47 protein-coding genes, 21 tRNA genes and 1 pseudogene (1 of these 69 running past the window's edge) are annotated in these 57,671 nt (G+C 37.3%); 53 read left to right on the top strand and 16 right to left on the bottom strand.

Annotation, left to right across the window (positions count from 1 at the left end):
- The 24 genes from AC3WTI_RS14305 to AC3WTI_RS14420 all read left to right on the top strand — a co-directional run bounded on the left by AC3WTI_RS14305 (position 1) and on the right by AC3WTI_RS14420 (position 4,895).
- Positions 1 to 76, top strand: a tRNA-Val gene (locus AC3WTI_RS14305).
- Positions 77 to 80: 4 nt separating this feature from the next.
- A tRNA-Thr gene (locus AC3WTI_RS14310) sits at positions 81 to 156 on the top strand.
- Positions 157 to 165: 9 nt separating this feature from the next.
- Positions 166 to 241, top strand: a tRNA-His gene (locus AC3WTI_RS14315).
- 23 nt (positions 242 to 264) lie between these two features.
- Positions 265 to 345 (top strand) — tRNA-Leu (locus AC3WTI_RS14320).
- 29 nt (positions 346 to 374) lie between these two features.
- Positions 375 to 449, top strand: a tRNA-Gly gene (locus AC3WTI_RS14325).
- A gap of 16 nt (positions 450 to 465) precedes the next feature.
- Positions 466 to 554: transfer RNA gene (locus AC3WTI_RS14330), tRNA-Leu, on the top strand.
- A gap of 3 nt (positions 555 to 557) precedes the next feature.
- Positions 558 to 631, top strand: a tRNA-Arg gene (locus tag AC3WTI_RS14335).
- Positions 632 to 641: 10 nt separating this feature from the next.
- A tRNA-Pro gene (locus AC3WTI_RS14340) sits at positions 642 to 715 on the top strand.
- A gap of 16 nt (positions 716 to 731) precedes the next feature.
- Positions 732 to 804, top strand: a tRNA-Ala gene (locus tag AC3WTI_RS14345).
- A gap of 20 nt (positions 805 to 824) precedes the next feature.
- Positions 825 to 917: transfer RNA gene (locus AC3WTI_RS14350), tRNA-Ser, on the top strand.
- Positions 918 to 970: 53 nt separating this feature from the next.
- A tRNA-Ser gene (locus tag AC3WTI_RS14355) sits at positions 971 to 1,063 on the top strand.
- Positions 1,064 to 1,090: 27 nt separating this feature from the next.
- Positions 1,091 to 1,167, top strand: a tRNA-Met gene (locus AC3WTI_RS14360).
- 3 nt (positions 1,168 to 1,170) lie between these two features.
- Positions 1,171 to 1,246 (top strand) — tRNA-Asp (locus tag AC3WTI_RS14365).
- Positions 1,247 to 1,254: 8 nt separating this feature from the next.
- Positions 1,255 to 1,330 (top strand) — tRNA-Phe (locus tag AC3WTI_RS14370).
- A gap of 14 nt (positions 1,331 to 1,344) precedes the next feature.
- Positions 1,345 to 1,420, top strand: a tRNA-Thr gene (locus tag AC3WTI_RS14375).
- Between the two features lie 10 nt (positions 1,421 to 1,430).
- Positions 1,431 to 1,506, top strand: a tRNA-Lys gene (locus tag AC3WTI_RS14380).
- A 13-nt stretch (positions 1,507 to 1,519) separates the two neighbouring features.
- Positions 1,520 to 1,590, top strand: a tRNA-Gly gene (locus AC3WTI_RS14385).
- A 9-nt stretch (positions 1,591 to 1,599) separates the two neighbouring features.
- A tRNA-Ile gene (locus tag AC3WTI_RS14390) sits at positions 1,600 to 1,676 on the top strand.
- A 7-nt stretch (positions 1,677 to 1,683) separates the two neighbouring features.
- Positions 1,684 to 1,758: transfer RNA gene (locus AC3WTI_RS14395), tRNA-Asn, on the top strand.
- A 6-nt stretch (positions 1,759 to 1,764) separates the two neighbouring features.
- Positions 1,765 to 1,855, top strand: a tRNA-Ser gene (locus tag AC3WTI_RS14400).
- A gap of 6 nt (positions 1,856 to 1,861) precedes the next feature.
- Positions 1,862 to 1,933, top strand: a tRNA-Glu gene (locus tag AC3WTI_RS14405).
- Between the two features lie 133 nt (positions 1,934 to 2,066).
- Positions 2,067 to 2,561 (top strand): RNA polymerase sigma factor, encoded by a 495-nt coding sequence (locus tag AC3WTI_RS14410; protein WP_087958373.1) that lies wholly within the window; start codon positions 2,067 to 2,069, stop codon positions 2,559 to 2,561.
- Entirely contained in the window at positions 2,548 to 3,528 is a 981-nt protein-coding gene (locus AC3WTI_RS14415; protein WP_097841538.1) for an anti sigma factor C-terminal domain-containing protein, read from the top strand. The genes AC3WTI_RS14410 and AC3WTI_RS14415 overlap by 14 nt, the downstream gene beginning before the upstream one ends.
- A gap of 422 nt (positions 3,529 to 3,950) precedes the next feature.
- Positions 3,951 to 4,895 (top strand): L-lactate dehydrogenase, encoded by a 945-nt coding sequence (locus AC3WTI_RS14420; RefSeq protein WP_000715331.1) that lies wholly within the window; start codon positions 3,951 to 3,953, stop codon positions 4,893 to 4,895.
- A gap of 172 nt (positions 4,896 to 5,067) precedes the next feature.
- On the opposite strand, the gene AC3WTI_RS14425 is transcribed toward AC3WTI_RS14420, so the two are convergent.
- Both AC3WTI_RS14425 and AC3WTI_RS14430 read right to left on the bottom strand, forming a co-directional pair.
- The gene (locus tag AC3WTI_RS14425) at positions 5,068 to 9,291 is read right to left on the bottom strand and encodes a S8 family serine peptidase (protein WP_087958375.1); all 4,224 of its coding nucleotides are present in this window, start codon (positions 9,289 to 9,291) and stop codon (positions 5,068 to 5,070) included.
- A gap of 33 nt (positions 9,292 to 9,324) precedes the next feature.
- Positions 9,325 to 9,930, bottom strand: a complete 606-nt coding sequence (locus AC3WTI_RS14430; protein WP_087958376.1) for a CalY family protein — start codon at positions 9,928 to 9,930, stop codon at positions 9,325 to 9,327.
- A gap of 470 nt (positions 9,931 to 10,400) precedes the next feature.
- Here AC3WTI_RS14430 and glgB point away from each other — a divergent pair, with 470 nt between their 5' ends.
- From glgB to AC3WTI_RS14460, 6 genes are all read left to right on the top strand, one after another.
- The gene (gene glgB, locus AC3WTI_RS14435) at positions 10,401 to 12,338 is read left to right on the top strand and encodes a 1,4-alpha-glucan branching protein GlgB (protein ID WP_097841540.1); all 1,938 of its coding nucleotides are present in this window, start codon (positions 10,401 to 10,403) and stop codon (positions 12,336 to 12,338) included.
- Positions 12,286 to 13,416 carry a glucose-1-phosphate adenylyltransferase gene (gene glgC / locus AC3WTI_RS14440; protein ID WP_087958378.1) on the top strand — a complete coding sequence of 377 codons (1,131 nt, stop codon included), beginning with the start codon at positions 12,286 to 12,288 and terminating at the stop codon, positions 13,414 to 13,416. Before glgB ends, glgC begins: the two co-directional genes overlap by 53 nt.
- 18 nt (positions 13,417 to 13,434) lie before the next feature.
- A complete protein-coding gene (gene glgD / locus AC3WTI_RS14445) occupies positions 13,435 to 14,469 on the top strand; it encodes a glucose-1-phosphate adenylyltransferase subunit GlgD (protein ID WP_087958379.1) in 1,035 nt (344 codons plus the stop codon).
- A 111-nt stretch (positions 14,470 to 14,580) separates the two neighbouring features.
- Positions 14,581 to 16,011 (top strand): glycogen synthase GlgA, encoded by a 1,431-nt coding sequence (glgA, locus tag AC3WTI_RS14450; RefSeq protein WP_097841578.1) that lies wholly within the window; start codon positions 14,581 to 14,583, stop codon positions 16,009 to 16,011.
- An 18-nt stretch (positions 16,012 to 16,029) separates the two neighbouring features.
- On the top strand, positions 16,030 to 18,438 hold the full coding sequence (glgP, locus tag AC3WTI_RS14455) for a glycogen phosphorylase (protein ID WP_097841541.1): 2,409 nt from the start codon (positions 16,030 to 16,032) through the stop codon (positions 18,436 to 18,438).
- A gap of 58 nt (positions 18,439 to 18,496) precedes the next feature.
- Entirely contained in the window at positions 18,497 to 19,060 is a 564-nt protein-coding gene (locus AC3WTI_RS14460; RefSeq protein WP_087958381.1) for a GNAT family N-acetyltransferase, read from the top strand.
- 29 nt (positions 19,061 to 19,089) lie between these two features.
- Here the strand turns inward: AC3WTI_RS14460 and AC3WTI_RS14465 are convergent, their stop codons facing one another.
- The 3 genes from AC3WTI_RS14465 to AC3WTI_RS14475 form a co-directional block, all read right to left on the bottom strand.
- Complete coding sequence (locus AC3WTI_RS14465; protein ID WP_000911073.1) at positions 19,090 to 19,224, bottom strand: hypothetical protein; 135 nt, start codon at positions 19,222 to 19,224, stop codon at positions 19,090 to 19,092.
- A gap of 76 nt (positions 19,225 to 19,300) precedes the next feature.
- Positions 19,301 to 20,023 (bottom strand): lipase family protein, encoded by a 723-nt coding sequence (locus AC3WTI_RS14470; RefSeq protein ID WP_048529676.1) that lies wholly within the window; start codon positions 20,021 to 20,023, stop codon positions 19,301 to 19,303.
- A 172-nt stretch (positions 20,024 to 20,195) separates the two neighbouring features.
- Entirely contained in the window at positions 20,196 to 20,978 is a 783-nt protein-coding gene (locus tag AC3WTI_RS14475) for a TIGR00266 family protein (RefSeq protein WP_087958383.1), read from the bottom strand.
- Positions 20,979 to 21,368: 390 nt separating this feature from the next.
- Between AC3WTI_RS14475 and cspD the strand changes: the two genes are divergently transcribed.
- The gene (gene cspD / locus AC3WTI_RS14480) at positions 21,369 to 21,569 is read left to right on the top strand and encodes a cold-shock protein CspD (RefSeq protein WP_001193054.1); all 201 of its coding nucleotides are present in this window, start codon (positions 21,369 to 21,371) and stop codon (positions 21,567 to 21,569) included.
- A gap of 44 nt (positions 21,570 to 21,613) precedes the next feature.
- On the opposite strand, the gene AC3WTI_RS14485 is transcribed toward cspD, so the two are convergent.
- Complete coding sequence (locus AC3WTI_RS14485) at positions 21,614 to 22,345, bottom strand: yteA family sporulation protein (protein WP_097841542.1); 732 nt, start codon at positions 22,343 to 22,345, stop codon at positions 21,614 to 21,616.
- Positions 22,346 to 22,454: 109 nt separating this feature from the next.
- On the bottom strand, positions 22,455 to 23,408 hold the full coding sequence (locus AC3WTI_RS14490; RefSeq protein ID WP_000425740.1) for a 1,4-dihydroxy-2-naphthoate polyprenyltransferase: 954 nt from the start codon (positions 23,406 to 23,408) through the stop codon (positions 22,455 to 22,457).
- A gap of 194 nt (positions 23,409 to 23,602) precedes the next feature.
- On the opposite strand from AC3WTI_RS14490, the gene AC3WTI_RS14495 reads away from it, so the two are divergent.
- From AC3WTI_RS14495 to AC3WTI_RS14580, 18 genes and pseudogenes are all read left to right on the top strand, one after another.
- A complete protein-coding gene (locus AC3WTI_RS14495) occupies positions 23,603 to 24,997 on the top strand; it encodes an isochorismate synthase (protein ID WP_087958385.1) in 1,395 nt (464 codons plus the stop codon).
- Positions 24,994 to 26,748, top strand: a complete 1,755-nt coding sequence (gene menD, locus AC3WTI_RS14500) for a 2-succinyl-5-enolpyruvyl-6-hydroxy-3-cyclohexene-1-carboxylic-acid synthase (protein ID WP_097841543.1) — start codon at positions 24,994 to 24,996, stop codon at positions 26,746 to 26,748. The genes AC3WTI_RS14495 and menD overlap by 4 nt, the downstream gene beginning before the upstream one ends.
- Entirely contained in the window at positions 26,745 to 27,557 is an 813-nt protein-coding gene (gene menH / locus AC3WTI_RS14505; RefSeq protein ID WP_087958387.1) for a 2-succinyl-6-hydroxy-2,4-cyclohexadiene-1-carboxylate synthase, read from the top strand. The genes menD and menH overlap by 4 nt, the downstream gene beginning before the upstream one ends.
- A gap of 68 nt (positions 27,558 to 27,625) precedes the next feature.
- Positions 27,626 to 28,444 (top strand): 1,4-dihydroxy-2-naphthoyl-CoA synthase, encoded by an 819-nt coding sequence (menB, locus tag AC3WTI_RS14510; RefSeq protein WP_000963885.1) that lies wholly within the window; start codon positions 27,626 to 27,628, stop codon positions 28,442 to 28,444.
- A 324-nt stretch (positions 28,445 to 28,768) separates the two neighbouring features.
- Positions 28,769 to 30,214 carry an o-succinylbenzoate--CoA ligase gene (locus tag AC3WTI_RS14515; RefSeq protein WP_179861176.1) on the top strand — a complete coding sequence of 482 codons (1,446 nt, stop codon included), beginning with the start codon at positions 28,769 to 28,771 and terminating at the stop codon, positions 30,212 to 30,214.
- Positions 30,215 to 31,321, top strand: coding sequence for an o-succinylbenzoate synthase (gene menC / locus AC3WTI_RS14520; RefSeq protein WP_097841545.1), 1,107 nt, complete (start codon positions 30,215 to 30,217; stop codon positions 31,319 to 31,321). It begins immediately after the preceding gene.
- 234 nt (positions 31,322 to 31,555) lie between these two features.
- Entirely contained in the window at positions 31,556 to 32,254 is a 699-nt protein-coding gene (locus AC3WTI_RS14525) for a response regulator transcription factor (RefSeq protein WP_087958390.1), read from the top strand.
- Entirely contained in the window at positions 32,247 to 33,353 is a 1,107-nt protein-coding gene (locus AC3WTI_RS14530; protein WP_097841546.1) for a HAMP domain-containing sensor histidine kinase, read from the top strand. The genes AC3WTI_RS14525 and AC3WTI_RS14530 overlap by 8 nt, the downstream gene beginning before the upstream one ends.
- A gap of 82 nt (positions 33,354 to 33,435) precedes the next feature.
- The gene (locus tag AC3WTI_RS14535) at positions 33,436 to 34,296 is read left to right on the top strand and encodes a M15 family metallopeptidase (RefSeq protein ID WP_087958392.1); all 861 of its coding nucleotides are present in this window, start codon (positions 33,436 to 33,438) and stop codon (positions 34,294 to 34,296) included.
- A gap of 224 nt (positions 34,297 to 34,520) precedes the next feature.
- Positions 34,521 to 35,621, top strand: a complete 1,101-nt coding sequence (locus AC3WTI_RS14540) for an amidohydrolase/deacetylase family metallohydrolase (protein ID WP_097841547.1) — start codon at positions 34,521 to 34,523, stop codon at positions 35,619 to 35,621.
- A complete protein-coding gene (locus tag AC3WTI_RS14545; RefSeq protein ID WP_097841548.1) occupies positions 35,599 to 36,702 on the top strand; it encodes a DgaE family pyridoxal phosphate-dependent ammonia lyase in 1,104 nt (367 codons plus the stop codon). Before AC3WTI_RS14540 ends, AC3WTI_RS14545 begins: the two co-directional genes overlap by 23 nt.
- Before the next feature lies 1 nt (position 36,703).
- Positions 36,704 to 37,459, top strand: a complete 756-nt coding sequence (gene dagF, locus AC3WTI_RS14550) for a 2-dehydro-3-deoxy-phosphogluconate aldolase (protein ID WP_087958395.1) — start codon at positions 36,704 to 36,706, stop codon at positions 37,457 to 37,459.
- Positions 37,452 to 38,468 carry a sugar kinase gene (locus tag AC3WTI_RS14555; protein WP_097841549.1) on the top strand — a complete coding sequence of 339 codons (1,017 nt, stop codon included), beginning with the start codon at positions 37,452 to 37,454 and terminating at the stop codon, positions 38,466 to 38,468. The genes dagF and AC3WTI_RS14555 overlap by 8 nt, the downstream gene beginning before the upstream one ends.
- Positions 38,468 to 39,193 (top strand): GntR family transcriptional regulator, encoded by a 726-nt coding sequence (locus AC3WTI_RS14560; RefSeq protein WP_087958396.1) that lies wholly within the window; start codon positions 38,468 to 38,470, stop codon positions 39,191 to 39,193. The genes AC3WTI_RS14555 and AC3WTI_RS14560 overlap by 1 nt, the downstream gene beginning before the upstream one ends.
- 552 nt (positions 39,194 to 39,745) lie before the next feature.
- A complete protein-coding gene (locus AC3WTI_RS14565) occupies positions 39,746 to 39,874 on the top strand; it encodes a hypothetical protein (protein WP_000672785.1) in 129 nt (42 codons plus the stop codon).
- Positions 39,874 to 41,003, top strand: a pseudogene (locus AC3WTI_RS14570) (RNA-guided endonuclease InsQ/TnpB family protein). The gene AC3WTI_RS14565 and the pseudogene AC3WTI_RS14570 overlap by 1 nt, the downstream one beginning before the upstream one ends.
- Positions 41,004 to 41,154: 151 nt before the next feature.
- Positions 41,155 to 42,480 carry a gluconate permease GntP gene (gene gntP, locus AC3WTI_RS14575; RefSeq protein WP_097841550.1) on the top strand — a complete coding sequence of 442 codons (1,326 nt, stop codon included), beginning with the start codon at positions 41,155 to 41,157 and terminating at the stop codon, positions 42,478 to 42,480.
- Positions 42,481 to 42,649: 169 nt separating this feature from the next.
- Positions 42,650 to 42,841, top strand: coding sequence for a YjcZ family sporulation protein (locus tag AC3WTI_RS14580; RefSeq protein WP_001290406.1), 192 nt, complete (start codon positions 42,650 to 42,652; stop codon positions 42,839 to 42,841).
- Between the two features lie 54 nt (positions 42,842 to 42,895).
- Here AC3WTI_RS14580 and AC3WTI_RS14585 read toward each other — a convergent pair whose 3' ends face one another.
- The 6 genes from AC3WTI_RS14585 to AC3WTI_RS14610 form a co-directional block, all read right to left on the bottom strand.
- Positions 42,896 to 44,872, bottom strand: a complete 1,977-nt coding sequence (locus AC3WTI_RS14585; RefSeq protein WP_097841551.1) for an FtsX-like permease family protein — start codon at positions 44,870 to 44,872, stop codon at positions 42,896 to 42,898.
- A complete protein-coding gene (locus tag AC3WTI_RS14590) occupies positions 44,869 to 45,621 on the bottom strand; it encodes an ABC transporter ATP-binding protein (protein WP_000393250.1) in 753 nt (250 codons plus the stop codon). The genes AC3WTI_RS14585 and AC3WTI_RS14590 overlap by 4 nt, the downstream gene beginning before the upstream one ends.
- Positions 45,622 to 45,641: 20 nt before the next feature.
- Complete coding sequence (locus tag AC3WTI_RS14595; RefSeq protein WP_087958400.1) at positions 45,642 to 47,597, bottom strand: ABC transporter permease; 1,956 nt, start codon at positions 47,595 to 47,597, stop codon at positions 45,642 to 45,644.
- 68 nt (positions 47,598 to 47,665) lie between these two features.
- The gene (locus AC3WTI_RS14600) at positions 47,666 to 49,645 is read right to left on the bottom strand and encodes an ABC transporter permease (protein WP_087958401.1); all 1,980 of its coding nucleotides are present in this window, start codon (positions 49,643 to 49,645) and stop codon (positions 47,666 to 47,668) included.
- 94 nt (positions 49,646 to 49,739) lie between these two features.
- Positions 49,740 to 50,762 (bottom strand): sensor histidine kinase, encoded by a 1,023-nt coding sequence (locus tag AC3WTI_RS14605; protein ID WP_000765338.1) that lies wholly within the window; start codon positions 50,760 to 50,762, stop codon positions 49,740 to 49,742.
- Positions 50,763 to 50,764: 2 nt separating this feature from the next.
- Complete coding sequence (locus AC3WTI_RS14610) at positions 50,765 to 51,460, bottom strand: response regulator transcription factor (protein ID WP_000276736.1); 696 nt, start codon at positions 51,458 to 51,460, stop codon at positions 50,765 to 50,767.
- 207 nt (positions 51,461 to 51,667) lie between these two features.
- Between AC3WTI_RS14610 and AC3WTI_RS14615 the strand changes: the two genes are divergently transcribed.
- Complete coding sequence (locus AC3WTI_RS14615; RefSeq protein WP_087958403.1) at positions 51,668 to 51,940, top strand: autorepressor SdpR family transcription factor; 273 nt, start codon at positions 51,668 to 51,670, stop codon at positions 51,938 to 51,940.
- The gene (locus AC3WTI_RS14620; RefSeq protein WP_097841552.1) at positions 51,937 to 52,575 is read left to right on the top strand and encodes an SdpI family protein; all 639 of its coding nucleotides are present in this window, start codon (positions 51,937 to 51,939) and stop codon (positions 52,573 to 52,575) included. Before AC3WTI_RS14615 ends, AC3WTI_RS14620 begins: the two co-directional genes overlap by 4 nt.
- A gap of 45 nt (positions 52,576 to 52,620) precedes the next feature.
- Here AC3WTI_RS14620 and AC3WTI_RS14625 read toward each other — a convergent pair whose 3' ends face one another.
- Positions 52,621 to 53,493 (bottom strand): AraC family transcriptional regulator, encoded by an 873-nt coding sequence (locus AC3WTI_RS14625; protein WP_097841553.1) that lies wholly within the window; start codon positions 53,491 to 53,493, stop codon positions 52,621 to 52,623.
- Positions 53,494 to 53,799: 306 nt separating this feature from the next.
- On the opposite strand from AC3WTI_RS14625, the gene AC3WTI_RS14630 reads away from it, so the two are divergent.
- Both AC3WTI_RS14630 and AC3WTI_RS14635 read left to right on the top strand, forming a co-directional pair.
- Positions 53,800 to 54,570 carry an ABC transporter ATP-binding protein gene (locus AC3WTI_RS14630; protein WP_000859656.1) on the top strand — a complete coding sequence of 257 codons (771 nt, stop codon included), beginning with the start codon at positions 53,800 to 53,802 and terminating at the stop codon, positions 54,568 to 54,570.
- Positions 54,557 to 56,506 (top strand): ABC transporter permease, encoded by a 1,950-nt coding sequence (locus tag AC3WTI_RS14635; RefSeq protein WP_097841554.1) that lies wholly within the window; start codon positions 54,557 to 54,559, stop codon positions 56,504 to 56,506. Before AC3WTI_RS14630 ends, AC3WTI_RS14635 begins: the two co-directional genes overlap by 14 nt.
- A gap of 68 nt (positions 56,507 to 56,574) precedes the next feature.
- On the opposite strand, the gene AC3WTI_RS14640 is transcribed toward AC3WTI_RS14635, so the two are convergent.
- Both AC3WTI_RS14640 and AC3WTI_RS14645 read right to left on the bottom strand, forming a co-directional pair.
- Positions 56,575 to 56,844, bottom strand: coding sequence for a YolD-like family protein (locus tag AC3WTI_RS14640; RefSeq protein ID WP_087958408.1), 270 nt, complete (start codon positions 56,842 to 56,844; stop codon positions 56,575 to 56,577).
- A 263-nt stretch (positions 56,845 to 57,107) separates the two neighbouring features.
- A protein-coding gene (locus AC3WTI_RS14645) for a helix-turn-helix domain-containing protein (protein WP_087958409.1) crosses the window boundary here: on the bottom strand, positions 57,108 to 57,671 show its final stretch. The gene runs 666 nt beyond the window's last position; the window shows 564 of its 1,230 coding nt (coding positions 667-1,230); its start codon lies off the right edge, out of view — the gene reads right to left on this strand; its stop codon occupies positions 57,108 to 57,110.

The following is a 57,671-nucleotide window of genomic DNA, read 5'->3' on the forward strand; positions in this document are numbered from 1 at the left end:
GGAGGATTAGCTCAGCTGGGAGAGCACCTGCCTTACAAGCAGGGGGTCGGCGGTTCGATCCCGTCATCCTCCACCATTTAGCCGACTTAGCTCAATTGGTAGAGCAACTGACTTGTAATCAGTAGGTTGGGGGTTCAAGTCCTCTAGTCGGCACCAGAAATCATGGCGGTTGTGGCGAAGTGGTTAACGCACCGGATTGTGGCTCCGGCATTCGTGGGTTCGATTCCCATCAGTCGCCCCATTTTTTCTTTAAATCATTAATATGCGGGTGTGGCGGAATTGGCAGACGCACTAGACTTAGGATCTAGCGCCTTTGGCGTGGGGGTTCGACTCCCTTCACCCGCACTTTTAATAAAATAACTCATACATGTCTTGCGGAAGTAGTTCAGTGGTAGAATACAACCTTGCCAAGGTTGGGGTCGCGGGTTCGAATCCCGTCTTCCGCTCCAATTTTCAATATGACATGCCGGGGTGGCGGAACAGGCAGACGCACAGGACTTAAAATCCTGCGGTGGGTGACCACCGTGCGGGTTCGACCCCCGCCCTCGGCACCATATGCGCCCGTAGCTCAATTGGATAGAGCGTTTGACTACGGATCAAGAGGTTAGGGGTTCGACTCCTCTCGGGCGCGCTTTTATTAACGGGAAGTGGCTCAGCTTGGTAGAGCACCTGGTTTGGGACCAGGGGGTCGCAGGTTCAAATCCTGTCTTCCCGATATTCCCAAAAAACATGGGGCCTTAGCTCAGCTGGGAGAGCGCCTGCCTTGCACGCAGGAGGTCAGCGGTTCGATCCCGCTAGGCTCCACTTTATTTATTATATGTCTCGGAGGTATACCCAAGTTCGGCTGAAGGGATCGGTCTTGAAAACCGACAGGCGGTGAGAATCGCGCGGGGGTTCGAATCCCTCTACCTCCTCCATTTTATTTTTAAATGGTTTAGACATAAATAATATAATATTTCTTTTCCTTCATGGAGGTATACCCAAGTTCGGCTGAAGGGATCGGTCTTGAAAACCGACAGGCGGCGAGAGTCGCGCGGGGGTTCGAATCCCTCTACCTCCTCCATTTTTTCTAAAGTAAATATTTTATCATCGCGGGGTGGAGCAGCACGGTAGCTCGTCGGGCTCATAACCCGAAGGTCGCAGGTTCAAATCCTGTCCCCGCAACCAAATGGTCCCGTGGTGTAGTGGTTAACATGCCTGCCTGTCACGCAGGAGATCGCCGGTTCGACCCCGGTCGGGACCGCCATTTATGTTGGCTCGGTAGCTCAGTCGGTAGAGCAGAGGACTGAAAATCCTCGTGTCGGCGGTTCGATTCCGTCCCGAGCCACCATTTTGAAATCACGAGCCGACTTAGCTCAATTGGTAGAGCAACTGACTTGTAATCAGTAGGTTGGGGGTTCAAGTCCTCTAGTCGGCACCACTTTCAAAATGAGCCATTAGCTCAGTTGGTAGAGCATCTGACTTTTAATCAGAGGGTCGAAGGTTCGAGTCCTTCATGGCTCACCATTTACAATTTAATGCGGGTGTAGTTTAGTGGTAAAACAAGAGCCTTCCAAGCTCTGGTCGAGAGTTCGATTCTCTTCACCCGCTTTCAATTATGGGCCTATAGCTCAGCTGGTTAGAGCGCACGCCTGATAAGCGTGAGGTCGATGGTTCGAGTCCATTTAGGCCCACCATAATTGTTCCGCAGTAGCTCAGTGGTAGAGCTATCGGCTGTTAACCGATCGGTCGTAGGTTCGAGTCCTACCTGCGGAGCCATATTATAGAGAAGTACCCAAGTGGCTCAAGGGGCTCCCCTGCTAAGGGAGTAGATCGCTAACGCGGTGCGAGGGTTCGAATCCCTTCTTCTCTGCCAGTAACTGGCCCGTTGGTCAAGTGGTTAAGACACCGCCCTTTCACGGCGGTAACACGGGTTCGAATCCCGTACGGGTCATACTAAAAGAGATAGCATAATCTGCTATCTCTTTTTTTGTTGTGTAAAAGTGGACTTTGGATAGTCTGCTTTTTTAGATTTTTTGTATACTTTTTTCTATTTGAATCGTCTAACTAATAGAAAGGAGAGAGCGATGGAGTATGAAAAGGTTATTATAGAAACATCAAAAAGTATTTATAGATATTTGCTCAAAATTGGAGTAACACCAGCAGAAGCAGAGGATATCGTTCAAGATACGATACATAAAGCGTTAGTATCTATACCGAATATGAAAATTACGTATATCAAAACATGGCTATTTCAAGTAGCGATTAATAGGCATCGTGATCTAGCAAGAAGGCAACAGCGCATTGAACAAATACCGATTGAATCTGTTCAATTAATTGGAGCAAAAGGATTAGATGAACCGCTTTTAAGGAAAGAGCTTCAAGTAGAAATACAAAGCATACTTGGAAAGATGAATCCAATATATAAACATATTCTTTTATTAAAGTATGACTATGAACTCTCATATAAGGAAATAGCAACCGTATTAGAGATGAAAGAAGATACCGTGCGTGTTTCTTTATATAGAGCTCGAAACGAGTTTAAAAAGCTGTATAGGAGGTTGGAAGATGAGCAGAGATGATTTCGATTTTGATATAGATTCAAGTAAAGTATCAAAAATGTTGAAGAAGGCGAAGCGAAGACAGTTATTAAAAATTACAGTAATTTCGATTTCACTTTTTATTGTTCTATTCTTCGGTTTTATAATAGTAATTTCGCAATTAAACAATAGAGCTTACTCAGAGATGGATCGTGACTTAAATATGATAAGACAAATTACAAGACCCAATACAGAAAGAGGCGTGGCAATTACTTCTAATGGTATATTTAAAAGCACAGTAGAGTATAAAACGTATAAAGTTATTGAAGGGAAACCCGTTAAGTGGGAGGATGAAGTGTATGAGTATAAAGTTTGGAATACATTTCGCCTAGTATCGAATGTAAATCCATTAACAATATCAGATAATGTTGTAATAGGAAATGAACGTATTAATAAAACAAGTGAATTGTATAATAATCAAACGATGGAAAGAGAGATGCAATTTTATCTCCCATTTGCTTCATATAATAGTTATATAAATGATTTAGAGAAAATAAAAGATGAAAAGAAAGTAGCTGAATTGGCTATATCTTTTGATAAACCGTATAAGGTCTCCGAACTAAAAGACATGTTACCAGAAGGAGTTCATCCTGTTTGGTATTGGGTGGACACATACTATGATAAAAATTCGTATTATATTGATGATATGACTGAAAGTGCTTATAATGTGTACGGTTTTAAAGCAAAACCAGGTGATATTGAATTTGGAAATGGAACGGAAAAAGATTTCCTTTTAGCAATTCAAAATGGGCTGGAGCAAAAGGGCAAGTATTATGAGGAATATAAGCGCATATATGACTACCTAAAAGGAAAGAAAACAAAACCAAGTGAGCAGGATGTAAAAGTCATTGGAGTAGTTGTGACAGGAACGGCTGCGGATTTACAGAAGTTAAATGGTCAAAATTTCGTAAAAGCTGCTGTATTAGGAGCTACTGCGGAAAATAAATAAAAAAGCTGTCTCTAATAGATGATCTATTGGAGACAGCTTCTTTATGTTGTCATTATTGTCGGTAAGTCGATATTCCTTGTCGAATCGTTGATATATTTTGAGTTACGGTCGATATATTCTAAAAATCGTTGATATATTTAAAGAATCGTCGATATAATTTCACTTACCGGTAAAAACGGAATAATTTCACGTTCACAATCTAAAGAAAACGCCTCCATTGAAATGGATTCCACACCTAATCCAATAACTTTACACTCTATGTGAAAAAGTTCACAATTAGGTCATAATTTGTGAAGTAATTCACAATAATACGTGCTACAATATGAATGTAAAGAAGTTAAACAACATTAAATTAGTATTTTAATTAATTACTTAAACAATCATAAAAAAATATATGTGAACAATAGAGAGGGGAAATTAACATGAAAAAAGGTATCAATCGTGTAGTATTAGTAGGAACAGGAGCTGTAGGTTGTAGTTACGCTTACTCAATGATCAACCAAGGTGTAGCTGAAGAATTCGTATTAGTAGATGTTAATGAAGCAAAAGCAGAAGGGGAAGCAATGGATTTAAGCCATGCGGTACCATTCTCTCCAGCAGCTACAAAAGTTTGGAGCGGTAGCTATGCAGATTGTAAAGATGCAGATTTAGTTGTTATCACTGCTGGATTACCACAAAAACCAGGTGAAACTCGTTTAGACTTAGTTGAGAAAAATACAAAAATCTTTAAACAAATCGTTCGCGGTATTATGGATAGCGGATTCGATGGAATCTTCTTAATCGCAACAAACCCAGTTGACATTCTAACTTATGTAACTTGGAAAGAATCTGGTTTACCAAAAGAGCGCGTAATCGGTTCTGGTACTACTTTAGACTCTGCTCGTTTCCGTTACATGTTAGGTGACTACTTAGATGTAGATCCACGTAACGTTCATGCTTACATCGTTGGTGAACACGGTGACACTGAACTTCCTGTATGGAGCCATGCTACTGTAGGTGTACAAAAACTTGAAACAATTTTAGCTAACAACGAACAGTACAAACAAGAAGACTTAGATAAAATCTTCGAAAATGTACGCGATGCAGCTTACCATATCATCGAACGTAAAGGTGCAACTTACTACGGAATCGGTATGTCACTACTTCGTGTAACTAAAGCAATCTTAAGCAACGAAAACAGCGTATTAACTGTATCTGCATACCTTGAAGGTCAATATGGTGAGAAAGATGCTTACGTAGGTGTTCCAGCTGTTATTAACCGCCAAGGTGTACGTGAAATCGTAGAACTTGAGTTAAATGAAGAAGAAAAAGCGAAATTCGCTCATTCTGTAAAAGTATTAAAAGAAACAATGGCACCAGTACTATAATAATTACTAAATAATTCAGAGGCGGGAAACTGCTTCCTACCTCTGAGTTTTATATAATTTAATATAAATTCCTTTTCCGGTTTCCCTTGTATATCCCCAATATACCCCTTTTGCTGGATTAGGGTCGTTTATAGAAAAGAGCACTCTATTTTATATAGAGTGCTCTTTATGATTATTTTTTAGGCGTTAATCCTAATTTCTTTAAAATATCTGCAAGTGTACCGCTTTTTGATTTTTCAACAGGTGTTTGTGATTTAGATGCATCAGGACCTTTTTTCAAGAAGTTCTTTTCAACGAAGCGAATATCTTTTTCGTCGACAATGCCATCTTTGTTAAGGTCGCCGTCTTTTACAGATAGCCCTTTTTTCCCGTAGTTGCTAGCGATAATTTCTGCATCTTTTATATCAATTACTTTATCTCCATTTACATCACCTGCAAGGTTTTCATCAAAGCGTGCATAATAATATTGGCCAAGTAGCTTACCATCTTTTTCAGTACCTAATTTTGTTGTTAGTTTGCTTGTTAAATGCCCTGGAACCTCTACGTATAAGTTATAATCTCGTTTATTAACGGGAAGTCCATTTAGTGTAAGGTTACCGTATTTACCAAGTGTACCTTCATACTTATGACGGTAAGAATCCGTTGCATATACTTTTACGCCAAGCTTTGTATAATCGAATTTCTCATCTAAATAGCCACGTTCATTTAAGAATGCACCAGGTTTAATATAACCCTCTACTAGTGAGTTTAAAGACATTACTGAGAATGTTTGATCTTGAAGTACACGCATTCTGTTTGGCTCTGATTCACCTTGTTTCCAGTAAGCAAACACTGCTAAATCTAATTGAGCATTTGCTTCATAAAATTCATCATTTTCTACTTTGAAAGTTACATCAATGAACGGGAAATCACCATCTAACCCAGCAAAGTTTTTGTCATCGATAGCTCCGCCTACTGTGACAGAACCTTCTTCTAATTTAGGTTCATTCACTTTTGCCGTTACCCCTTTTTCAGAAAGGAGCTTTTCAAAAGCAGGATTAAATTTCGCATTTGCAAATTTGAAGTTCTTCTCTAGGAATTTTACGTTAAATTCTCCAGATATAAATTGTTTCACATGTTTGGCGTTTAGCGTCACAGTGAATTCATCATCTTTATATAATTCCTTTTTATCGTAACTAGCTTTTGCATATTGAGCGCCTTGCGGGATAAACCAATAGTTATTTACACCGCTCGGGTAGTCAGGACCTGCAGTTGCATAATCGAAAATATATACGCCTGTATTCATTGGGCCTTCCACCTTAAAGGATTCAGGAGTAATGCCAACTTTAAAGTCACCATTTGCATTAATAGGCAAAAACTTATGCAAGTATGGAGAATAATCATAGTACATAACACCGTTCGCTTCTTGCGTAATGTTAAATCCTTTTCCTTTTAAGTAGTCAACGTTAGAATCATATACATTTCCTTTAATCCATAGTGCTTTTTTACCATCTTCTACTGTATAGTTTTCTTCATTTAATTCATAAATACCAGGCTGTAATCCAGTTAATTTCACTTCTGGCGGTGTATTATCAATTACGACATAATCACCTTTCACACGTGCTTTTCCGGCTTTATCATAGCCAACAAACTCAATTGTGTAATCACCTTCTGGTAAGTCGATTTTCTCATCACCAATTGGTTTTGCAGGATCATTTGTAAAAGGGTACACTCTGCCGTTAAAGAATGAATCTAAATAGTAATACACATCCGTTTTTAATCCACTCGTGTTTAACGTTCCGATGAAGCCGAGAGCCTTATTTGTTTTCGAATCTTTCACGATAAGATCTAACGTTTCAAGATCGCTATTTAATTGGAATGCACCGTGTAAATACGACTCACGGTAAGGATTGAATTTAGATGTATCAGTTGAAATCGTTTTTCTAGATAATAAGACATTTTCAATACCAGGCTCTGATACACGAATAGAGAACGGAATTTGATACGTTTCTTCTTTATTTTTCGTGTTTGTAATATGGATGTATCCTTCATATCGGCCTTGTTTTACACCGGCTGGAACATTAATTTTTGCTTCAATTTCATCTGTTTTGCCAGCATCAATCGTAATTGTTTCAGCAGTAGAAACTTTTACACCGTTTGCGGTAGCATCGTTAATGGCAGAAGATGCTGGTGTATAAGAAATTTCTGTTTTAAATTCTTTCTTCTCTTGTTTATTGCGATTTTCAATTTTAATTTTTCGTTTTTGCTCAATTGATTCCCCGTCTTTTTGATAGAACTTGCCGAATGCAATGGATCCAGTTTCTTCTGGTACTTCAATCACTTCATCATTTACAATTGTTTTTGTCGTATCTAACACTTTAAAACTTGTTTCTGTGTGAACAGAGTTATAAGCATCTACTCGTCCTGCACCAACTTCATATACGGAATACTTTTCTTTTAAATCATCAGCAGTGTTCATAAGAGACGCTTTTACATCGAATGGAGAGTATTCTGGGTGTTCTTGTAAAATAAGAGCAGCAACGCCAGCAATATGAGGAGAAGCCATGGATGTACCTTGCATACGTTCATAGGAAACATCGTAGTTTTCACCTTCTTGCGGATCGTTAATATATTCAGGTACTGTTGAAAGTACCGCAACACCAGGTGCTGTAATATCAGGTTTAATATCATCATTTGATGTAACAGGGCCACGTGAACTAAAGTCTGCAAGATGATCGCCTTCTGTTTGAATGTAATTGATTTCATTGAAAGTTAAGGATGTTTTGCCTTGTTCAATTTGAGCTTTTAGTTTTTCTCCATCTTCTTTCGTTAGGCGGAATGCTGGAATATACTTTGTGCTTTCGCCAATGTAGTAAGGAATTTCTCCATCCACATTGTTATAAATAATAACTGCCTTTGCACCAGCTTGTTTCGCATTTGCAATCTTTTCATCAAATGAGATTGTACCGCGTGCAACGAGAGCGATTTTTCCTTTTACATCCTTTTTACTAAACTCGTCAGGAGTACCGATTCCGACAGATTCAATAGGTAGAGATTGTCCTTTGAAATCTTCTATTTTATCAGTGAAGTTTTTACCGAATAAAATGAGGTTAGGGAATTGTAATTGTCCAGCATGACCTGATAGTTTTGGTAAGGAAATAGAGCTATCACTTGCTCCAACTGTAATAGCAAATGGGGAAGCACCAGGTGATCCAAGTGTCGCTGGATTTGGACCAGAGTTACCAGCAGCAACGACTGTAACAACGCCAGAAAGCATCGCGTTATTAACAGCTATAGATGTCGGATCAAGCGGATTGTTGCTATCGTCACCTAACGATAAGTTAATGACGTTCATACCGTCAGAAATAGATTTATCGATTGCAGCGATAATACCAGAACTATCGCCGCTTCCATAAGGACCGAGTACACGATAGTTATATAGTTCAATGTCAGGTGCAACACCTTTTACTGCGGAATCTGATGTGTTTTTCTTTTGAGCAGAAACGATACCTGCTACGTGAGTACCATGCGCAGTGTAGAAGGAAGAACCACGATCATCAAATTCAGGAGCACCAGATTGTTGCCATTCTGTATAAGTTGTTTCCATCGGATCTGCATCGTTATTAATAAAGTCCCAACCTTTTACGGAGTTTGGATCTACCTTACTAGAATCTTCACCCTGCTTTGCACGATAGCCTTTATACACGTCTTTTAAGTCAGGATGGTTGTAATCAATACCCGTATCTAATACACCCACTTTAATTCCTTTTCCGGTAATGCCCTCGCTATGTAACTTATCTACTCCAATTTGCGGAATGCTATCTGTTAGTTTTTGAGGTGCTTTCTGCTCTGCTTGTTTTGGTAAATTTAGTTTTACTTCGTAATCTTTCCAAATACGTTTTACAACGCCGATGCGTAACAATTCTTCCACTGTATTTGCAGGTAATGTCAGAGCAACACCATTTATCGCATGTTTATAAGAACGTTTAATTTGTACAGACTGGAAATTCCCTGATTTTACTGATGGGCTAAATTGATACAGACGTTTGAGTCCTTTTTGAAATTCCTCATGTTCTTGATCAATACGTGCCTTTATATTTTCAGGAGCAGCTTGTAGTCCTTTTTCTTTTTGTTTTAATTCATTAATCTTTACTGGTGCAGTTTGAAATTCTACAATGATATTTACTGGTTCGGGACTACTCGTATTAATATCTGGTGAAATCGTAAAACCAGGATTAGCATCTAACGTTTGTAATGCCTGACGTTGTTCTTTAGAAAGTTTTGATAGTAAAGACTGGGCGCTTGAAGGGTCAATTTGATTAATAGGATTTTCAGCAAGTACATTGAACGGAAGGGCAGTTGAAAATAGAACGCCAGCCGTTACAATTCCGGTAACAAAACGATTTTTCTTTTTCATATATAGGCCTCCGGTAATTTATATTTTTAAAAATTATTTGTCCACGCCTGGTGTTTGCTCAGCATGGAATGTCCAGTTTAGCTGTAAGGAATCACCCTGGAATTTATTTTGATCTTGGTCGTTGTCTTCAAAGGAGAAGAGCACGTGTAAGAAATCTGTCTCACCAGATTTAATACCGTCTATCAAATTATGACGTTCTAGAGATGTAGCTACATCTTCAGGTTTCATAGTTTTTAATTCTGATAGTTTTGTTTCCCACAAAATTTCATGATCATCGTTTGGGTTAGATGGCTTCCCATCATTCACTAAAAATTTGACGATGATGTGATCGCCTAAATCTTCCCCATCATTATTTTTCTTTGCATCTGTAACTTCATAGGATGTTTCAAGGGCTACTTTCGCAATATCCAATGTTCCTTTGTTTTCAAGCTTGAAATTTTTTTCAATTAAATCACCTGGTTTTAAATCTTTCACATTAACAATTACACTCGGGTTAATAGAAAGATCTAGTGTACCAGCTTGAAATGAGTTACTAGATGTTTCTGAATCACTGAAATAGGCGAATACACCGCCGAGTGTAAGGGATAAGCCAAGTGAAGCTGTGACAACTCCCATTCCAACCTTTTGTTTTAATGACATAAGTAAACCCCCTAATTTAATTTTTTATCAAACTTTCGCCTGGAGTATGGATAGAGTAAACATAGTGTTTCAGTATGAATTATATTTGCGAAAGTTCAACGTTCTTTATTGAGAACAAGTATATGCTTATGAATTTTCCATTTCAATAAAATTGTGACGAAAAATGTTGAGAAACATTTTTTTATGACAGATTATTTTGTTACGATTTTAAGTGATACATAACGTTTAAAATGGGATAAACCTAATAAAATTTAGGTTGAGAAACAAATAATAGGATGAAAGACTAATACTAAATGAAGCGTTTGCAATGAATATTCGTCAAAATTCGATATTTTACACAGTAAATTTGAATATTTTAAGAGAAATTAAAGAAAAAAACGAATATTTTTTTAAAAATAACAAGGATATTTCAGTTTTTCGCAGAATTGGTTAAAGTATAAAAATTCTGTCATCTTAGTGAGGTGAGCATATTGAGTGTAATAAATTGTGAAGAAGTGAAACGAGATGAGTTTCATACAGAAAAGTACTATGACAGTTATAACATCTTTGGTGCACATGTTGTGACGGAAGATGAGATGCGAGGTGTACGATTTACAGTATGGGCTCCTCATGCGAAAGCAATGAGTGTTGTTGGAGATTTTAATGAATGGGATTATGAGCAACATAAGATGCTACAAGTGACAGAAGAAGGGATCTGGTCCTTATTTATACCGCATATTGAAGAAAGAGAAATATATAAATATGCGATTGAAACGATGGCTGGTGACGTCATTTTTAAGGCAGATCCGTATGCTGTGTATGCAGAAGTAAGACCGAATACGGCATCTGTAGTTTTTGATATAAAGGGATACGAATGGAATGATAAAAACTGGAGTCGTAAGAAAAAGAAAAAATCGGTTTATAAAGAAGCGATGACAGTTTATGAATTACATTTCGGTTCTTGGAAAAAGAAAGAAGACGGAACACTGTATTCTTACAGGGAAATGGCAGAAGAACTCATTCCTTATGTGGTAGAACATCAATTTACACATATTGAAATTATGCCGCTTGTTGAGCATCCATATGATCGTTCTTGGGGATACCAAGGGACGGGATATTATGCAGCAACGAGTAGATTCGGCACGCCACATGATTTGATGCATTTTGTCGATGAATGTCATAAATATGGAATCGGTGTCATTTTAGATTGGGTGCCGGGGCATTTTTGTAAAGATGCTCACGGTTTATATTTGTTTGATGGGACACCGACTTATGAATATAAAGATAAAGATGTGCAAGAAAATCCAGTATGGGGAACTGTCAATTTTGATTTAGGAAAGAGAGAAGTACGTAATTTCTTAATTTCAAATGCGTTATTTTGGATGAGATATTTCCACATTGATGGTTTCAGGGTGGATGCAGTTGCAAACATGCTGTACTGGAATAAAGAAGGACAGGAGCAAAGTAACGAGCACGCTGTTTCATTTTTACGAGAGTTAAATGAAGCGGTGTTCGCAGAAGATGAAGAGTTTCTTATGACAGCAGAAGATTCAACAGCTTGGCCACTTGTAACAGCCCCAACGTATGAAGGTGGGCTTGGATTCAATTACAAATGGAATATGGGCTGGATGAATGATGTGCTGGAGTATATGGAGTGTGCGCCTGAGTACAGGAAGTATATTCATGAAAAAATGACGTTTTCTTTAATATACGCTTACTCTGAAAACTTCATATTACCGCTTTCTCATGATGAAGTCGTTCATGGGAAAAAATCGTTATTAAATAAAATGCCAGGAGAGTACTGGGATAAGTTTGCTCAACTTCGTTTATTATATGGATATTTCTTTACTCACCCAGGAAAGAAATTACTTTTCATGGGAGGAGAATTTGGGCAGTTCGATGAGTGGAAAGATCTTGAAGATTTAGATTGGAATTTACATGATTTTGAAATGCATCGTTATATGCATGATTACTTTAAAGAGCTCATAGCATTGTATAAACGCTCCAAACCACTTTGGCAGCTTGATCATTCACCGGAAGGATTTCAGTGGATAGATGCTAATAATCATGAGCAAAGTATTTTCTCGTTTATTCGCCAAGGGGATAAACAAGAAGATGCGTTAGTTGTCGTATGTAATTTTACGAAAGCTACATATGAAAACTATAAAGTAGGTGTACCAGATTTCGAGTATTATAACGAGATTTTAAATAGTGATGCTGAGCAATATGGCGGATCAGGGCAAATAAATAAGAAACGTCTTAAGGCGATTCAAGAACCGTATCATAATCAAGCGGCACATGTAGAAATTACAATTCCACCATTTGGCGTATCCATATTACGACCAGTGAAGACGAGAAAGGGGAGCAAAAAACAAGATGGCTCAAAAACAAAAGTGCGTAGCAATGTTACTAGCAGGGGGAAAAGGTAGTCGATTAAGTGCATTAACAAAAAATTTAGCCAAGCCAGCTGTTCCATTTGGTGGTAAATATCGCATTATTGATTTTACGCTAAGTAACTGTGCGAATTCTGGTATTGAAACGGTGGGGATTTTGACGCAATATCAACCACTTGAACTTCATAATTATATCGGAATCGGCAATGCATGGGATTTAGACCGAGTAAGCGGTGGAGTCACAGTATTACCTCCTTATGCGGAGTCTTCGGGTGTGAAGTGGTACACAGGTACGGCAAGTGCCATTTATCAAAACTTAAACTATTTAAGTCAGTATGAACCAGAGTACGTTCTGATTTTATCAGGCGACCATATTTATAAAATGGATTACAGTAAAATGCTAGATTACCATATTGAGAAAGAATCGGACGTTTCCATTTCAGTTATTGAAGTACCGTGGGATGAGGCGAGTCGTTTCGGTATTATGAATACGAACGAAGAGATGGAGATTGTTGAATTTGAAGAGAAACCGCAATTTCCAAGAAGTAATCTTGCATCGATGGGAATTTACATTTTTAACTGGGCAATTTTGAAAGAGTATTTAGAGATGGATGCAAGAAATCCTGAATCTAGTAATGATTTTGGAAAAGATGTACTTCCGCTTTTATTAGATGAAGGGAAGAAGTTGATGGCGTATCCGTTTGAAGGATATTGGAAAGATGTTGGAACGGTTAAGAGCTTATGGGAAGCGAATATGGATTTACTGCGTGATGAAACATCACTGAATTTAAACGATCGTAATTGGCGTATTTATTCTGTAAATCCAAACGAACCACCTCAATATATTGCAGAACAGGCAAAAGTAGAAGAATCACTTATTAACGAAGGGTGCGTCATTGAAGGGGACGTGAAGCATTCCGTATTATTCCAAGGGGTGACGGTGGAAGAAGGCAGTATGGTTATTGATTCTGTCGTTATGCCAGGAGCGAAGATTGGTAAAAATGTTGTGATTGAAAGAGCAATTGTTGGATCGGAAATGGTTATTGAAGATGGAACAATTATTCGTCCGGAAAAAAATGTTGACGATGTAGTACTCATTGCTGAAGGGAAATAGAAAAGGGGGATGAAATGAATGGGAGAAAAAATGTTAGGAATTATTAATGCAACGGGAAGTTTTCCTTCCTTAAAGAAAGTAACAGGGCATCGTTCACTAGCGGCGTTACCGTTTGGGGGCCGTTATCGACTCATTGATTTCATGCTTTCAAATATGGTGAATTCTAATATTCATAGTGTAGCGGTTTTTACAAGTCATAAAAACCGTTCGTTAATGGACCATGTTGGTTCAGGAAAACAGTGGGATTTAGATAGAAAAAGAGACGGACTGTTTTTATTCCCGCCAAATTGCCAATGTGACCAAGATGAATTTGGGTCTTTTGCGCATTTTAGAAGACATATTGATTATTTTCTAAGAGCTAGAGAAGAATACGTTGTTATTACGAATAGCCATCTTGTAACAGCATTAAACTTCCAGGCGGTGTTAGAGCGACATATACATACGGCAGCTGATATTACTGAAGTTTGCCATGAAGGGGTTTCGCTTCAAACATACGTGTTAAAGAAGCAATTACTGTTAGATTTATTCGAGTCATATAAAGATGTGGAGCAATATAGCTTATTCGATGTAGTGAGAGAAAAGCGCGGAAAATCTCTGCATATTGCTACGTATGAGCATACAGGATATGTAGCTATTATTGATTCGATTGAAAGTTACTATAAACATAGCTTAGAAATTTTGCAGCCTGCTATTTGGAAGCAATTATTTAAGAAAGAAGCACCGATCTTTACGAAAGTAAAAGATGAACCACCAACTCGTTACTTAAAGGGTGCAGCCGTGAAAAATACAATGATTGCAAACGGTAGTATTATTGAAGGGGAAGTAGAAAATAGTGTTATCTCCCGTTCTGTTAAAGTTGGGAAAGGTTCAATTGTTCGTAATAGCATTATTATGCAAAAGAGCCAAATTGGAGATAACTGTATGATAGACGGTGTTATTATTGATAAAGACGTGAAAATTGGAGACGGTGTTGTACTAAAAGGAAACGCTGATGAGCCATACGTTGTAGAAAAAGGAAGCGTTCAAAACAGTACGATTAATAGTTATTCTTAAGAAATCAGTGGGGGGCTTCCTCCACTGATTAAAGTTTTAATTCAAATGAAAACTCGAAGGGAGGAAGCTGCAAGGGAAGTAGTATAAGCTTTTCGTGCAGTGGGACAACAAGTGAATATTTTATTTGCAGTATCAGAATGTGTACCATTTGTTAAATCGGGAGGATTAGCTGATGTAGCAGGTGCGCTCCCAAAAGAGCTAAAAAAATTAGGTGTGGACGTTCGCATTATACTCCCGAATTACAGTCTTATTCCGCAAAAATTAAGGGATGGCTGTACGCTACATAAAGTCATTAACGTCCCGCTTGGGTGGAGAAATCAATATTGCGGAATTTTAAAAGGTGAGCAAGACGGGATTACGTATTACTTAATAGATAATGAATATTATTTTAAGAGGGATTCTCTGTATGGTCATTATGATGATGGAGAGCGTTTTTCTTATTTTTCGAAAGCAGTTTTAGAATGTATTCCTCATCTTGATTTCGAAGTGGATGTTCTTCATAGTCATGATTGGCATACAGCTATGGTTAATTTCTTACTACGTGAAAAGTATCAAGATAACCCATTATATGAGCATATTAAAACGGTATATACGATTCATAACTTGCAGTTCCAAGGTGTATTTCCTCCTGAAGTGATGTACGACTTGTTAGAACTTGGTGATGAATATTTCCATAGTGAACAGTTAGAGTTTTATGGAAATGTGAACTTTATGAAGGGCGGAATTATCGCTTCTGATCAAATTACAGCGGTTAGCCCGACATACAAAGAAGAAATTCAATATGATTTTTTCGGTGAGAAGTTAGATGGATTACTGCGAAAATATAATGGTAAGCTTAGCGGCATCGTAAATGGAATTGATACGAGCGTATATAATCCAGAAACGGATTCGTATATTACTGCTCAGTATGATGCAGAGTCATTAGAGGAAAAGAATGAAAATAAACGTGCCTTGCAGCGTTATTTTGGTTTGCCAGAAAAAGAAGATACACCAATTATTTCAATGGTAACGAGATTAACGAAGCAAAAAGGTCTTGATTTAGTACGTACTGTATTCCGCGAAATAATGGAGGAGGATGTACAATGTATTATTTTAGGATCAGGTGATTCGGAATATGAGCAATTCTTTGAGTGGATGGCATATGAGTATCCTGAAAAGGTAAAAGTGTATATCGGATTTAATGAAGAATTAGCTCACCAAGTATATGCGGGAAGTGATTTATTCTTAATGCCATCACTATTTGAACCGTGTGGACTTGGACAACTTATCGCGTTAGCCTACGGTACGATTCCAATTGTAAGAGAAACAGGCGGATTAAATGATACGGTACAATCTTATGATGAAGAAACTGGAGAGGGAAATGGGTTCAGTTTCACGAACTTTAATGCACATGACATGTTGCACACGGTTCGTCGTGCAATTGAATTTTATCATGATAAACCGGTATGGGAGCAGCTTGTAAAGCAAGCGATGACGGAAGATTATAGTTGGGAGAAATCAGCTCTTGCTTATAAGAAATTGTATAAAAGTCTCATGGAATAACATGTAGGTGGTGAAGAAATGTTTACTCATGTTGAAAGTTTCAAATCAGCTTTTCTAGAAAAGTTAGAGACGATGTATGGTAAAAGTTTCAAAGACTCTACAACTCGTGATCAATACAATACGCTTGGATACATGGTACGTGAGTATATGAATAGTCAATGGATTGCAACGAACGAAAGCTATCGGTCTGGAGAGCGGAAGCAAATGTATTACTTATCCATTGAGTTTTTACTTGGACGTTTGCTTGGAAGTAACATATTAAATTTAGGCATCAGGGATGTATGTGAGCAAGGACTTTCTGAGCTTGGTATTTCGTTGCAAGAATTAGAAGAGGTGGAAGCAGATGCAGGTCTTGGAAATGGTGGACTTGGACGATTAGCAGCCTGTTTCCTTGATTCACTTGCATCGTTAAATTTACCAGGTCATGGCTGTGGCATTCGTTACAAACACGGCTTATTCGATCAAAAAATTGTGGATGGTTATCAAGTTGAATTTCCAGAACAGTGGCTTCTTCATGAAAATGTATGGGAAGTAAGAAGACATGATCAAGCTGTGGAAGTAAGTTATTTCGGAAATGTTGAACCGCTATACATTGATGGACGTTTAGAGTTCAGGCATACGAATGCAGAAGTGATTATGGCAGTACCATATGACGTTCCAGTAGTAGGTTATGAGACGAGTACAGTAAACACACTGAGACTTTGGAATGCGGAACCAGTTCCTTTCCCGCAAAATTGCAAAGATATTTTGAAATATAAGCGTGAAACAGAGGCGGTATCAGAGTTTTTATATCCAGATGATACGCATGATGAAGGGAAAATACTTCGTTTGAAACAACAGTATTTCCTCGTATCCGCAAGTTTGCAAAATATCGTTCGTATGCATAGAGAAAGATATGGTGACCTTCGTCAATTACATGAGAAAATTGCAATTCATATTAATGATACACATCCAGTTTTGGCGATTCCAGAACTGATGCGTATTTTATTAGATGAAGAAAAATTAGCATGGGAAGAAGCTTGGCACATAACGACGCAAACGATTTCTTATACGAATCATACGACGTTATCAGAAGCACTTGAGAAGTGGCCAATTCACATTTTTAAACCGTTATTACCGAGAATTTATATGATTATTGAAGAGATTAATGAACGTTTCTGTCAGGAACTTTGGGAACGTTATCCGTATGAATGGCATCGTATTGAAGAGATGGCGATTATTGCACATGATCTTGTGAAGATGGCGCATTTAGCAATTGTCGGTAGCCATAGTGTAAACGGTGTAGCAAAAATTCATACAGAAATTTTAAAGCAACGTGAAATGCGATTGTTTTATGAGTTTTATCCAGATAAGTTTAATAATAAAACGAATGGAATCGCTCATAGACGCTGGTTAATGAAGGCGAATCCACAGCTGACAAACCTTATTTCAGAGGCGATTGGAACAGAGTGGAAGAAAGAACCGATTAAGCTTCAAGAGCTACAATTAGTTCAATACGATGCGAGTTTCCAAGAGAAATTTGCAGGGGTAAAACAAGAGCGTAAAGAGATTTTAGCGGAGCGTATTCATAATAAAATGGGGATTACAATCGATCCTAATTCTATTTTCGATGTACAAGTAAAAAGACTGCATGCATACAAACGACAATTGTTAAACGTTCTTCATATTTTATATTTGTATAATCGTTTGAAAGAGGATGCTAGTTTTACATTTTATCCGCGTACTTTTATCTTTGGAGCGAAAGCATCACCTGGCTATTACTATGCGAAAAAAATTATTAAATTAATTAATGAACTTGCAAGAAAAGTAAATAATGATCCGTACGTAAGTCAATATATGAAAGTTATCTTTCTAGAAAACTATCGAGTGTCTGTAGCGGAAGATATATTCCCTGCGGCCGATGTAAGTGAACAAATTTCAACTGCGAGTAAAGAAGCATCAGGAACAGGGAATATGAAATTTATGATGAATGGTGCGATTACACTCGGCACGTTAGACGGAGCTAATGTTGAAATAAAAGACAGAGTCGGTGATGATAACTGTTTCATCTTCGGTTTAACAGCCGATGAGGTGCTTCATTACTATCAAAATGGTGGATATCGTGCAAGTGATTATTATCACCACAATATGCATATTAAAAAGGTAGTAGATCAGTTAACGAATGGTTTCTTCTCACATTCGGGAGCTGAATTTGAAGCGATTTATGATTCTCTCGTAATCCAAAATGATGAATACTTCGTTCTGAGAGATTTTGGTCCATATGCGGAAAGGCAAGAAGCTGTTGGTAGAGCTTATGAAAATCGAACGAAGTGGCTAGAAATGTCGATTTTAAATATTGCACAATCTGGTCATTTTGCGAGCGATCGAACGATTTTACAGTATAGTAATGAGATTTGGGGTATTGGTAATGCGGTTACACAGTATTAAGTGAAAGTCCCTTTTGAAGGGGCTTTTCTTTATGAAGTTGAAGTGGGGTGAATGATGTATGGGAGATATGTGTGAGGAACTTGATTTAAAAACAGATAGATTACTATTAACGAAGATACAGTATTCACATGTAGATGATTTGTTTGAAGTGTATTCGAATCCAGAAGCAGCCATATATGTACCTAGGGATGTACATAAAACGAAAGAGGAAACGCATAGTTTACTAGAAAATATGCTTGCAACGATACAGGAAGGTAAAGCTATTATCTGGTCTATTGTGCTGAAGGATACTCAAAAAGTGATTGGGACGTGTGGAATATGGCTCATGCCGCATAATAGTGCATCAATCGGAGCTGTAATTAGCCCAGCGTATTGGGGGAAAGGACTTATTGTTGAAGCTTTCGAAGAACTCATTGAAATAGGCTTTCAGGAACTGAATATAAACCGTATGGAAGGAAGATGTGATGCGCAGAATATAGCTTCTGAACGTGTGATGCAAAAGTTAAAAATGGTATATGAAGGTACATTGAGACAAAGTGTAAAAGTGAATAAAACGTATAGGGATGCTAAAGTGTATTCACTTTTAAAAGAAGAATATAATTACTTAAAAAACCGAGCTTAATCTCATTAAGCTCGGTTTCTCTTTTTTGCTTAAGAAAGAAATGGGATAGCGGTATATATGATACCCGTTCCACCATATTCTCCTGTCGCAAAGTATGAAAATGTAAAGAAACCTGTAAACGTAAAAATTACAATGAGAAAAAGTGCAAAGATAAATTTTAGCATGTAAGGTCCCCTCATCCAAAAATAACTTCATATATTATTATAGTATAAGGATATAAGGTTTCCAATCATTACCTGGTTAAAAATGAGAAGTCAGACATGTTTTGTATGTTGTCATGGCATGATTATTTGTAATAGATTTTGTATTTTTTGTAAATGTCATGTTGTGATGAACGTGTGCATATTCCCAGTCTTGTTCATTAAAATGGACATTGCGAGGAGGGAGAAGAGGGACGACATCAAATAAATTAACGAAGCGAAAGCTACTAGCTACTTGTAGTTTATAATAATTCCGAAAGGCGATATCTCCTACTTTTGGAGAGGCAAATGTGTAAAGACCGTACTGCGCAAATGCGGTGTTGATACGCGCATCGAGTATATGTAGTGTAGCGAGTGCACCGCCTAAGCTATGACCGGTTGCAAGAAGTTTTTTATGGGCTGGTAGTGATACGAGCATATCCATAATAGAATCCCGGCAAGATTCATAAATGGAAAGAAAGCCGTTATGGACATTTCCGCTATTCAAAGCATATGGATATGGTTTTTGATTGACGAGTGAATCGATAATCCAGTCTGTATCAGTTTGTGTCCCGCGAAAAGCTACAATAATGGTATCCTCAGATTCTAGTATGAACCCGAACCATTCTGTCGTTTGAATGGTTTTTCCTTGAAAGCCTTGTACATATTGAAAACCATCTGGTATTTCAAAAATCCCATTTTGTTTATATTGTTCATACGTTAATTCACAACAGGAAGCTAACAGTATGGCAGTATCTTTATCAAAGGATAAAGGAGTACGCATGAAGGAAGCCCTCCTTACGAAAAGGTATAGTTCAATATATGCAGTGAGGGACTTGATTCATTCTTTTGGAGTAGGGGAATAGTTTGTATGCTTATTTAAATCAGTGGATGAAAGTATATCGGCTTATGGGCGAATTATGCAAAAATAAAACAGCGCCCCATAAGGGCACTGTTTATTCTTTTCCATCTAATAAACGACCAAGTCCACCTAATACACTACCTTCACCGCTGCTTTGCGCTGCTGGGCTTGTCAGGCGTGCTGCTAAGCGGCTTAGTGTTAAGGACTGAATCCAAACTGTTCCAGGCCCTTCTAACGTTGCGAAGAATAAACCTTCGCCGCCAAATAGAGCTGTTTTTACTTTTCCAACGAACTCAACATCGTAGTTAACATCTTTTGTCATGGCAACGAGACAACCTGTATCGATGCGAAGTTTTTCGCCAGGTTTTAGTTCACGCTTATATACAGTTCCGCCTGCATGCATGAAAGCAAGTCCATCACCTTCGAGTTTCTGCATGATGAAACCTTCACCGCCGAAGAAACCAGTTCCGATTTTTTTCGTAAACTCGATTCCGATAGAAACGCCTTTTGCTGCACAAAGAAATGCATCTTTTTGACAAACTACTTTCCCTTGATATTCTGTCAAATCTACAGGAACAATTTTACCTGGATAAGGGGCAGCAAATGATACGTGGCGCTTGCCGTGACCTGTATTTGTAAATACAGTCATAAACATGCTTTCACCTGTAACGAGACGCTTACCAGCGCCCATTAATTTTCCGAATAAACCTCCAGATGGGCCAGAACCATCACCGAAGATTGTTTCCATTTCTATGTAATCTTCCATCATCATCATTGCGCCAGCTTCTGCGATAACGCTTTCTTCTGGATCTAACTCAATTTCAACAAACTGCATATCATCGCCGTATAACTTATACTCGATTTCGTGTGCTCTCATTTTTTTCACCTCGTATGTAATAGATACTTATATTGTACAGAATTTAACAGGATTAGAATACTTTAGTTTTGTTAATTTTTAAATAAAGTGGGAGCATCGAAACTGATTATCAGCTCCCACCAATTGAGCTGTCCACAAATGGCGGGATAAAATATGAATATGGAAATTCAACATTATATTAAAATTATAAAAAAATGGTGGAATGAAAGTGTTCTCATTTGACGTTTTGGATATAGCGTGATATAGTGAAATCACTATTGAGCTACATAATGTGGTACGGAAATAAAGCACGTTGAATTAAAGGCTGTAAGCTTGTTATACATTCATGTCCTTTATATCCACCTTTTCATGTGGATTCATAGTTTCATTTTTATTTAGGAGGTACATGACATGCAAACAGGTAAAGTTAAATGGTTTAACAGCGAAAAAGGTTTCGGTTTCATCGAAGTTGAAGGTGGAGACGATGTATTCGTTCACTTCTCAGCTATCCAAGGTGACGGATTCAAAACTTTAGAAGAAGGTCAAGAAGTTTCTTTCGAAATCGTTGAAGGTAACCGTGGACCACAAGCTGCTAACGTTACAAAAAACTAATTAGCTAGCGATAAAAAGCATTCCGATTTTCGGAATGCTTTTTTTTATTCTTTGGAACTCGATTCATTTGAAGATAATTCGCCCTTAAACGTACGTTCTTCAAAGTCATCAAGCATTTGTTCATATTCTTCATGCTCTTCCGTAGCGAAAACTTGCGGATTTTTTCCATACATATCGGTACCGATAAAGTTTTCGAAATCCTCTACGTAGCCTACATTTTCCTCGCTATTTACGTACATGCCATTATAGTTTTTAGAATCTCGTCTTTCTAAATCGGACGGCGTTTCAGACGTTCCATAATTTGCGACATCTTGCCATGCGTCTTCCGCATCGTATTCGACAGAATAATCTTCATCATGTTTGTGGAAAGAAGGAGACAACACTTCTTCTTCAACTGGTCGTGTATTCATATTTAACTTACTTGTCGCATGCTGGATGCATGTTGTAGCAGTCGGTATTGCTTCTAATCTTTCAAATGGAATTTCTTCGCCAGACACTTCGCAAATGCCGTACGTACCTGCTTCTATTTTTTGCAGGGCATGTTTCGTATCCTCTAGCTGTTTATGCCAAAGTTCAATAAGTCCGAAGTCTTTTTCGCGTTCATATAGCTCTGTTGCCATATCAGCTGGATGGTTATCATAGCTAGATAATTCTCCAACAGAATCACGTTCAGATGCACGATCTTCATTTTCATGTGTTTGTATCGTTTGCTCTAGTTCTTGCTTTTGCTTTTCTAAAACGGATTTAAATTGATTTATTTGTTGTGGAGTTAACATAGTCGTCCACCTTCCTACAATTCAGTTTCTTTACATAGTATGAGCGTTGCGAGTAGGAATTATGAGCTGAAATTGGTATATGAAAAAGGAGCCGCGTTAGCAGCTCCTTTTAAAGGAAATATCCAAGTAATAATCCGATTCCCATTAAGAGACCGAAGATTGTATTTGTTTTTGCTGTTGCAATCATTGCAGGTACCATTTCCATTGGAATACTTTTGCCGATAAATCCTTTCGTCGCTTTAAATGCTTTCGGTGCACTTAAAAATACGATAAGCATCCATGGTGATACGATGCCCACGATAATTAAAGCAATGGTCCAAATGTAGGAAACGATGAACATAGAAGCAAGTACACCAACCGCTCGCTCGCGTCCAACGAGAATTGCTAACGTTTTACGACCGTTTTCTTTATCGCCATCCAAGTCACGAATGTTATTTGCTAGTAAAATGGCACCAATTAAAATGGAGCTTGGAATAGATAGTAAAATGACTTCTGATGTTACAGTTCCAGTTTGAATAAAGAATGAAATTCCAATAATAATGACACCCATAAATAATCCGGCTGTTAACTCTCCAAATGGTGTATATGCAATTGGAAGTGGGCCACCTGTATATAGGTAAGCAACGGCCATACAAACAAGACCGATTGCAGCAAGCCACCAGCTAGAATTCATACAAATATAAACACCTAATAGTATTGCGATGCCGAAAAATCCAAATGCTAAGTTAAGCACTGTTTTTGGCTGAATGCCATCGCGAACGATAGCGCCGCCGATACCAACTGAACCTTCGTGATCAAGTCCTCTTTTATAATCAAAGTATTCATTAAACATGTTTGTTGCTGCCTGAATGAGAAGACAAGCAAGAAGCATTATAAGGAAAAGAGGGAGATGTATTTGATTTATACCTCCCACCTGCATTGCATAGGCTGTTCCAATGAAAACAGGAACGAAAGCTGCTGTTAATGTATGGGGACGTAGTAAACTCCACCAAATGCGCCAGCCTGTTTGCTTACTTGGCTTTGGCGCCGTAGGAGAGGAATTCGTTTCGACGTTCATTTCCATGTTGAATCCTCCTTTGGTCACATATTGTACACAACTAAGTGTAGAAAAAGCATCATTTAGTGTCAACGTTTATTTTCTAGGAAGAGAAGGTGAATTTCTCAGAAATGCTAAACGTTGACAGGCCTTTCGTTTGAGGTGTATCTTAAAATCAAGCGTAATTATGACTATTTTTCGCCCATAGGGGGGAGACAATTGTGATTCAAACGAAACAAATAGGCTTGCAAGAAGTTCTTAGTGCGGCCATTAAGCGTGCAACTGATGAAAAAATATTGGTTAGTTTTGTAAAACAAATAGACTGGATGGATCCGCTTCTGTTTTATGCAGCAGGTAAAAGGATTGCATTCGAAAATAGATGTTATTTTGCAGACCCAGCTCAGCGTGTAATATTTGCTGGAATTGGTTCTGTTTTCACTATAGCAACTGCTTCTCACAAACGCTTTCAAACTACTCGTGACGAGTGGGATAAAGTAAAAGAGAAAGCATTTGTACAAAGAGAAAAATACGAGTTTGGAACAGGTCCTCTTTTATTTGGTGGATTTTCATTTGACCAAGAAAAAGAGAAAACAGACTTATGGAAAGAATTTGATGATACGACATTTTCACTACCAGCATTTTTATTAACTGTAAAAAATGAAAAAGCATGGTTAACAATGAATACATTCGTTTCAGCAACAGATTGTGCAGAAACTCTTTATAACGAAATTGTTTCTTTAGAAGAGAAAATTTTTGGGGAGAGTAAATGTGCATTAGAAGGATCGAAATTAACAGTTACTTCAAAAGTAGAAGTGGATCCGAAAGGCTGGATGAAGGCCATTGAGAAAGTGCAAGATGAAATGAGGCAGGGGAACGTGCAGAAGGTTGTATTAGCGAGGGAGCTAAAAGTAGAGATGAATCATCATATTGATTCTGCTCTCGTTTTAGAAGCACTTCGCATTGGGCAACCGGATTGTTACGTATTTTCTTTTGATTATAAAGGAGCATGCTTCTTAGGAGCGACGCCAGAGAGATTAATTCGCAAAGAAGATGAGAAGTTTACTTCGATGTGTCTTGCGGGTTCAACTGGTCATGGTCAATCTATAGAAGAAAGTAAGCGGAATAGTAATGCGCTTCTTCATGATGAAAAGAATTTAGCTGAACACGGTTATGTTGTGAACATGATCAGGTCTGTATTAAATGAGCACTGCGAATCTGTTAATATTCCGGAAAGTCCGGGATTGTTAACAACGAAAAACTTAATTCATTTATATACGCCTGTAGAGGCAAAAGGCAATGCGAGTCTTTTAACAATGGTAGAAGAATTACATCCAACACCAGCGCTTGGCGGGACACCTCGTTTGGAAGCGATGAAACTGATTCGTGATGTTGAATTGTTAGACAGAGGATTATATGGTGCACCGATTGGCTGGATAGATGATGAAGGAAATGGTGAATTTGCGGTTGCACTTCGCTGCGGATTATTAAATGGCGAGAAAGCATCCTTATTTGCCGGTTGCGGGATTGTAATTGATTCAGTACCGCAACTTGAATATGAAGAAACAAGTTTGAAGTTTAGACCGATGCTTGGTGCTTTGGAGGAATTAATGAAATGAACAATCATATAGAAGCATTATCATATTATTTAGGCGCGTTCGTGGATGAACTGACGCGTCTAAATGTATGTGATGTTGTCATTAGTCCAGGCTCACGGTCAACGCCGATTGCTCTACTAATGGAACAACATGAAGGAATGAACACATATTTACATGTAGATGAAAGATCTGCAGGATTTTTTGCACTCGGTATTGCAAAGGCGAAAAAACGTCCGGTTGCATTATTATGTACGTCAGGAACGGCAGCAGCAAACTATTATCCAGCTGTATGTGAAGCTTTTCATTCACGCGTGCCGCTTATCGTCTTAACGGCAGATAGACCGCATGAATTAAGAGACGTCGGTGCACCACAAGCGATGAATCAAATTAATTTATACGGTACATTTGTGAAGCAATTTACAGAGATGGCACTTCCGGAAGCGAGTGAAGCGATGTATCATTACGCTCGCATGACGACGCAGCGCACGATAGCAAGCGCACTTTTAGCGCCGCAAGGACCTGTGCATCTTAATTTTCCAGTTCGCGAACCGCTTATCCCGGATTTCTCATTAGAAAGTTTATGGGATAAAGGACGCGGAGAATATACAGGAGTAGTTCAGCAAGGGAACGTGACAATGCCGAGTGAATATGTAGATTCTCTTGTAGGGCGCCTTTCGCATATGGAAAAGGGGCTTATTATTTGTGGAGATGATAGTCATTCAGAAATCGCAACGTTTGCAACGCAACTAGCTGAAAAAACAGGATATCCAATATTAGCGGATCCACTTTCTAACATTCGTAGCGGACACCACGATAAAACGATGGTGATTGATTGTTACGATACATTTTTACGAAATGAGTTGTTAAAGGAAACGTGGAAGCCAGAAGTTATGATTCGCTTTGGTGGTATGCCTGTTTCGAAAGCATTAACGCAGTTCATCAAAAAACAGACGAAAGCCGTTCATATCGTTGTTGACGAATCTGGACAATGGAGAGATCCAGCTCTCGTTGCGACAGAAGTTGTACAGGCAAGTGATATTGCATTTTGCAGTGCATTGATAGAAAAAATGCCAGTTATGAAAAAGAATGATTGGTCCCGAATGTGGCAACATATAAACGAAAAAACGAAGGAAACGCTTCGTGAAATGGAAACATATGATACTGCATTTGAAGGGAAAGTTATTACCGATATTGTCCGCGTATTACCAGAAGGGGCAACATTATTTACGAGTAATAGTATGCCAATTCGTGATACAGATTCATTCTTCTTCACATCGGATAAAAATATTCAAGTGATGGCAAACCGTGGTGTAAATGGAATTGATGGAATCATTTCGACAGCTTTAGGAGCGAGCATGATTTGCGATTCGCTCGTATTAGTGATAGGTGATTTATCATTCTATCACGATTTAAACGGATTATTAGCAGCAAAATTACACGAATTAAATATAACGATTGTTGTCGTAAATAATGATGGTGGCGGTATTTTCTCATTCTTACCACAGTATGAGAAAAAGGAACACTTCGAATCGTTATTTGGAACGCCAATTGGGCTTGATTATGAGCATGTTGTCAAAATGTATGGTGGTTCATTTAGCCGTGTAAATGGTTGGGAGCAATTCCGAGAAGAGGTACAAAAAGGAACAAGGACGGAAGGTTTACACGTTGTAGAAATTTGTACGAACCGTGATGAAAACTTAACATTGCACCGTAAATTATGGGCAAAAACGCAGGAAGTAATTACTACATCGTTGCAAGGTGAATCAAAATGAACGTAACACTGCAAGGCGTATCGTATGAATATGAAGTAGTCGGAAGCGGGGAACCACTTCTACTTCTTCATGGTTTTACGGGAAGCATGGAAACGTGGCGTTCCTTCATTCCTTCTTGGAGCGAGCAATTTCAAGTCATTTTAGTAGACATTGTTGGGCACGGAAAAACGGAAAGTCCTGAAGATGTGAATCATTATGATATTCGAAATGTAGCATTGCAAATGAAAGAACTACTAGATTACCTTCATATTGAAAAAGCGCACATACTTGGCTATTCAATGGGCGGTAGACTGGGGATTACGATGGCTTGTTTATATCCAGAGTATGTACACTCTCTTTTATTAGAAAATTGTACAGCAGGGCTCAAAAGCGAAGATGAGAGAGAAGAGCGTCGTGAAAAAGATGAGCGACTTGCTCATAAAATTGAGCGTGAAGGCATCAATAGTTTTGTATCGATGTGGGAAAATATTCCGCTGTTTGAAACGCAAAAAAGTTTAGCACAAAACGTACAAGAAGCAGTGCGACGAGAACGACTTGCTAACAATACAAAAGGACTTGCAAATAGCTTACGCGGCATGGGAACAGGGGCTCAGCCTTCATGGTGGGACGAGCTGCAAAACTTAAAAATGCCTGTTCTTTTAATGAACGGGGAGCATGATGAAAAGTTCTTTCGCATATTAAAAAACATCGAAAAATGCGTCTCTGACGCGAATTTTGTCAAAATTGATGGTGCTGGCCATGCAATTCATGTGGAACAACCGGAAAAGTTTGATACAATAGTAAAGGGATTTCTAAAAACTATGCAGTGATGCTTTTTCATCTAAGAAGGAAGCTACACTTATAGAGGAGATCAGAAATATACAAGGAGGTAGTTGTAATGGCTATTGAATGGGTAAAAGAAGGCAATTACGAAGATATTATTTATTCAACATACAATGGTATCGCAAAGATTTCGATTAACCGCCCTGAAGTACATAACGCATTCCGTCCTAAAACGGTAATGGAGTTAATCGATGCATTTGCACAAGCTCGTGATGATGCAAATGTTGGCGTTATCATTTTAACAGGTGAAGGTGGACGTGCATTCTGTTCTGGCGGCGACCAAAAAGTTCGCGGTCATGGTGGATATGTAGGTGACGACCAAATCCCTCGTTTAAATGTACTAGACTTACAACGTCTAATTCGCGCAATTCCTAAACCAGTTATCGCGATGGTAGCAGGTTATGCAATCGGTGGTGGACACGTACTTCATATCGTATGTGACTTAACAATCGCTGCAGACAACGCTGTATTCGGACAAACAGGTCCTAAAGTAGGAAGCTTTGACGGTGGATACGGAGCTGGTTACCTAGCTCGTATGGTAGGTCATAAGAAAGCTCGCGAAATTTGGTACCTATGCCGTCAATATAGTGCACAAGAAGCGCTTGATATGGGCTTAGTAAACACAGTAGTACCATTAGAAGAACTTGAAGCAGAAACAGTACAATGGGCACAAGAAATCTTAGCAAACAGCCCAATGGCACTTCGTTTCCTAAAAGCTGCATTCAACGCAGACACAGACGGTCTAGCTGGTATTCAACAACTAGCTGGAGATGCAACGTTATTGTACTACACAACTGACGAAGCAAAAGAAGGTCGCGACGCGTTCAAAGAAAAACGCAGTCCGGACTTCGGTCAATTCCCTCGTTTCCCGTGATCAAACCAAAAGCGGAGCCGACTGCTTAGTCCCGCTGGCTAAGGTTCTTTCGCACAGAAAGTGTTTTTTACTTTCTCGTGCGGAAGGTTCTTAGACGGAAGGGGCTAGGAGGCGCAGCTAGATGAAACCAAAAGCGGAAGCGGCTTGCTTAGAACAAGAGGGCGTTGGAACTCCTGACATAGAGGCGCTTTTTGCCTCGTAGGAAGGCGTGAAACGACCGACTGTTCTAGCCGCTATAGCTAGATGAGATCAAACCGGAAACAAAACAACTAAGAGACTTGATGTCATATCAAGTCTCTTTCTTTCATGAAAGGAGAATGTATGATGGAGACGATGCCAAATTGGTTAAAGCAACGTGCATTTTTAACACCAGATCGCACTGCAATTGAAATAGAGGAAGATAAAGTTACTTTTATGCAGCTGCATGAAAAAGTAGTATCTGTTTGTGAACACCTCACGCATGCAGGAGTGAAGCATGGGCAAAAGGTGGCTGTTCTGATGAAAAATGGTATGGAGATGATTACAGTTATTCACGCCCTATCTTACGTAGGGGCAGTAGCTGTACTTTTAAATACGCGTCTTTCAAGAGAAGAGCTACTTTGGCAAATGGATGATGCTGAAGTTATTTGTTTAGTGACGGATCAAGAATTTGAGGCTAAAGATGTTCCTGTATATTCATTCGCCGAAATGATGAATGGACCGAAGACGGAAGCATCTATACAAGAAGAGTTCTCTTTAGAAGAAGCGATGACCATTATTTATACGTCTGGGACGACAGGAAAACCGAAAGGCGTTATTTTAACGTACGGCAATCACTGGGCAAGTGCGGTTGGCTCTTCGCTTAATTTAGGGCTTCGTGATGATGATTGTTGGTTAGCTTGTATGCCGATGTTCCACGTTGGTGGGTTATCTCTTCTAATGAAAAATATTATGTATGGCATGCGCATTTTACTCGTTCCGAAATATGATGCTGACTTTATTCATAAAGCGCTTCAAACGAGAGGCGTAACGATTATTTCTGTTGTTTCTAAAATGTTAACAGATCTATTAGAAAGACTTGGAAAAGAGACATATCCATCTTCTTTACGATGCATGTTACTTGGCGGAGGACCAGCACCGAAACCGTTACTTGAAACATGTGTAGAAAAAGGAATTCCTGTGTATCAAACGTACGGTATGACAGAAACGTCGTCGCAAATTTGCACGTTATCAGCAGATTACATGTTAACGAAAGTAGGATCAGCCGGGAAACCACTATTTCAGTGCCAACTTCGTATCGAAAAAGATGGCGTCGTAGTACCGCCATTTGCGGAAGGCGAAATCGTAGTAAAAGGACCAAATGTAACAGGCGGTTACTTTAACCGTGAAGATGCGACGCGCGAAACTATTCAAAACGGATGGCTTCATACTGGCGACCTCGGTTATTTAGATGAAGAAGGATTTTTATACGTATTAGATCGCCGCAGTGATTTAATTATTTCTGGCGGGGAAAATATATATCCGGCTCAAATTGAAGAAGTGTTGCTTTCTCATCCGATGGTAGCGGAAGCAGGTGTCGTCGGGATGACTGACGATAAATGGGGACAAGTACCGGCTGCTTTTGTTGTAAAAAATGGAGAGGTAACAGAAGAGGAAATTCTTCATTTTTGCGAGGGGAAATTAGCGAAATACAAAGTGCCGAAAAAAGCATGTTTCTTAGAGGAATTACCACGAAATGCTTCGAAAAAATTGTTAAGACGAGAGTTAAGACAATTAGTGGAGGAGATGTAGGTGGAAATAAAAAAAGCGGCACTTCATATAACAGAAATGCCACTCGTAATCCCGTTTGCTGCAAGCTACGGAACTTACGAGATGCGTGAGAGCATCGTTATTGAATTAGAAGATACGGATGGACATATTGGATTTGGTGAAGTCGTTGCCTTCTCTGAACCGTGGTATACGGAAGAAACAGTGAAGACAGCGCTGCATGTACTTCAGGATTTTTTATTACCTGATTTATTGAAAGCTGAAATTTCCCACCCGAATGAAGTACCTGGTTTGTTCCAGCATATAAAGAGAAACCGGATGGCAAAGGCCGGAATTGAAGGAGCTGTTTGGGATTTATATGCGAAGCGACAAAAGAAGTCGTTAGCGACGTTACTTGGCGGAACCAGGGATGAAATTGAAGTTGGTGTTGTGATTGGTATCAATACAATACCGGTTATGTTAAAACAAATCGAGAAGTATGCAGAAGAAGGATACGAGCGTTTTAAAGTGAAAATAAAGCCAGAGCATGATTATGAATTATTGAAAGAGATTCGTAAAGAGTTCCCGCACATCCCGTTAATGGCTGATGCAAATTCAGCCTATACATTAGCGGATACGGAGAAGTTGAAACGATTAGATGAATTTCAATTGATGATGATTGAACAACCACTAGCGGACTACGACTTTCTTGATCATGCACAGTTGCAAAAGAAAATAGAAACGCCAATTTGTTTAGACGAAAGCATCCATAGTTTAGAAGACGCGCGCGTTGCGATTACACTTGGCAGCTGCCGCATCGTTAATATTAAACCAGGGCGAGTGGGCGGATTAACAGAATCGATTCAAATTCATAATTATTGTATGGAGCACAACACACCCGTTTGGTGCGGCGGTATGGTAGAGATGGGGATTTCACGAGCGCAAAATGTTGCGCTTGCTTCATTGCCGAACTTTACAATTCCAGGTGATATATCTGCCTCTAGTAGGCACTGGGAGAGGGATATTATTTCGCCGGAAGTGACGCTTGAGGGCGGGAAAGTGATAGTGCCGCAAAGTGTTGATACTGAGTATAAAGTTGACCGCGGAAGGCTGGCGGAGATCACGAAGCAGCGGATTGTTTTGGAGCGGTAGGTTGAGTCTTTCAAATAGCGGGCGAATTTCGTCGTTAATTGTCGGTAAGTCGATATTCCTTGTCGAAACGTCGATATATTAAAAAAATCGTTGATATATTTCAAGTTGTGTTCGATATATTTGAAAAATCGTCGATATAATTTCATTTACTAAGGTTACTCCCACGAGTAACCTTTTCTTATTGTACAAATTGGATAGACTAGTTTACAATCGAGCGTATAAAGGGGGAGTAATATGAAGCGCATTTCCATTTTAATAGCGGATGATGAGGCAGAAATTGCTGATTTAATTGAGATACATTTAGAAAAAGAAGGGTACCACGTCGTGAAGGCAGCTGATGGAGAAGAGGCAATTCATATTATTGAAACGCAGCCAATCGACTTAGTGGTTTTAGATATTATGATGCCGAAAATGGATGGTTATGAAGTGACGCGCCAAATTCGCGCGAAGCACCATATGCCAATTATTTTTCTAAGTGCGAAAACGTCTGATTTTGATAAGGTGACAGGTCTTGTATTAGGTGCAGATGATTATATGACAAAACCTTTTACACCGATTGAATTAGTCGCACGTGTGAATGCACAATTACGCCGATTTCTTACGTTAAATCAGCCGAAAGTAGCGGAGAATAAATCTGCTTTAGCGGTAGGCGGAGTCGTTATTGATCCTGAGCGAAGAACAGTAAATGTGTACGGTGAACAAGTTGAATTAACACCGAAAGAGTTTGATATTTTATATTTATTAGCGAGTCACCCGAAGAAAGTGTACAATGTGGAAAATATTTTTCAGCAAGTATGGGCAGATGATTATTTTGAAGGCGGAAATACAGTTATGGTACATATTCGTACGTTGCGGAAAAAGCTTGGGGAAGATAAAAGAAAGAATAAGTTAATCAAAACAGTGTGGGGAGTAGGTTATACTTTCAATGGCTAAAAAGATGAGAAGCTTTCGCTCGAAGATGGTTATGCTATTTGCGTTAAGTATGATATTTGCTGGTGGCGTAACGTATATCATTTATGAAGGGTTACGAATTTATTATAAATTAGTCGTTCGTTTTGAGGATCCATTAGCCCAAGTCAGATCAATGGTAAGACAAATTGGGGATGTTAATTTCTTTTTAATTATTTTCATTCCTCTATCTATTATGTTTTTCTTCTTTCTTACTAGGCCTTATGTAAAATATTTTGATGAGATTTCAAGCGGGATTCACCATTTGGCAAACGGAGAATTTACAAATGAAGTTCGCGTTTCATCAAATGATGAGTTTGGGTATATTGCACGCGAAATTAATGTAGCCAGTGAAAAATTAAAGGAAGCAGTGGAACGAGGAGACTTTGCAGAAAGTAGTAAAGACCAGCTCATTGTTAACTTAGCTCACGATTTGAGAACGCCATTAACGTCTGTTTTAGGTTACTTAGACTTAATTCTTAAAGATGAGAATTTGACGAAAGAACAAATTAAACACTTTTCCACAATTGCTTTTACGAAATCTGAAAGGCTAGAAAGTTTAATTGATGAATTATTTGAAATCACAAGAATGAATTATGGGATGCTGAAGCTGGAAAAAAGATCAATTGATATAGGTGAATTACTTATTCAGTTAGATGAAGAATTATATCCATTATTAGAAAAGAAGGGTTTAGAAGCGAGATTACATATCGCACCGCATTTACCTATTAACGGTGACGGGAAATTGTTAGCGAGGGTATTTGAAAATCTTTTAACGAATGCGATTCGCTACGGGTATGATGGAAAGTTTGTTGATGTGAACGGATATATTGAAGGTGAAGAGGTAGTCGTACAAATTATTAATTACGGAGATAGCATTCCGGAAGAAGATTTACCGTATCTTTTTGATATGTTTTATACAGGTGATAAGGCAAGATCAGAGCAACAAGGTGGTACAGGCCTTGGGCTATTTATTGCGAAAAATATCGTTGAGCAGCATGACGGGACGATTTCTGCTGAAAGTAATGTGATTAGAACGATATTTGAAGTAAGGTTGCCAAAAGAAGAGAGCAAAGCAATTTAATAAAAATTTAAACTTTACCCCACTTTTTATTTTAATAGTTTTTTCTATTCTATACGTAAGTTACGTGAAGGAGGAACTAGAGATGAAAAAGTGGGTATTTATTTCTCTTTTTATAGCATGCACAATCTGCGTAGGCTTTTATATATCACCATTATTTCAAAAGGAGATCGATGTTAAAGTTGCAGACAAAGATAATGCGGTAAGAGCTGCGAATACGGAACAGATAGAAATGACAAAAGAAGAAATTTATAAAGGGGATTTGTTATTAGTTAATAAAGATTACCCAGTTAAAAAAGACAGTATTAGGTCTGATATTATAAATGTAAATCAAAATAGTGAATTAGTAAGAGGTTACGTCATATTTGATAGAAATCTTCGTTTATCAAAGGATGTTGTAAAAAAGTTTTTGAACGTTGTCGATGCGGCTGGAAAAGACGGAGTGCAGCATTTTTTAATGAATAGCGGGTATCGAGATTTTCAAGAGCAAAGTAAATTATATAAAGAAATGGGATCTGATTATGCACTTCCGGCAGGATACAGTGAACATAATTTAGGGTTATCACTGGACGTTGGATCTACGCAAAAGAAAATGGAGAAAGCGCCTGAAGGAAAGTGGATTGAAGAAAACGCATGGAAGCATGGATTTGTTTTACGTTATCCGAAAAATAAAAGTGATATTACAGGTATTCAATATGAGCCGTGGCATATACGTTATGTCGGCTTACCTCATAGTGCGATTATGCAAAAAAAGAAAATTACTCTAGAGGAATACTTAGACTTCTTAAAAGAGAAAAAAGAAATCACAACGGATGTGGAAGGTAAGAAATATACGGTTTCTTATTATAAAGTGTCCGGGAACAGGAAAGTGAATGTTCCAGCGAATAAGCAGTATGAAATTTCGGGGAATAATATGGACGGGGTTATTGTGACTGTTCAGGAATAGATAAAGAGGTTGTTCCCTTTTGGAGCAGCCTTTTCGAATCGTTAATATAATTTCCTGAACTATCATTATTTTGAGGAGTATTTTTTATTTTACTTTTAAACATTATAACGTTATATTTACTTCTCCCTTTTTTTGTGTTACGCTAAACGTGTGAAAGAGATATAAAATGAAACTTTAATGTAAGCGTATTCTTATGGCTTCTTATAGAAAAGGGTGGAAGTACAATGACAGAACGATTCGTACTACGTAATGTGAAACGTGTGAACGGGGAAGAGATTGACATTGTAATTGAAAATAATAAAATCGCACAGGTGACGAAAGCTGGTGCTGGTGAGGGTGGAAAGGTTCTTGATTACTCTGGTACTTACGTATCGAGTGGCTGGATTGATTTACACGTTCACGCTTTTCCAGAGTTTGATCCGTATGGTGATGAGGTAGATGAAATTGGCGTTAAGCAAGGGGTAACGACAATTGTTGATGCGGGTAGCTGCGGAGCTGATCGTATTGCAGATTTAGTAAAAAGTAGAGAGCAGGCGAAAACGAATTTATTTGCCTTTTTAAATATTTCACGCATCGGTTTGAAACGAATTGATGAATTATCCAACATGGAATGGATAGATAAAGAGAAAGTAATAGAAGCAGTAGAAAAGTATAAAGATGTAATCGTTGGGTTAAAGGCGAGAATGAGTAAAAGCGTCGTTTGTGATAGTGGAATTGAACCGCTTCATGTTGCACGCTCTTTATCTCGTGAAACATCATTACCGATTATGGTACATATCGGTTCAGCGCCTCCTCGCATAGAGGAAGTTGTACCTCTTTTAGAAAAAGATGATGTGATTACACATTACTTAAACGGGAAAGAAAATAATTTATTTGATGAAGAAGGCAAACCGCTACCTGTATTACTAGATGCAGTAAATCGCGGCGTTCATTTAGATGTTGGTCACGGTAATGCTAGTTTTTCTTTTAAAGTAGCAGAAGCGGCGAAGCGTCACGGTATTGCTTTTAATACAATTAGTACAGATATTTACCGAAAGAATCGTATACACGGTCCCGTGTATAGTATGGCTCACGTTCTTTCGAAATTCCTTTACTTAGGTTATCCGCTAGAAGAAGTAATTAATGCGGTGACAACAAATGCGGCAGAGTGGCTGAAAAAACCAGAGCTTGGCCGTATTCAAGAAGGCGATATTGCAAACTTAACTTTATTTACGGTGAAAGATGAGAAGGTTACGTTAATTGATTCAGAAGGGGATCAGCGCATTGCTGAAAGAAGAATTGATACGAAAGGGGTTGTAATCAATGGGTCATTCATTGAATGCTAAGTACGGATTAAAAAGAGTAATTAATGCGAGCGGTAGAATGAGTATTTTAGGTGTATCCGCTCCGACAGATACAGTGATGGATGCGATGAAACATGGTGGACAAAATTATGTAGAAATTGCTGATTTAGTAGATAAAGCAGGAGACCATATTGCGAGAATTCTAGATTCAGAGGCAGCGGTCGTTGTGAATTCAGCATCGAGCGGAATTGCACTTTCTATCGCTGGTATCGTTACAGAAGGAAATCGCCGTAAAAGTGAAAGACTTCATCAAGAAGTAATCGCGAAAAACGAAGTGATTATGTTAAAAGGTCATAACGTTCAATACGGTGCTCCTGTTGAAACGATGATTTATTTAGGTGGCGGTAAACTTGTAGAAGTTGGTTATGCAAATGAAGGGAAAGCGGAGCATATTGAAGATGCGATTGGTGAAAATACATCAGCGATTCTGTATGTGAAATCCCATCATGCCGTGCAAAAAAATATGATTTCTGTTGAAGAAGCATGGGAAGTTGCGCAGCGAAATAACATCCCACTTATTGTCGATGCGGCAGCTGAAGAAGATATTCAAAAGTACGTAAAGTATGCAGACCTTGCCATTTATAGCGGTTCAAAGGCAATTGAAGGACCAACTTCTGGTATCGTCGGCGGGAAACGAAAATATATTGAGTGGCTGAAAGTGCAATTACATTGCATCGGAAGAAGTATGAAAGTTGGGAAAGAAACAACTTTTGGCTTACTTCAAGCGCTTGATGAGTACGGCGTAAAAGAAGATAAAAGTGAGCAAGAAAAGGAGTTGTTACAAGTACTTATGCCGCTGAAAGAATTAAATGGTGTAAATGTAACAATCGTGCAAGACGAAGCAGGAAGAGCAATCTTTAGAGCACGTATTCACATTAACGAGAATGAGTTAAATAAATCAGCAAAAGACGTCGTAACAGCATTACGCGAAGGGGAAATTGCAATTTACACACGTGATTACGGCGTAAGACAAGGATTCTTTGATATTGATCCACGTCCACTTCAAGGTGATGACATACATGTAATTGAAGAAAAAATGAGAGAAATTGTAGGGGGAAACTAAAATGACAAACATTCAAAAACGTTTTTATAAAGGCCGCGTAGCATTAAATGTATTAGCGAACAATATCGAAAATGCGAAAGATATTTTTGAAGCAGCAGAAGGGTATGTAGTAGTAGGTGTGTTATCAAAAGACTACCCAACAGTAGAAGAAGCAGTTACAGCGATGAAAGCATACGGAAAAGAAATTGATGACGCTGTATCAATCGGACTAGGCGCAGGAGATAATCGCCAAGCGGCAGTTGTAGCTGAAATTGCGAAGCATTATCCTGGTAGCCATATTAACCAAGTGTTCCCTTCAGTTGGAGCGACACGCGCAAATCTTGGCGGAAGAGATAGCTGGATTAATAGTTTAGTATCACCAACAGGAAAAGTAGGGTACGTAAATATTTCTACTGGTCCAATTAGTGCAGCTGGAGAAGAAAAAGCAATCGTTCCAATTAAAACGGCGATTGCACTTGTACGTGATATGGGCGGAAATTCATTGAAATACTTCCCAATGAAAGGTTTAGCTCATGAAGAAGAATATCGCGCAGTTGCGAAAGCATGTGCAGAAGAAGGATTTGCATTAGAGCCAACAGGCGGCATTGATAAAGAAAACTTCGAAACAATTGTACGTATTGCGCTTGAAGCAAACGTCGAGCAAGTTATCCCGCACGTATACTCTTCTATTATTGATAAAGAAACTGGCAATACGAAAGTAGAAGATGTTCGCGAATTATTAGCGGTAGTGAAGAAACTAGTTGATCAATATGCGTAAGAAAATTGCAGCATTTGGTGAAGTGATGATGCGCCTGCAAGTACCAGGATATGAATTGTTGTCGCAAGCTAACACATTAAATTACTCATTTTCTGGTACAGGTGTGAACGTTGCAGCAGCACTTTCTCATCTCGGGCATGAAGGCTTTCTTATTTCAACTTTACCAGAGAACTCGGTTGGGGATGCTGCGATATCACATATTCAAAAGTTAGGCATTCAGGCGCCGTTTATTTCAAGAAGCGGTAAATATGTCGGCATGTACTTTTTAGAAAATGGATTTGGGGCACGTGCAAGCCGCGTTACATATTCAAATCGATTAGAAAGTAGTTTCAATACGGCATGTGAAGAGATGTATCAATTTGAAGAAATCGCAAAGGAAATTGATATCGTTCATTTTTGCGGGATTACACTTGCGATGAATGATACGGTGCGCCATGATATGAAATCTTTAGCGAAAGCAGTGAAAGACAACGGAGGCACTGTCGTTTTTGATTGCAATTATCGTCCATCTCTTTGGGGAGATGACGGATATGAGCAGGCGAAACCGCATTATGAAGAAATGTTAGCCCTTGCTGATATCGTGATGATGAACGAAAAAGATGCAATGTTTGTTCTTGGAATGAAAACAGAAGAGACAGAGCGAGAGGCGCAACTTGTTGACCTTATTCCAAAGGTTGCTGAAACATATCATATCGCTACCATTGCTGGTACACATCGCTCTATTAATAGCGATAATACACACTCACTTCGCGGGTTTATATGTAAAGATGGTGCGTTCACTTTTGCAAAAACACTTACGTTTTCTGTATATGATAGAATAGGTGCTGGAGATGCTTATACGAGCGGGATTATTCATGGCGAGATAGAAGAGTTTGCACCAGAGAAAGCTGTTTCATTTGCGTCAGCAGCTGGAATGCTTGCACATACAATCGTCGGTGATACGCCAATGTCATCAGAGAAGGATATACTCCGGGCAATGACGGCATCAGTAGGTGATGTAGAAAGGTAGTGGGTGTAACGGTGAACGTAACGAGAAAAAAAGGACCATTATATTTACAAATAAAAAATATTATTCGTGATCGAATATTGCATGGTGTATATGCGATTCATACGAATATTCCTTCCGAACCGCAGTTAGAAGAAGAGTTCAAAGTGAGTAAAATTACGGTGCGTAATGCGATTAAAGAGCTCGCTCAAGAAGGGTATTTGGAAAAGAAAAGTGGTAAAGGAACGAAAGTCATCCGTAATACTTCTGCGACAAAATTGTCAAAAGGTAAGAAATTTACAGAAGTGTTAGTGGAAGAAGGATATAAAGTACAAAAGAAATTGCTAAAAGCAGAAGTCGTTCATAATGAAGAAGGAACAGTGCCATTTCGATTATTCGGTAAAGAGAGTTTTCGCATTGAACGTTTATATACGTTAAATGATGCACCGTACATTCATTATACGCACTATTTCTCAGCACACATGGCAAGTACAGATTTATCGGATTTTGACTTGCAATCGCTTTACGATTTAGTTGAGGACCGAGGTATTCATTTAGAAAACTTCAGGGATGAATTCGCTGTTGGACTTGCGCCTAATTTCGTTGCAGAAGCGTTAGGTGAAAAAGAAGGAACAGCACTACTCAAACGTATGCGCTATTCTTACGATGAAGTTGGCGAAGTAATTGAATATAGCGAAGGCTACTACAATACAGAAATGCAGCATTATGTAGTAAATTATGACGTATAAAAAAGAGGGATTTTCCCTCTTTTTTTATAAAGTAAGGGGTAACTAACTGTTACGATTTATTTAACCAATTATAACGAAAGTTAATTAAATATATCAGTAAGCCCTGCTAGTCAAGTGATTGGCTAGTAGTGAGGGTTAACTGCGGACAATCCCTAAAGCTGATTGAACTACAACGTGGCTAGAAATAGCGAGCGTGAATGTCGCGAAAGCAGAAAAAATCAATCAGATCGTGCAAGGTTAAATCCTAAACACTAGAACAATGGGTCTTCCGCATCGAATCATCTAAGTTAAAATGGATAAGATGAACGTTCAACGACTATCTCGTATAACTGACGAGAGTACACCACAAGCCTATGGTGGTGGAAAAATCCTCTATCTCTAAAGAGATAAACATATAGTCTGCGCTCATGTGAAAACATGAGAAGTTCATATGAGAACTGGCTAAGGAATTGCGCCCTTAGTTGAACAAGATAAATTTTATTAAATCTATCAAACTTCATTGAAAACATCGAACGTACGTGCTATGTTAGGTTCAATGAGGTGAGAATAATAATGAAATTTTCACGAGTTAGTCAAGTATCGGAATTAACAGGTTTGCATCCGAGTAGTTTAAGGAGAATGCTGGTGGAACACGCTACGATTCAGAAGAACAAATCTTTCATTAAAGGAGTTACATTCTGATGATATTAGCGAAGAAAGTCAGACTGATTCCAACGCCTGAACAAGAACAAGTGCTTAGAAACCATGCTGGTGCTGCAAGATTTGCTTATAACTATTGTAAAAGAATGAGTGATAGATACTATAAGCTATTTGGAAAATCTGTTTCACAGTTAGTTTTACAGAAACGATTTACAAAGATCAAGAAGCGAAAAAGATATGAGTGGTTAAAAGACATTAATGCACAAGTTCCTAAACAGGCTTCAAAAGATTTTGATACGGCGAGAAAAATTCGTTCAAAAAGTACAAAACTGGTTATCACACTTCTTATAAATCCAAAAAAGATGTAATCCAAGGATTTTATGCCAATTATGAAAGACTGATTATAGGAAAGAAAGTGGTTCATATTCAGTCCATTGGAGAAGTGAAAACAAGCCAACAACTACCAAGAAACAAAAAAACATCCAATCCAAGAGTTACATTTGACGGTCGTCACTGGTGGATTAGTGTAGGGTTCCAAGAAGACTTTGAATTACAAGAACTAACCGATGAGTCGATTGGTGTGGATGTTGGTTTAAAAGAACTGTTTGTAGCTTCTAATGGTATGAAAGAACGAAATATAAACAAAGATGCCAAGGTTAAAAAGCTTTTGAAAAGGAAAAAATCAGCACAAAGAGATATGTCTAGGAGATTTAAAAAAGGTGTAAAAATTCAGTCTGCCGGATATGAAAAAGCTAAAACTGAGCACCTGCGGTTATCTAGGAAAATTACGAGTATCCGAAATAACCATATCCATCAAGCGACAGCTAAATTGGTGAAAACCAAACCAATGAGAATTGTTGTGGAAGACTTATCTATCTCAAACCTGTTAAAAAACAAAAAACTATCGAAAGCATTTTCATTTCAAAAATTAAACTTCTTCTTTCAATGTTTATCATACAAGTGCGAGAAGCATGGCATTGAGTATGTAAAAGCTGATAAATGGTTCGCTTCAAGCAAGATTTGCTCATGTTGCGGCGTTAAATACGACCATTCAGTTCAACCAGAAGGACAGTGGAGTTTAAAGATTCGTGAATGGCGTTGTGCTTCATGCGATAGCTATCACGATAGGGATGTAAATGCTGCGATAAATTTATCAAGATGGGTAAAATAAATGCTTGATAATAGGAGGTAACGATACTGCCTCGTGTGGAGTGTTATACCCCTCGTCCCTTTGGGGCTGCGAGAACACGATGAAGCACTAACTTGTATAAATTTGATTGAATTGTATAGATTTAGTTAAGTTTATCGTATCGGAATGAGAGATGGATATATACTTATTAATCGTCACGTTACTTGCAATCGCGATTGTTATTTTAGGGGTATCATGGTGGAAATGGCATGCATTTATTAGTTTAACAGTTGCTAGTTTATTTTTAGCTATTATGTCTGGACTGAATTTAACGAAAATAGTGACTGCCTATGAAACTGGTGTTGGTAGTGTACTAGGGCATTTAGTCGGTATTTTAGCTCTCGGAACAATTTTAGGGAAAATGATGTCCGATTCAGGGGCAGGCATGCAAGTAGCAGACTTCTTTATTCGATTTTTCGGAGTGAAAAAACTACCTTGGGCTATGTTATTTGCAGGGTTTGTTATAGGGATTCCAGTATTTTTTGAAGTGGGAATCGTCATTTTATTACCACTTGTTATTTCCATTCGAAAAACGACGAAGCAAAATATATTATTAATTGCGTTACCTGTTATTGCTGGATTATCTATTGTTCACGGGCTCGTGCCACCACATCCAGGGGCGATGACAGCAATCGGTATTTATAACGCGAACTTAGGAAAGGTACTTTTATATTCATTAATTATCGCGTTACCAACAGCCATTATCGCAGGACCAATATTTGCAAAGTGGGTACATAAAAGAGTTATACCTGAAAATGAACCAGAGCTCGTTCGAGTTACGACTGTATCAACAGATTTACCGAGTCGTAAAGTTTCATTCTTTATTATATTACTACCAGTCGTTTTAATGATTTTATCAGTAGTTGCACCATATATTTCATTATCGAAAAAGTTGACTGAATTTTTCGTGTTTGTAGGGAGTCCGGTAATTGCTTTACTTATTTCATGTTTCGCAGCGTTTTATTTACTTGGAATAAGACAAGGAATTAATAAAAAGGTGATTAAAAAATTAACGCATGAAAGTTTATTACCGGTCGGTTCCATTATTTTAATTATTGGTGCAGGCGGTGGGTTTAAACAAATATTAATTGAAAGCGGCGTTGGGACAGCGATTGCGCAAATGGCAGAACATATATCGTTGTCACCAATTGTGTTAGCTTTCATGGTAGCTGGATTAATTCGAATTGCAACAGGTTCAGCGACAGTAGCATTAACGACAGCAGCAGGAATTGTTTCACCAGTTATTCAGCACATGTCAGGTGTGAATTTAGAACTGCTCGTTATCGCAACCGGTGCGGGATCATTAATGTTTTCTCACGTAAATGATGCAGGGTTCTGGCTTGTAAAAGAGTATTTAGGATTAACGGTGAAGGAAACGTTTAAAACGTGGACGGTACTCGAGACATTGTTATCATTTATTGCATTTGGTTTTGCGCTTTTATTGAATATGTTTATTTAGAAGATACCTTAATTGGTATCTTTTTTTTGATAAAGCCCATTTCCGAAAACAAGCCCGTTTTTAGATGAGCCAAGCTTCCTATTCGCCCTGAAAACATACTATAAATGGAATCCCCTCATTTAGAGCAAGGTGAACTTGTTATGAATGATACTAAAGGAGGAATAGAGTAATGAGCGAAAAGTGTGAACACAGACATGATGATTGTAACCGCAGAAATGGGTGCGGCGGCGGTTTTGCGCTTCTAATCGTATTGTTTATTTTATTAATCATCATCGGTGCTAGCTGCTTCGGCGGTGGCGGTTCTTGTGGTTATGGTGGTTACGGCGGTTATGCTGGCGGCTATGGTGGATATTGCTGCTAATTATTTAAAAACTATTGAAAATAGCCTTGTGCAATATGCACAAGGCTATTTTATTCATATTTTTATATGCTGTGATAATTTATTAATGTACAGAGAGCGGATTAAGAAGAAGAAAATAATCTCGATAATCCCGAAAAAGGTGAGTATAATCAATAACTCTTTTAGTAAAGAAAAAGCGAACATGCTTTGTAAAAACTTAACCGCAAATAACGTGTGAACACCAGCAACGATATACGGGACGAAAAATAAAATCCCTAGTTGAATCGTTGCAGAACGAAACATTTCTGATTCTGTTAAGCCAAGTTTTGTAATCGTAATATATTTTTGTCTTTCAGTTGTTAAGTCGTTATACATACGGAAGTATAAAACGCTAGCCGCTCCGATAAAGAAAATAAAGCCGAGAAATGCCCAAATAAAGAATTGAGCTATTGCATTTTCTTTACTAGAGATTAAGTTATCAGTAGCTGTATAAATATTAAAAGGGACGAGAGAATGCTCATCGTCTTTATGTGCCTCATAAAATTTTTCAGTGTCATTACTAATACTTTTTAATATATTTTTCGTTGGAACAATTGCATTTTCCCAATTCTCCACGAAGTAGTTATAAACTGTAATTGTATCAATATGAGGAACCATAGTATCAATTGCATAATCTTGCATAACAACTAAATTGGGTAATGCAAATGGTGGTGCTATCCCTTTGTTAATAAAGCCCTTTATATAAAATTCTTTTTTATTTGATTCAAGTGTGATTATATTTTGTTTTGCAAATGGATTTGATACAAGGTTTAATAGTTCGGGTGAATAGCGAGAAATAATATAAACTTCTTTTGCATCAAGTGTGATTGTAGGTCTCTTTAACTGCTTGGCAATTTCGTTATAATCACTCATTTTCATAATTGCAATCTCTTCTTTTGAAGCATCGTCTTTTAAAAGTGTAAATTTATATTTTTTATATTGAAAATGAGCATTGCCAAATTCGGTTTCAATAGTATTAATGTGCTTTTGTTCAAGTGAATAATCGCCTTCTGATGTATATGTGAAGGGAACAGGATATCGCTCTAGTATCGATGCTTTCGTATTATTATTAGCAGCGAATAGCCCGATAATAATTGTAAATGCAAGTGCAGATAGCATAGAAACGATAAAGAGTACATTAATATTACTACGGGTACGAGCAACTAAGTCTGAAATCCATAACATATTTATTTGTTTTAAATAAAACTTTCTGCGCCTTTTTAAAATATAGATAAAAAGAAGAAATGTTTGTGAAAAGAAAAAATATGTCCCGACTACTACGAGTGGCAAAATAGATAACATAATAAAGAAGACAGATCCGTTTTGTACATTTTTTTCTGTTACGTAGCCTTGTGGATAACCGGCGATGTAATAGCATAGCCCTAAACAAATTAAAGCGAATAAAGAGATGAGTATAGATGGTCTTTTTTCAGCTTTCATTTTTTTGTTACCTTTAATAAGCTGCGCTGTTTTACGAGTACGAATGAACATTGGCGTAAACGTAGAAACGATTAAAAATAAAATGATAAACGTTACTGTTGTAACGAGGATTGCTTCTGTTGGCCAATACAAATAGAGGCCTTTCGCACTTGTTAATTTCGAAGTGACTAATAAGAAAAAGTTAGAAAATACAAGACCACCTTGAATGCCGATAAAGATAGATAATATCCCGATGATCATGTTTTCAGTAAATAACAGTCTTTTTAATTGTCTCTGTGAGATTCCAAGAATCGTGAGTATCCCGAATTGCTGCTTCCGTACATTTAAAAATGTTCCAACTGAATATAAGAGAAAGAAGAACGAGAACATAACGATTACAAGCTGTGCCGTACTAGCTAAGTTCATTAGCGGATCACGTTCTTGAAAGCTTTGTGTATTTTGTAAGCGCGGATGGTACGCATATACAGTAAATGAAAAGAAAACCATAATAGAAAATGCACTACTTACAAAATAAGCGAAATATGCTTTCGAATTACGCGAGACATTTTTAAATGCAAATTGCCAAAATGTCATCCACGTCTTCCTCCTAATAATGCTAAAACATCTAATATTTCTTGATAAAACTTCTCGCGATATAGTCCGCGGTGTAATTCGTTGTAAAGCTCGCCATCTTTAATGAAAATGACGCGGTTACAGTAACTTGCTGCGAATGGATCGTGTGTAACCATTAAAATAGTTGCATCTTCTTCTTTATTCAATTTCGTAAATAGCTCCATTACATCAATTGCCGCTTTTGAATCTAAGTTTCCTGTTGGTTCATCGGCAAGTAGAAGTGAAGGATGATGAATAACAGCACGTGCTACTGCGGTACGTTGTGCTTGTCCTCCAGAAACTTCAAAAATACGTTTGTCCAAAATGTGATCAATTCCAAGCTTTTTTGAAATGTTATCAAGCTTTTCGTCCATTTCTTTTAATGGAACATTATCTAATGTTAAAGGTAGTACGATATTTTCACCGATTGTTAGTGTATCTAGTAGGTTAAAGTTTTGGAAAACAAATCCTAACTCTTGGCGGCGGAAAATAGCTAGTTTCTCTCTACGAAATGTGTGCGGTTTTTTTCCGTTAATCACGACATCACCAGAAGTAGGGGAATCAATTGTAGAGATAACGTTTAAAAATGTAGATTTACCGCTACCAGATGGCCCCATGATTGCGACAAATTCACCTTTATCTACATGTAAATTTATATTTTTTAAAGCGGTATGAGGGACTTTTCCTTCATATACTTTTGAGACGTTTTTTATGTGTAAAACTTCTTCCATAGTAATCACCTTTCTATCTTTTAAAACTTAATGTGTTGTGATAATTTTTGCATATAGAAGGAACGAATTAAAAGGAAAAATAAAATTTCAACTGTTCCAAAAATCATCAGTACGACTGTAATCTCAGCGAAGAACGAGAGATGTAATATTTCTTGCAACATCTTTGTAGCAAACATCGTATGGATCGATGCCATAATGTATGGAACAAAGAACAGAATCGCAAGTTGAATTGTAGCAGATCGTTTCATTTCGGCTTCTGTTAAACCGATTTTTGTAATCGTTACATACTTTTCTTGCTCATTTGTTAAATCTGTATACATCCGGAAGTAAAGAACACTGCCAGCACCAATAAAGAAAATAACACCTAAGAAAGTACCAATTAAGAAGAACGAAGCGACATTTTGTTTTGTTGTGTATAGAGAATCGCTCGCTTCACTTGCATGGAAAGGTGGATGCTCTGCCTTAATCGCTTCATTATCATTAATAATTTTTGTTATAAATTCCGAACCGATGTTATGTGCTTTTTCCCAATCATTAACTTTAAAGTTATATACACTCATCTGTTTTGAAACCGATGATAATGCCTCTACGTTTTCATCAGATAATACGAGTAATGTTGAGATTAAGCTGTTTGGGAAAGGATTATAATTTTTGTATTCTTTTACTTGTAGCTGTAGGCTGTTTTGAGTAAGTGTAAGAATATCTTTCCTTTCTTTATCATAAATTGTGCCAATGAATTGATCGTCTATGTCCTTCATAAGGATATAAGATTCATTATTTTTTACGTTGAGATGTTCCCAGTTTAACGCCTTAGCAAGTATATTATAATCACTTTGTTTAATTGCATAATAGAGCATTGGGTTCTCTTCTGCCGAAGATACTTCATATATATCCGTTTTAAGTTTTTTATAAGTAAAGTGCTCTTCATTAAACTTTTGTTCTAACCAATTTAAATGTTCATCAGCTAACGTATTTTCAGTATGTGATAAATACGTAAAAGGGAAAGGGTTTTGTCTTATTGCATCAAACTTTGTGAATTTCCCAAAACCGTATAAGAATGTAATCATAGTAAAAGCGAGTGTTGATAGCATCGCTACAATAAAGAGCATGTTAATGTTTGTCCGAATGCGCGCTGCTAAATCAGAAATCCAAAGCATATTAATTCGCTTCATATAAAATGTTCTTCGCGTTTTTAATATACGAATGAGTAAAAAACTAATTTGTGAAAAGAAAAAATATGTTCCAGCTGCAACAAGTGACGGAATGACAAATATACTAGAGACAGCATATAAAAGCCCAATGATATCGCCTAACGACATAAAATATAGAGGATTTGCTGCTAATACATATCCAGATATTAAACATATCGCACCAAATAGAGAAATGAGTACGGATGCTTTTCTTTCTTTTTGTTTTGTTCCTTCTTTTAAAAGACGTACAGCTTTTCTCGTACGGATTAGCATCGGTGTAAAAGATGATACGAGAATGAAGAGTCCAAGAAAGATGATTATAGTTAAAATGATAGCACCTGTAGGCAAATATAAATATAGACCAGGTACATGTGTAATTTTGGCGGTAACTAGTAAAAAGAACTGTGAGAAGACAAGTCCAAGTTGAATGCCGAAAAAGATGGAAAGAACACCAATTAGCATGTTTTCTAGAAATACGAGTCTTTTTAATTGTTTTTGAGATATGCCAAGTACTGTTAAAATCCCAAATTGCTTTTTTCGTACTTTTAAGAAAGTACCGATTGAATATAGTAAAAAGAAAAACGAAAAGAATACAATGACAACTTCTGAAATTGTCATTAATATGTTCAGAGCAACATTCACGTCTGTCATATGCAATTTAGGATGAAATAAATAAACTGCAAATGAGAAAAAAATTGCGATGGAAAACGCACTGCTTACAAAATAGGCGAAATAAGCTCTGGCGTTCCGGGTCACGTTTTTGAATGCAAACTGCCAAAATGTCATTCACCTAAACCTCCTAATAGAGTGAAGATGAAAAGAGTATGAAAGATACTCTTTTCGTCAAGTTTGTTTTAAGTACTTTGTTCACTCGTGTACTGTGATAATTTTTGCATATAAAGTGAACGAATGAATAAGAAAAATACGATTTCAACGACTCCAAAAATAATAAGAACGGCTGAAACTTCTTTGAACAAAGATAAACCAATTACATCTTGTAGCATTTTCGTAGCAAACATTGTATGAATGGATGCCATAATGTAAGGAACGAAAAATAAAATACTAAGCTGAATGGTTGCAGATCGTTTCATCTCTGTATCTGTTACACCGATTTTAGAAATTGTTATATACTTCTCTTGTTCGTTCGTTAAATCGGTATACATTCTAAAGTAAAGAACGCTACCAGCTCCAATGAAGAAAATAACTCCTAAAAATGTCCCGATTAGGAAGAATGCAGCACTACCAGATGTTATTTTATATAACGATCCTGCTGACTCAAAGAATCGAATAAGAGGTCCTTCATACTGGGAATTATTTCGATCTTTTTGCACTTTTTCTATAAAATCATCAGCAATTTTATATGTCTGTTCCCAGTTTTGAATTTTGTAATTGTATGCTGATATATGCTTTACCGTGTTGGGTAAGTTATTTACGTGAATATCAGGTAAAACTATCGTTTGATATGAAAAGTCAGATGGAATTGCATTGCCATGTTCATAGCCTTTTACTCGTAATTTCGTATTTGTACTAGAGAGTGTAATGTAATCTCTTTTGTAGCTTTGCTCAAATTCGTTGAATATAGTGACATAAGATGTCCCTGTTAATACGTATGCTTCGTTATTATCCATAAATATTTGTTTCATTCGTAAAGAACCCGCAAGTTTGTTATAGTCACTTTGCTTAATTGCGTATACGTCATTATAAATAGCTACACCTTTATCTTCTTCTAGCGGTGTTTCATATATATCAGCTTCTATTTTCTCATAAGGAAAATGCTCTTTTTGTAATTGTTGCTCAAGCCAATTTAAATGCTCTGTAACAAAAGGATTCGCATCATAAGAAAAATAAGAAATTGGGAAAGGAGAAATTCTATTAACTTCTAGCTTAATAAATTTTCCGAATCCATATAAGAACGTTATCATGGTGAAAGCAATAGTAGAGAGCATTGCTACAATAAAAAGCATATTAATATTCGTTCGAATACGGCTTGCTAAATCAGAAATCCAAAGCATATTAACCCGTTTCATATAAAACTTTCTTCTCGCTTTTAAAATGTAAATAAGTAAAAAACTAATTTGTGAAAAGAAGAAATATGTACCGATTGTAACAAGTGTTGGGATAATGAAAATACTGGAAAGCATATATATAACACCTATTTGCGGACTTACTGATACGAAATATTTAGGATTTCCAGCTAAAGCATAACCACCTAATAAACAAATCGCACCAAATAAAGAAACGAGTATGGACGGTTTTTTTTCTTTTTGTTTTCCACCATTTGTTTTTAAAAGTTGTACCGTTTTTTTTGTACGGATAAGCATTGGTGTGAATGTAGATACAATGATAAAAAGACTAAGGAAAACGATAGTTGTTAAAATAAACGCGTTAATAGGCAAGTATAAATATATGCCTGGTACGTGCGTAATTTTTGCTGTGACTAATAAGAAAAATTGCGAAAAGACAAGCCCAAACTGCATGCCAAAAAAGATAGATAGAATCCCAATTAACATATTTTCCATAAAAACAAGACGATGTAATTGCTTTCTCGATATTCCTAAGACGGTCAAAACTCCGAATTGTTTTTTTCTAACTTTTAAAAAAGTACCAATGGAATATAGTAAAAAGAAGAAAGAGAAAAATACAATTACAACTTCTGAAAATATCATTAATCCTGAAATTTCAGCAGTCATGCTAAAGTTTTGTAATTTCGGATGGAATAAGTAAACAGCAAACGAAAAGAAAACAGCAATGGAAAAGGAACTACTGACGAAATAAGCAAAATAAGCTCTGGAATTACGTGTTACATTTTTAAAGGCAAACTGCCAAAATGTCATAATATGTACCTCCTGCTAGAAGGTAAATATGTAGTTTTATTGCAAAAAATGTATGAGAGTGAGTTCTCATACATTTTTCTAGCATATGTTACGATCATGCTTCGGTCACCTTCTCTGCAGTTTCTGCTTGATTATTTGCAGCGTTGTGGAAGATGATTTTAATCGTCGTTCCTTTACCAACTTCAGAGTCTAGTTTGACAGAGTGACCTAAATAATCACAAATTTTACTTACAATATACAGTCCCATACCAGTAGATTCTCCGAATGCGCGACCATTTTTCCCAGTGTAAAATGGTTCAAATACTCTTCGAATATCTTCTTGCGGAATACCAACACCTTCATCGCGAACTTCTAAAATAATATCTTTTCCGTTTCGGTAAGCAGATAAGAAAACTTTCTTTCCGCGCTCACCAGAGTAACGAACGGCATTTGTCATTAACTGATAAATAATGAATTTTAGCCATTTCGCATCAGAAGCAACTTTTAAATCGGAATGAACTTCTAAAACAGGGAAGACACCATTACGAATGAATAGTTCTTTTAATCCGTTAATATTTTTTGTTACCGCATCTTTCAATGAAATCGTCTCAACATGGAAATCTTCATGGAAGTTATTTAATCTTGCCATATATAGAGCCATGTCGAGTCCTTGGTTGAGTCTTTCTAATTCTTTTTTAAACTTCGGAATTAAATGTTCATCTTCCATTTCTAGCACCATAAGTTGCATAACAGACACAGGTGTCTTCATTTGATGCACCCAGTGGTTAATAAATAATTGATGTTCTTGTTGTTTTACTTCATACGATTGAAGTTCTTTTTGGAATAGACGATATTGCGTACGCACGAGTTCATTTACACCGTGAGGCATCGGAGCAGTTGCTCTTTCAATAAACGCATCTTCCATTTTTTCTGGTTGCTCACTTAATCTATGGTACATTCTACGATTGCGAACGTAACGATAAGCGAGGAAACAAATGAATAAATACAAACTTAAAACGACGAAGTAAAATTTATTATTTTGAAATCCATCTACTGCATCATAGAGAACGAAAATGATACCGAAGTTTAATACGTATAGTAGAAAAAATGCAAAATGATCACGTAAAAATAGCTTCATGCTTATTCACTCCAAGTTGCGTTAAAACGATACCCAAGTCCACGTACTGTTTCAATAGCATTTTCAATACCAAGCTCATTGAACTTTTTACGAAGACGCGTAATGTTTACGTTTAATGTATTTTCCTCAACGAAGCTTTCATCATCCCAAAGTGCAGCTAGTAAATCTTCACGGCTCGCTGTACGAGGGAATTTAGATAATAACATTTCTGCTAAAATTGCCTCTTTCTTCGTTAAAAGAACTTGCTCAGCGCCGAAATGAATTTCTGGGCGTTCTGGGAATAGTTTTAAACCTTCTACTTCAACGATACGTTCAGAAATGTTTGGTGCATAATCACCGTAAATACGGCGTAATTGACCTTTAATTTTCGCCATTACAACGTCATAGTGGAACGGTTTTGTAATATAATCATCCGCACCGCTTTCAATCGCCATAATTTGTTCCATTTCACCAGCACGAGCTGAAATGAAAATAATTGGACAAGTAGATTCATGACGAATTTGGCGGCACCAGTAAAATCCATCGAATTTCGGTAAGTTTACATCAAGTAAAACAAGATGTGGTTTCACTGCATTAAACGATTCCATAATATCATCGAAGTTCTCTGCAACAACAGCTTCATAGCCGTATTTTTGAATGTGAGATTGTAGTAATGATGAAATATTTGGATCGTCTTCAACGATTAAAATTTTATACATATGTATATTCCTCCTAAAAAAACAATTGTAGCTATAGTGTATCATGTGTTTCAAGTCTTTTCATTATGTTGAAAGATAAGCTAGTAAACAGTATAGGTCAAAAGCGTGAAAAGTAAAAAGGGCGTATGTTCAATTGACAATTAACTGGAAAAGATTTAATGTTTAGATAAATATCTAAATGTCTAATTACTGAAAGGAAGAAAGACATTGAATCAAGCATTCAAAGCATTAGCAGACCCAACAAGGCGAAAAATTTTGGACTTATTAAAAGAAAATGATCTAACCGCTGGTGAGATTGCTGAACATTTCAATATGACAAAACCAAGTATTTCACACCACTTAAACGCACTTAAAAATGCTGAACTTATTCAAGATGAAAAGAAAGGCCAATTCGTTATGTACTCTTTAAACACAACTGTATTTCAAGATTTGTTAACTTGGGTGTTTACATTTACGAATAAGGGGGAAGAGGGGAAATGAGGAAACATATATTTCCGTTACTATTAATTGCTTTAACGATTCTTGCATGGTGTGCCGCGTGGCCGCATTTACCGGAGGAGGTTCCGAGTCATTGGAATCTTGCTGGTGAGGTAGATGGACATATGTCAAAAATGGGAATGATGATTTTTGATGTTGCAATTATGGTTTTTATATATGCTTTATTGACTTTATTGCCTAAGATAGATCCGAAGCATGAGAATTATGAGAAATTTTCTAAAGGGTATAATGTAATAAATTATAGCGTATTATTCCTATTATTTTTAGTGAGTATCATTGGAATTGGAGCTGGATTAGGCTATGATATTCCAATGAATAGTACACCGCATATCCTTGTTGGTCTTTTATTTATAGTCATCGGCAACTATTTGCCACAATGTAAACCAAATTACTTTGTAGGTATAAAAACACCGTGGACGTTAAGTAACGAAGAAGTTTGGAGAAAAACGCACCGTTTTAGCGGAAAGGTTTTTGTTGCATTAGGAATTATTATGATGTTAAGTATTTTTGCTCCAGTTGTATGGAAGGGTTTCTTAATAATTGGAATTATTATTGGTGCAGTAGGACTAACGATGGGATATTCATATGTCGCCTATAAAAAAGAACTAAAAATGTAAATAAAAGCTGCTTTTTCTTTTATGGAAAAGCAGCTTTATTTTGTATCACTTCTTCAAAACCGGTATCCAAACCTCACTTTTAAAGTTTGGAGAGGATGTATCTTTCTGTTCATTCCACAATATTTCCGGTCCCTCCGCTAGTTCGTAGTTGGAAGAAGGAAACCATTCGGAATAAATGCGTCCCCATACATTTTGTAATGTTTCAGGAAATGGACCGACAGCTTCAAAGATAGCCCACGTTGAAGCAGCAACTTCAAGTTGCGCGAATTGCGCTGGACAATCTTTCGTTGTGGCTACTCCAATGTAGTGATCAAGTTCACCTTTTTCCTCCATTCTTCCTTCAGAAAAGTTAGTAGAAGCACTAATGATTCCATTCGGTTCTATGTTTGAAAGGGACTTTAATGTTTGAATGGACTCTGGATTTAAACTTTTCCACATAGAAGCAATTTCTTCATTTACGCCGTTAAATACAATCGGTACTCGTTTTGTAATACCAATAATTTGGAATGGTTCTTTTTCTTCAATTCGATAGTTCATTTCGTTTCCCCCTTGAATCGATAACTGGAAGGTCATTGGTGAATAAGCTTTCAAAGAACGGCTACTATTTCGGGCCTCTGAAGGTGTTATGCCATGCAAGTTCTGAAAGGCACGTGCAAAAGAATCCGGTGAGTTGTATCCATATTTTATAGCGACATCAATGACTTTTGCATCGCTATCTTTTAGTTCAAAAGCAGCAAGAGTAAGACGTCTACAGCGAATATATTCTGATAGTGATATGCCAGCTAGAAAAGAAAACATTCTTTTGAAATGATATTCAGAGCAGTAAGCTATTTTTGCGACTTCTTTAAAATCAATTTCATCTGTTAAGTTGTTTTCAATATACTGCATTGCCGCATTCATGTTTCTAAGTGAATCCATATAATGACCTCCTTGTTAAATAGAATAGCAGGAACAAACTAAGTCCATCCGACATTTCATGCACAACTTTGTAGGGTCCATTTTTAACCTTACAAAATTGTAATGTTCCTGTAAGGAGAATGAATGGATGGTATGATATCCCAATGTTATAGTAACAAAGTACTTTCGTTCAGTAGGTTAAATTTTTATATCTTTACTTATGCGTCTTACATAACTGTCATGTTTGTGTAAGAAACATCGATAGTGGCAAGAGTAGAGAGTGTATATAGTTGAAAATAGAGAATAGAAGAAATGAGGGATGTCGAGATGAAAACAGTGTTAGAAGCAAAAAATATTGAAAAAGTGTATGACACGGGTGGGAATAAATTTGCGGCGTTAAAAGGCATTAACTTACAAGTAAAAGAAGGTGAGTTCGTTGGAATTATGGGACCTTCTGGTTCGGGTAAGACGACTTTATTAAACGTTCTTTCTACAATTGATAATGCGACGAACGGTGAAATTTTAATTGATGGAAAAGATATTGTAAAGATGAACGATGATAAGCTAGCGTTATTCCGCCGTGATCATTTAGGATTCATTTTCCAAGATTATAATTTATTAGATACGTTAACGGTGAAAGAGAACATTGCGTTACCTCTTGCGTTATCAAAGGTGAAAGCGAGTGAGATTGATCGCCGCGTTCTTGAAATCTCAAAGAAATTCGGTATTGATCATATTTTAAGTCAGTTCCCATATCAAGTGTCGGGCGGACAGAAGCAGCGCTGCGCAGCATCACGTGCGATCGTTACGAATCCAAGTATGATTTTCGGGGACGAGCCGACTGGAGCGCTTGATTCTAAATCAGCGACAGATTTACTTGAAAGCATGAAGTCGTTAAATGAATATGATAACTCTACAATTTTAATGGTAACGCACGATGCATTTGCGGCGAGTTACTGTAAACGAGTTATTTTCATTAAAGATGGTGAGTTATATAAAGAATTGCACCGCGGTGAATCAACACGTAAACAGTTCTTCCAAAAAGTCGTTGACGTAATGTCTTCTATCTCTGGAGGTATGGCTGATGACCTTATCTAGCATTGCCCTCCGCAACATACAGCGGAATTTTAAAGACTACTTTGTATATTTTGCATCTATGATCTTTAGCATCGTCATTTATTTTACATTTAAGGCGTTGCAGTATAATTCACAAATGGAAAAAGCTGCGGAAGCTTCTAAAAAAATTAGCGGAGCATTTCAAGTTTCAAGTGTTATGCTAATTATTTTCGTAGCGGTATTCATTATATATTCAAACGGTTTCTTTACAAGGAAGCGTAAAAAAGAAGTTGGACTATATTCCTTATTAGGTATTCGAAAAAGACAGATTGGTAAAATGCTCTTTTATGAAAATATGTTAATGGGGTTAATGTCTTTAATTATCGGAATTGCGATTGGTAGTGTCCTTTCGAAATTATTCCTTGAACTGCTAGTAAGCATGATGGGATTAAATTTAAATGTTCATTTTGAAGTACCGATGGCTGCAATTGTTGATACAGCACTTATTTTCTTTGTGATTATTTTGTATACATCACTTCAAGGATATCGTTTAATTTATCGATTTAAGCTAATTGAACTTTTCAGGGCAGAACGCGAAGGAGAAGCAATGCCAAAAGGATCAGTAGTCATGGCGTTAATTTCAGTTTTCTTAATCGGTTCAGGTTATTTCTTAGCGTTAATGTACGTGAAGGCACTGCAGTATGCTGACTTTATGGTGGTCGCACTTTACATTTTACTGGCAACAGTATTAGGTACGTACTTACTATTTATGTTCTTTACAGTATTCGTATTAAAGCGTGCAAGAAATAATAAATCATCGTTTTATAACGGCATGAATATGGTAACAACATCACAGTTACTATACCGTATTAAAGGAAATGCAAAGTCACTTGCGACAATTTCTATTTTAAGCGCGGTAACATTAACTGCGGTCGGTACGTCAGTTACGATGTATTACAACACATTTACGCAATCAAAAGCAGTCGCACCTTATAGTTACTCTTATGAGAAAAAAGATGCAGAGCTTGATAAGAAAGTAAATGCCATTTTTGCAGAAGAGAAGCAAGATCATCCAATCAAAGATCAATTTGAAATTGAGACAGTTCCTGTAAAAGGGAAGTTTGAAGGAGACAAAGTTGATTTCATTCTGAATATGAACTATAGGATTTCAGAGAAGTATCAGTTTATGTCTCAGTCAGAATTTAACAAGCTTGCTAAAAAAATTGATGCGGAAACAGTGAATGTAGCTGCTGGTGAAGCATTTATATACGATAGCTCCTATATTGAAGGGCATGAGTTTAGTCCACAATATAAAGGGAACAAAGCGGTATTCCAAATTGGAAACGAAACGAAGCAATTAAAAATCCAAGGTGCAAATGATGTTGCGGTTACCAATCTAGGTGAATTAGTTGTTGTCGTTTCAGATGAAATGTATGAGCAAGCGAAGCAAGCATTTGGAACACGCGTTGTAAAAAATATTGATGTAAAAGATGAAAAAGACAGTAAAGTGTTAACAGAAAAGTTAACAAAAGTGATGCCAGCTGGTGAATCAGAAATGGTACCATCGTTTAGAGATTTCTATACTGGTTTCCATATGGGGCTTGAAGGAACAGGGTTAATGATGTTTATTGGAATGTTCTTAGGTCTTGTATTCTTATTAGCAACAGGTTCTATCATTTACTTCAAGCAATTAACGGAAGCGAATGCTGACCGTGAGCGTTACGTTGTACTTCGTAAAGTTGGTGTAACGAAACAAGAGATGAAAAAAGCTATTGCAAAACAAGTAAGCTTTATCTTTGCGATTCCGTTAGTAATTGGAATCTTGCACAGCTTATTCGCACTAAAAGGTTTAGCGAACTTACTACCATTCGAAATTATGATCCCGCTCCTAATTAGTATCGGAGTATATGGCGTTATTTATATCGGATATTACTTCATAACAGTTCGTTCTTATTATAAGATTGTGAGTGCGAAATAATAAGTGAAAATAAGAAAGCCATTTACCTAATTTTTTATGAGGTGAATGGCTTTTTTTCGTTCTAAATACTACCGCGCATCGATTATGTCGATGAAACTAAAAGTATGTTTTCTGTCAAAGGCATCTATGCATAGTAAAGAACGTTTCAAAGGATTTAATTCAATTACAGTCATATAACTAGTAGGGAAATAACGATCTTTATAATAAGTGATCAATATTTCTTTTTCTGAAATGTAAGAGCGTAATAAAGTATCTTCAATTCTGTCTCTATCATCATATGGTGATACTTTTTGCGATTCTTTCATGTCAGGCGATTTTGATATTTTTGTACTACTCATGCTTTCTATTCTCCTAACAGTATATTTTCTATATAGGAAGGTTCATCACTATGGAAGTAGCTGTGTTATAGAACGAAGCAAGTATGGATGATTGGGAGCCGGATTTACTTAGTACTAAAAAATTATCAAATTCACTAATGTATTTATAGTAATTATTTGTCATTCTTGTACTTTTTTGAATGGGATTAAAATTTTATTAAGGGGAATTTAGATGAAGGTGAGATAGTATGACAACTATTTCACCCCTTATTAAGAAATCATTTCTATATAACAGTATGCTTTTCCCTATATTGTCTAGGAGTCATACTAGTAATTTTTTTGAAGACTCTTGTGAAATAACTTTGATCATTAAAATTAAGCCAGGTACAAATATCTGATAATGGATAGGTCGTTAATGTTAATAATTTTTTTGCTTCTTCTACTCGTTCTCTCTGAATGTATTCAATTAAAGGAATTCCTACTTCTTTTTTAAACAGTTTTGATAAATAGGTAGGGGAAATATGTAAAAGATTAGCAAGTTCATTCAGAGATATTTCATCGTAAATATGTTTGTGAATATGATTGAGGCACGTAGTAATGGAATTAGAATATGCTTGATTATTATATTCTTTTACACGTTCTGCAAAAGTACATAACGCATCTTCAATTAACCTATTTACGGAATACATGTTATCTAACTTTTCAATCGTTTGTATATATAAAGTACCGAGTGAAAAAGCGATATGTGATGGAAGATTACCGTCTATCGCATATCGAATAGCTAGCGTAATGGCGATAATGCCATTATTTTTTTGATTTCTAAGTTGATCTCCTTTAGATGAAATTGC

This window comes from Bacillus sp. EB106-02-03-XG38 (assembly GCF_058792175.1).

Coding starts and splice junctions, on each gene's coding strand:
- AC3WTI_RS14410 (WP_087958373.1), top strand. CDS start 2,067: ATGGAGTATGAAAAGGTTATTATAGAAACATCAAAAAGTATTTATAGA.
- AC3WTI_RS14415 (WP_097841538.1), top strand. CDS start 2,548: ATGAGCAGAGATGATTTCGATTTTGATATAGATTCAAGTAAAGTATCA.
- AC3WTI_RS14420 (WP_000715331.1), top strand. CDS start 3,951: ATGAAAAAAGGTATCAATCGTGTAGTATTAGTAGGAACAGGAGCTGTA.
- AC3WTI_RS14425 (WP_087958375.1), bottom strand. CDS start 9,291: ATGAAAAAGAAAAATCGTTTTGTTACCGGAATTGTAACGGCTGGCGTT.
- AC3WTI_RS14430 (WP_087958376.1), bottom strand. CDS start 9,930: ATGTCATTAAAACAAAAGGTTGGAATGGGAGTTGTCACAGCTTCACTT.
- glgC (WP_087958378.1), top strand. CDS start 12,286: ATGGCTCAAAAACAAAAGTGCGTAGCAATGTTACTAGCAGGGGGAAAA.
- glgD (WP_087958379.1), top strand. CDS start 13,435: ATGGGAGAAAAAATGTTAGGAATTATTAATGCAACGGGAAGTTTTCCT.
- glgP (WP_097841541.1), top strand. CDS start 16,030: ATGTTTACTCATGTTGAAAGTTTCAAATCAGCTTTTCTAGAAAAGTTA.
- AC3WTI_RS14460 (WP_087958381.1), top strand. CDS start 18,497: ATGGGAGATATGTGTGAGGAACTTGATTTAAAAACAGATAGATTACTA.
- AC3WTI_RS14465 (WP_000911073.1), bottom strand. CDS start 19,224: ATGCTAAAATTTATCTTTGCACTTTTTCTCATTGTAATTTTTACGTTT.
- AC3WTI_RS14470 (WP_048529676.1), bottom strand. CDS start 20,023: ATGCGTACTCCTTTATCCTTTGATAAAGATACTGCCATACTGTTAGCT.
- AC3WTI_RS14475 (WP_087958383.1), bottom strand. CDS start 20,978: ATGAGAGCACACGAAATCGAGTATAAGTTATACGGCGATGATATGCAG.
- cspD (WP_001193054.1), top strand. CDS start 21,369: ATGCAAACAGGTAAAGTTAAATGGTTTAACAGCGAAAAAGGTTTCGGT.
- AC3WTI_RS14485 (WP_097841542.1), bottom strand. CDS start 22,345: ATGTTAACTCCACAACAAATAAATCAATTTAAATCCGTTTTAGAAAAG.
- AC3WTI_RS14490 (WP_000425740.1), bottom strand. CDS start 23,408: ATGGAAATGAACGTCGAAACGAATTCCTCTCCTACGGCGCCAAAGCCA.
- menD (WP_097841543.1), top strand. CDS start 24,994: ATGAACAATCATATAGAAGCATTATCATATTATTTAGGCGCGTTCGTG.
- menH (WP_087958387.1), top strand. CDS start 26,745: ATGAACGTAACACTGCAAGGCGTATCGTATGAATATGAAGTAGTCGGA.
- menB (WP_000963885.1), top strand. CDS start 27,626: ATGGCTATTGAATGGGTAAAAGAAGGCAATTACGAAGATATTATTTAT.
- AC3WTI_RS14515 (WP_179861176.1), top strand. CDS start 28,769: ATGGAGACGATGCCAAATTGGTTAAAGCAACGTGCATTTTTAACACCA.
- AC3WTI_RS14525 (WP_087958390.1), top strand. CDS start 31,556: ATGAAGCGCATTTCCATTTTAATAGCGGATGATGAGGCAGAAATTGCT.
- AC3WTI_RS14530 (WP_097841546.1), top strand. CDS start 32,247: ATGGCTAAAAAGATGAGAAGCTTTCGCTCGAAGATGGTTATGCTATTT.
- AC3WTI_RS14535 (WP_087958392.1), top strand. CDS start 33,436: ATGAAAAAGTGGGTATTTATTTCTCTTTTTATAGCATGCACAATCTGC.
- AC3WTI_RS14540 (WP_097841547.1), top strand. CDS start 34,521: ATGACAGAACGATTCGTACTACGTAATGTGAAACGTGTGAACGGGGAA.
- AC3WTI_RS14545 (WP_097841548.1), top strand. CDS start 35,599: ATGGGTCATTCATTGAATGCTAAGTACGGATTAAAAAGAGTAATTAAT.
- dagF (WP_087958395.1), top strand. CDS start 36,704: ATGACAAACATTCAAAAACGTTTTTATAAAGGCCGCGTAGCATTAAAT.
- AC3WTI_RS14555 (WP_097841549.1), top strand. CDS start 37,452: ATGCGTAAGAAAATTGCAGCATTTGGTGAAGTGATGATGCGCCTGCAA.
- AC3WTI_RS14565 (WP_000672785.1), top strand. CDS start 39,746: ATGAAATTTTCACGAGTTAGTCAAGTATCGGAATTAACAGGTTTGCAT.
- gntP (WP_097841550.1), top strand. CDS start 41,155: ATGGATATATACTTATTAATCGTCACGTTACTTGCAATCGCGATTGTT.
- AC3WTI_RS14580 (WP_001290406.1), top strand. CDS start 42,650: ATGAGCGAAAAGTGTGAACACAGACATGATGATTGTAACCGCAGAAAT.
- AC3WTI_RS14585 (WP_097841551.1), bottom strand. CDS start 44,872: ATGACATTTTGGCAATTTGCATTTAAAAATGTCTCGCGTAATTCGAAA.
- AC3WTI_RS14590 (WP_000393250.1), bottom strand. CDS start 45,621: ATGGAAGAAGTTTTACACATAAAAAACGTCTCAAAAGTATATGAAGGA.
- AC3WTI_RS14595 (WP_087958400.1), bottom strand. CDS start 47,597: ATGACATTTTGGCAGTTTGCATTCAAAAACGTGACCCGGAACGCCAGA.
- AC3WTI_RS14600 (WP_087958401.1), bottom strand. CDS start 49,645: ATGACATTTTGGCAGTTTGCCTTTAAAAATGTAACACGTAATTCCAGA.
- AC3WTI_RS14605 (WP_000765338.1), bottom strand. CDS start 50,762: ATGAAGCTATTTTTACGTGATCATTTTGCATTTTTTCTACTATACGTA.
- AC3WTI_RS14610 (WP_000276736.1), bottom strand. CDS start 51,460: ATGTATAAAATTTTAATCGTTGAAGACGATCCAAATATTTCATCATTA.
- AC3WTI_RS14620 (WP_097841552.1), top strand. CDS start 51,937: ATGAGGAAACATATATTTCCGTTACTATTAATTGCTTTAACGATTCTT.
- AC3WTI_RS14625 (WP_097841553.1), bottom strand. CDS start 53,493: ATGGATTCACTTAGAAACATGAATGCGGCAATGCAGTATATTGAAAAC.
- AC3WTI_RS14630 (WP_000859656.1), top strand. CDS start 53,800: ATGAAAACAGTGTTAGAAGCAAAAAATATTGAAAAAGTGTATGACACG.
- AC3WTI_RS14635 (WP_097841554.1), top strand. CDS start 54,557: ATGACCTTATCTAGCATTGCCCTCCGCAACATACAGCGGAATTTTAAA.
- AC3WTI_RS14640 (WP_087958408.1), bottom strand. CDS start 56,844: ATGAGTAGTACAAAAATATCAAAATCGCCTGACATGAAAGAATCGCAA.